The following is a 56,530-nucleotide window of genomic DNA, read 5'->3' as shown; positions in this document are numbered from 1 at the left end:
CGTGGCCGCCGCGGAGATCGGCATCGGGCTGGCCATCGTGCTGCTCGTGTACCGCAATCGGGGCACCTCCGACATCGACCGACTCCGTGCCCTCGCCGAGACCGACAAGCCGACCGAGCCGACCGACGCGCGGGCCGGCGCGCCGACCGACACAGCCGACACGGAGAGTGACGGGGCCGGTGTGGCAGCCGGCACCGACGGCGCCGGCGGCACGCGCCCGACCAGGGGAGAGGCCACCGCGTGACCACCACGACCCTCGCCGTCCTCGTCCCGCTGCTGCCCTTCCTCGGCGCCGTCGCCGGGCTCCTCCTCGGCCGCCGCCTCCCCGCCTACACACGCCCCCTGGCCGTCCTGCCCACCCTCACCTCGGCCGTGCTCGCCGTCGTCGTGGCCCTCCGCCAGGGCGGCGACGAGCCCCTGACCGGCGCCGCCCTCCTCACCCCCACGGGGAACGACGCGCTGCCGATCGAGTTGGCCTTCCACCTCGACGGCTTCGCCGTCCTCGTCGCGGTTCTCGTCGGTGTCGTCGCGTCCTGCGTGCAGATCTACTCCACCGGCTACCTGCGCGACGACCCGCGCTACCCCTCCTACGCCGCGCTGGTCTCCCTCTTCACCGCCGCGATGCTGCTGGTCGTCTACAGCGACGACCTGATCGTGCTGCTGGTCGGCTGGGAGGTCATGGGCATCTGCTCGTACTTCCTGGTCGGCCACTACTGGGAGACCCCGGCCGCCCGCGCCGCCTCCCTCAAGGCGTTCCTGGTCACCAAGCTCGGCGACGTGCCGTTCCTCATCGGCGTCCTGGCCCTGGGCTCCGAGGCCGGCACGTTCCGCATCAGCACCATCGTCACCCGCCTCGCCTCCCCGCTCTCCTCCTTCGAACTCGCCCACCCCACCGTGATCGCGCTGCTGCTGCTCGCCGGGGTCGCGGGCAAGTCCGCGCAGTTCCCGCTGCACACCTGGCTGCCGGACGCGATGGCGGGCCCGACACCGGTCTCCGCGCTGATCCACGCCGCCACGATGGTCGCCGCCGGCGTCTATTTCGTGGCCCGGCTGCTGCCCGTCTTCACCGCCTCCACCGCGGCACTGATCGTCCTGGCCGCGGTGGCCGCCGTCACCATGGTCGGCTCGGCGCTCGCCGCTCTCGCCCAGGACGACGTCAAACGCGTCCTGGCCTACTCCACCGTCGGCCAACTGGGCTACATGATCGGGGCGCTGGCCGTGGCCGACCGCGGCGCCGCCGTCTTCCACCTCGTCTCGCACGGCGTGTTCAAGGCGCTGCTCTTCCTCGCCGCGGGCGTGCTCATCCACGCGGCCGGCACCAACTCCCTCGCCGCCATGTCCCGGATGTCCGGCCTGGCCAAGCGGGTGCCGGACGCCTACTGGACGATGACCGTCGCCCTGCTCGCGCTGGCCGCCGTACCGCCCTTCGCGGGCTTCTTCTCCAAGGAGGCCGTCCTCGGCGCCGCCGAGCACGCCGTCACCGGCCCCGTCACGGGTCCCGCCGCCGGAGTCGCCGGAGCCGCCGGCGTTCCGGCCGTCGCGGGCTGGACGGTCCTGCTCGCCGGGCTGCTGACGGCCCTGCTCACCGCCGCGTACGCCGCCCGGCTGTGGCTGCTGGCCTTCCACGGCCGCGGGGAGGAGGCGCCCGACCTCGGACGCCCGCCGGCCGTGATGAACACCGTGCTGTGGGTGTTGGCCGGGCCCACCATCGCCGCCGGACTCCTCTACGGCGCCCTGCCCGACTGGTTCGACGGCGGTTCCCTCGCCCCCACCCTCACCACCTCCGTCCTGGCCACCGGCCTCGCCGTCGCCGGCTTCCTGACCGTCCACGCCGTCTGGCGGCACGGCACCGCGAAGGCCGCCGCCCGCGTCCCGCTGGGCGCGGTCGCCGCCCACCCGGACGCCGCCCCCTCCCCCTCCTCGCCGGGGCCGTCCGTGCCGCGGTTCTCGACCTCCGAGGTCGAGGCCATCGCCACCCACCAGGCGGTCTACGGCGACATCGCCGCCGCCGACGACCCCGCCGATCCGGCCCGCCGCCTCCTCGGCCCCCTGCACCGCCACGCCGCCCGCGGCTTCCACCTCGACGCCGTGTACGCGGCGGTCGCCGTGCGCCCCGTCCGGGCCGCGGCCCGCCTCGTCCGCTTCCTCGACCGCGAGGTCGTCGACACCTACGTGAACGGCGCGGGCGGCACCGCCCGGCTGCTGGGCGCCGCCGTGCGCCGTGCCCAGACCGGCAACGCGCAGACCTACCTCGGCGTCCTGCTCGCCGGCTCCCTCGTCCTGGCCGTGGCCGCCGCCCTCGTCGCCGCCGGAGCGTGACCAGTGATCCCCCTGAACGACACCGTGGCACGACTGCTCCTCGTGGCCGTCGTCGCGCTGCCCCTGATCGGCGCGGTCGCCGCCCTCCTGCCCGCCCCGCCCGGACTGAAGGGCAAGAGCCCCGAGCAGGCCGTGCTGCGCCACGGCGTCACCGTCACCGGCGCCGTCCTCGCCGCCGCCGTGCTGCTGGCGCTCGGCTTCGACCACGACCGCCCGGGAACGTTCCAGGCGACGACCGACGTCCCCTGGATCCCGGCGCTGGGCGTCCGCCTCCACCTCGGCGTCGACGGCGTCTCGCTCCCGCTGGTCGTGCTGACCGCGCTGCTGACCTTCCTGTGCGCGCTGCACGCCTACCGGCGCATGCCGGACGGTCCGCGCCCCCAGGCGTTCGTCGCGCTCGTCCTCGTCCTGGAGTCCGGCACCCTGGCGACCTTCGCGGTGCTGGACCTGGTGCTGTTCTTCCTCGCCTTCGAGATGGTCCTGATCCCGATGTACTTCCTCATCGCCCGCTGGGGCGGCGAGGGACGGGAGGGCGCCGCCCGGAAGTTCGTCCTCTACACGGTGCTGGGCTCGGTGGTGATGCTGCTCGGGCTGCTGCTGCTCGGCCTGAACGCGCCGGGCGGCCCCACCTTCGACATGACGGTGCTCGTCGAGAACCACGGCCGGGGCGTGAGCCACACCGTCCAGCTTCTGGCCGCCCTCGCCATCGGCGTCGGCCTGGCCGTCAAGACGCCGATGTGGCCGCTGCACAGTTGGCTCCCCGACGCCCACACCGCGGCCCCGACCGTCGGCTCGGTGCTGCTGGCGGGCGTGCTGCTGAAGATGGGCACCTACGGCCTCGTCCGGATCGTGGTGCCGATGGCGCCCGACGGCATCCACACCCTCGCCCCGTACCTGGGGGCCTTCGCGGTGACGGGCATCGTCTACGGCTCGCTGGCCTGCCTCTTCCTCGCCCGGCGCGGGAACGGCGGCGACCTCAAGCGGTTGATCGCCTACTCCTCCGTGGGCCACATGGGCTTCGTCCTGCTGGGCATCGCCACCCTCACCCGCGCCGGCGTCAACGGCGCGCTGTTCGCGAACGTCGCCCACGGTCTGATCACCGGCCTGCTGTTCTTCCTCGTCGGCGCGATCAAGGAACGCACCGGCACCACCGATCTGGACCGGCTCGCGCTCGACGGCGGGAGCGAGGACGGCGGGGGCGCGGCGCTGTACGGACGCGCCCCCCGGCTCGGCGGGCTGCTCGCCTTCGGCGCGGTGGCCTCCCTGGGCCTGCCCGGGCTCGCCGGGTTCTGGGGCGAGGTGCTCGCCCTGCTCGGCGCCTACCACCCCGCCGACGGCCTCAGTCGTCCCGCGTACCTGGTCTACCTGGCCGTCGGCGCCTTCGGCACCCTGCTGACCGCCGCCTACCTGCTCGTGGTCGTCCGCCGGGTCTGCATGGGCCGGCCGCCCACCTCCGGCGCCACCCTCGCCCTGCCGGACGTCCGCGCCCACGAGTTCGCCGCCTGGACCCCGCTCGTCGTCCTCACCGTCCTGGCCGGACTGTGGCCCGCGCTCCTCCTCGGGCTCACCGAACCGGCCGTGCAGACCCTCCTGCCGGGAGTCAGCCGATGACCGTGCTCGTCCAGGGAACCGCCGGGGCCGTCGGGAACGCCGGGAACGTCGGGAACGCCGAGAACGTCGTCCAGTCCGTCGACTGGCTCGCGATCGCCCCGCCCACCCTCGCCGCGCTGGGCGCCCTGGCCGTCCTGGTCGCCGACCTCTTCCTGCCCGAGCGCCGCAAGTCGCTGCTGGGGTGGACGGCCGGCGCCTTCCTGGTGCTCGCCGCGCTCTCCCTGCTGCCCTCGGCGGCCGGCGACCGCGCGACCTTCTGCCTCACCACCGACCCGGAGGCCTGCTCCTACGTCGCCGACCCGTTCGCCCTGGCCGTCCAGTTCCTGGTGCTCGGCGCGGCGGCTCTGACCGTCCTGCTGTCGGTGACGACCGTGCGGGACGAGCGGCTGCCGGCGGGCGAGTACTGGTTCCTGCTCCTGGCCTCCGCCGCCGGCGCCGCGCTGCTGCCCGCCGCCCGCGACCTGGCGACCCTGATCGTGGCCCTGGAGGTCGCCTCCCTGCCGTCCTTCGCCCTGGTCGGGCTGCGCCGCGGGGACGGGCGCTCCTCCGAGGCGGCCCTGAAGTTCTTCCTCTCCTCGATCACCGCCACCGCCGTCAGCCTGATGGGCGTGAGCCTGGTCTACGCCGCCACCGGCTCGATGCACCTGGTCCGGGTCGCCGAGGGGCTGCGCGACGTCGATCCGGGGCTGGGGACCCTGGCCGCCACGGGGGTCGTCCTCACTCTCGTCGGCTTCGCCTTCAAGACCGCCGCCGTCCCCTTCCACTCCTGGGTGCCGGAGACGTACGTCGGCGCTCCGCTGCCGGTGGCCGCCTACCTGTCCGTGATCGGCAAGGCGGTGGGCTTCTCCGGACTGATCCTGGTCACCGTCGAGGCGTTCGGGGCGTACGACCACCTCTGGGGCCCGGTCGTGGCCGTGCTGGCGGCCCTCACCATGACCGTCGGCAACGTCGGCGCCCTGCGGCAGCGCCCCGACCGCGCGCGGGGCGCGGTGCGCCTGCTGGCGTGGTCCTCCGTGGGCCAGGCCGGCTACCTGCTGGTGCCGATCGCCGCCGCGGCGTACGCGGACGAACCGGGGAGGGCCGTGGGCGCGACCGTCGCCTACGCCCTGATGTACGCCGTCGTGAACCTGGGCGCCTTCGGCGTCGTCGTCCATGTCGGTCGCACCGCCGCGGCCAACCGGATCGCCGACTACCGCGGCCTGTACGCCGCCCACCCCGCGGCGGCCCTCGCCCTGGCCTTCTTCCTGCTGTGTCTGGCCGGGCTGCCGCCGGGGATCATCGGCCTGTTCGCCAAGGTCGTGGTCTTCTCCGCGGCCGTGGAGGCGGGCCTGGGCTGGCTGGCGGTGGTGACGGCGGTGAACGTCGTGATCGCCCTGTACTACTACCTGGCGTGGACGGCGGTGCTCTTCCGCGCCCCCGCCGAACCGGCGCCGGGCACGGTGGGCGCGACCGGCGCCCGGCCGCGCGTCGCGGGGCCGCTCACCGCCGCGGTGGGGGTGGCCGCCGCACTGGGCGTCGTCCTCTCGGGTGTTCCCCAGCTCGTCCTGCGCTTCGCCGCCGACGTGCTGCTCTGACCGGCGGCCCCCGGGAACCCAGCACCTCCGCGTGGCGTTGACCTTTCAGGAAAGGGTCCGCCGAATCCGTCAAAAGGCGGAGGCACCAGCACAAGAGGGGCACACGAAGGGCCACACCGAGGGGTTCCCCTGCCGCACCACCTGGAGGGCGTACCGTGCACCGCCGGCACAACGGGCTGAAGACGGCTCTGCTTCTCGGGGGGCTGTCCGCACTCATCATCGTCATCGGCGGCTTCTTCGGCCGTACGGGGCTGATCGTCGCGCTCGTCGTCGCCGTCGGCACCAACGCCTACGCCTACTGGAACAGCGACAAGCTGGCCCTGCGCGCCATGCGGGCACGTCCGGTCAGCGAGTTCGAGGCGCCCGGCCTCTACCGCATGGTCCGCGAGCTGTCCACGGCGGCCCGCCAACCCATGCCGCGCCTGTACATCTCGCCGACCCAGGCGCCCAACGCGTTCGCCACCGGCCGCAACCCGCGCAACGCGGCGGTCTGCTGCACCGAGGGCATCCTGCGGCTCCTCGACGAGCGGGAGCTGCGTGGCGTCATCGGGCACGAGCTCAGCCACGTCCACAACCGCGACATCCTCGTCTCCTCCATCGCGGGCGCGCTGGCCTCGGTGGTGATGTTCCTGGTGAACTTCGCCTGGCTGATCCCGGTGGGCCGGTCGGACGACGACGAGGGCCCCGGTCTGGTGGGCATGCTGCTGGTCATGCTGCTGGGGCCGATCGCGGCGTCCCTGATCCGGCTCGCGGTCAGTCGCTCCCGCGAGTACGAGGCGGACGCCTCCGGGGCCCGGCTCACCGGTGATCCGCTCGCCCTCGCCTCCGCCCTGGACAAGCTGGACGCCGGAACGAAAAGGCTCCCGCTGCCGCCCGAGCCACGGCTGGAGACGGCGAGCCACATGATGATCGCCAACCCGTTCCGTCCCGGTGACGGGTTGTCCAAACTGTTCTCCACCCATCCGCCGATGACCGACCGCATCGCCCGGCTGGAGAAGATGGCGGGGAGGCGCCCGTGAGGACTCTGCTCAACATCGTCTGGTTGATCTTCTCCGGGCTGTGGATGGCCCTGGGGTACGTGGTCGCCGGCGTGATCTGCTGCGTGCTGATCGTCACGATCCCGTGGGGCATCGCCTGCTTCCGGATCGCCGCCTACGCCCTGTGGCCCTTCGGCCACCGGGTCGTCGAGCGGCGTGACGCGGGCGTCGCCTCCGGGGTGGGGAACGTCGTCTGGCTGATCTTCGCCGGGATCTGGCTCGCTCTGGGGCACATCACGGCGGGCATCGGGTTCTGCCTGACCCTGATCGGCATTCCCTTCGGGATCGCCCACTTCAAGATGGTGCCCGTCTCCCTGATGCCGCTGGGCCGCGAGATCGTCCGCAGCGACGCCGCGTACCCGTCGTACCACTGGAGCCGGAACCCGGTCACCTAGACCTCGGGGGTCACGCGGCCGGCCCACGGTGCCGGCCCGGTGCCGTCGCTCCAGGCCGCGAGGGCGTCGCGGTCGACGCACAGGATTCCGCACTGTTCGGCGTACTCGACGGCCGGCGCCGTGAAGCCGCTGGTGGTCACCACGGCCGCCACCTGGGCCTCGTGGACGGTCCAGCAGGTCCCGCCGAAGCGCTGCACGTCCTGGGATCCGACCTTGTTGGCCTCCCCGTAGCGCTTGCACTGGAGGACGACGCGCCGGCCGTCCGGGGCGGTGGCGAGGACGTCGGCGCCGAGGTCGCCGGCGCCGCCGACGACCTCCACGTTCCGGCAGCCGTCCCGTTCGCACAGGGCGGCGACGGCCCGCTCGAACTCCTCCGCGTCCATGGCGTCGTAGTGGTCCGCCGGCCAGGGGGCCGCCCGTTCGGGGGCGGTGTCGCCGGAGGCGGCGGTGTCGGCGATGTCGTCGGGAGCGGGGGGCGCCGTGGCCTCCAGCGTCTCCAGCGCGGTCTCGGCGCCCTCGGTCAGGGCTCCGACGGCCCGGCGGGCCGCCCTGGCGGCCCGGAAGCGGCGTCCGCCGCGCAGGACGGCCACGGCCACCGGCGCGCAGAGCAGACAGCCGGCGACGACCACGACCGGGTGCCGCTCGGCGGCCCCGGCCACCGCGCGCACCGCGAGCCCCGCGCAGACCAGCAGGATCGCGGCGAGGACGAAACCCAGGGTCGTCCGCCGCAGGTCGAAGGCGGGGCCGCGGCCCCGAGGGCGCGTACGGCGGGCGGGTGTGGCCATCGGCGGTGGACCTCCCGGCGGTTCGGCACTGGTCGTTGTGCCGTCTGCCCCCGATCGGCGGGTTCAACGGCCCACGCCGGGGCGAGGGGCGGCCCGATCCCGTCCGGTTCCGTCCGACCTCACCCGATTCCGTCCGTGCCGCGGTGGCCGGGCGGAGGTCAGCAGCCGACGCCGACGCAGCCCTTCTTCTTGATCACCTGGTTGTTCCCCACTGTGCCGACGACCTCGAATCCCTCGATCCTGACCCCGTCGCCGGTGTTGATCTCCGGGTTCCTGTCGGCCGTGGCGGTCATCCTGGCGTCCTGGCCGTCCCGGGTCTTTCCGTCGCAGGTGATGCGGAGGTTCTCGCCGCTGCCCTCGTCGGCGCAGTCGAGGCCGCCGTCGATGGGGTGTCCGGCCTGTTCGAAGGCGGCCTCCCCGGCCTGGGCCGCGGCTGTGCGGACGGCGGCGCCGGTCAGTTCGTTGTTCCCGCCGTCCTCCCCGCAGGCGGCGAGCGCGAACGTGCCGCACAGCAGGGCGACCGGCAGGACGGTCCGTGCGGTCCTCTTCCTCATACGTTCTCCAGGGCACGTGGGCGCGGGACGGTCCGTTCCCGGGTTCCCTGAGCGAGGTGTTCCGCAACCTCCCGAACCGCTCTTCCCTCGGACGCCCGGGCCCTTCGCACCCTCGTCCGGGAGTCCTCGAAGAGACAGACGGCGGAAAACAAGCACAATCAAAATACGCATGTATGTCAGCTTGTGAGATAAAAGCGAGAAAAGTAGTTCGGTAAACTAACCTTTGAACCTCTCTTGACGATCGACCGACCGAGCCGTCCGAACGCACGGGAGGACCCCATTCACTCGCTGACCCCCGCCCGACCCGGCTCCTGTCCGTTACCCGCTGCCGCACCCGGGAGGTGACCGCCCTCATGGGGCACACGGACACCCTGCTCGCCATGGGCGGCGCCTTCGTCGCCGCCGCCGTCCTCGCTCGGCTCGGGACCCGGATCGGGCTCCCCACGATTCCCCTGTTCATCCTCGCCGGGGCGCTCCTCGGCCCGCACACCCCCGGCTTCGTGCTGGTGCAGGACCCGCACGACCTGGGAATGCTCTCGTCCCTCGGCCTGGTGCTGCTGCTGTTCTACCTGGGGTTGGAGTTCCACCTCGACGACCTCAGGGCCGGCGGCCGGAAACTGACCCTGGCCGGGATCGTGTACCTGGTGCTGAACGTGGGCGCCGGTCTGGTCTTCGGGTTCGCCCTCGGCTGGGGCACCTCCGAGGCCTTCGTCCTCGCCGGGGTGCTCGGCATCTCGTCGTCGGCGATCGTCACCAAAGTCCTGGTCGACCTCGGTCGAATAGGCAATCCCGAGACCAAGGCCATCCTCGGCATCATCGTCATCGACGACATCTTCCTCGCCGTCTACCTGGCCGCGCTCCAGCCGGTGATCTCGGGTGCCGACAGCGCGGTGTCCGCGGTCGGCCAGGCGGGCAAGGCGTTCGGCTTCCTGCTGGTGCTCGCCATCCTGGCCCGTTGGGGCACCGCCCTGATCGGACGGCTCATCGCCACCAAGGACAACGAGCTGCTGGTGATCTCGTTCCTCGGCGCCGCGGTGCTGATGGCGGGCGTAGCCGAGATGTTCGGGGTGGCCGACGTCATCGGCGCCTTCATGGTCGGCCTGATGCTCGGCAGCACGTCCTCGGGGGACAGGATCCGGGAACTGGTCAACCCGCTCCGGGACGCCTTCGCCGCGATCTTCTTCTTCGCCTTCGGCCTGTCCATCGACCCCGGCGACCTGCCGAAGGTGGTGGTGCCCGTCCTCGCCGCGGTGGCCCTCACCGTGCTGATGAACGTGCTCTCGGGCCTGTTCACCGCCCGGATGTACGGCTTCGGCCCCGAGCCGACGGCCCATGTGGCCATCACCCTGACCGCCCGCGGCGAGTTCGCACTCATCCTGGCCACCATGGCCGCGACCGCCGGCCTGGACGCGAGGCTCTCCCCGTTCATCGCGGGCTACGTGCTGGTCCTCGCCGTGCTCGCCCCGCTGGCCGCGGGCCGCTCGCACCGGCCGGCCCGGCTGCTGGCCCGCGTCATGCCGGGCGACCGGTCCGGGAAGGCCACCGAGGCGGAGACGGTGGAGGAGCCGCCGGAACCGGTGGGCGTCGAACGCTGACGGACCGCCGCGGACACCCGCCGCCCCGGCGGGTGTCCGCGGCGTGGGGGCCGGCCCGGAACACCACCGGGGCCGGCCCCACCGCTCAGCGGTAGTTGACGAACTGGAGCGCGAAGTCGAAGTCCTTGCCCTTGAGCAGGGCGATGACCTCCTGGAGCGCGTCCCTGCTCTTGGAGCTGACCCGCAGCTCGTCGCCCTGCACCTGCGCCTTGACGCCCTTGGGGCCCTCGTCGCGGATGATCTTCGCGACCTTCTTGGCGTTCTCCTGGGAGATGCCCTCCTGGATCGACGCGAAGAGCTTGTACTCCTTGCCGGACGACTGGGGCTCCCCGGCGTCCAGCGACTTCAGCGAGATGCCGCGCTTGATCAGCTTGGACTGGAAGACGTCGAGGATCGCCTTGACTCGCTCCTCGGAGTTGGCACGCATCTCGATCTTCTCGCCCGACCAGGCGATGGAGGCGTCCACGCCCTTGAAGTCGTAGCGCTGGGAGATCTCCTTGGCGGTCTGGTTGAGGGCGTTGTCGACCTCCTGCCGCTCGACCTTCGAGACGATGTCGAAACTGGAGTCGGCCATCGTGGATTGGCTCCTCGTACGTAGATCCGTCGGGGTGCGGCCGCGCACGGCACGCGCACGTCAGCCTAACCACGCGACGCGGCGGTTCACCGCCGGACGATCAGGTGGCGAACCACCCCCCACCATCGGGTATGGTTATGCCCGTTGCCGAAGGGGAAGCCCCGAGGCGACGGACCAGGCGGTGTGCCCGAGTGGCCAAAGGGAGCAGACTGTAAATCTGCCGGCTCAGCCTTCCTAGGTTCGAATCCTAGCGCCGCCACAGAAACGAAGCCCTCTCCATCCTGCGGAAGCAGCAGGCGGAGAGGGCTTCGTCGTATCGGCGTCGTATCGGCGCCGTGTCGGCGTCGTGCCAGTGCCGCCGCCCCCGACGCGCCGACGCTCCCGGCGCGGGGCCGACCCGGAACGAATCCCCCGGCCGGCCCCACCACCGGGGCGGGTCAGTCCGGCACCTCCGTCGCCTGCGCGCCCAGCGTCGCGACCGCCTGGTCGATCGGGGTGGGGCCGCCCGTCAGCTCCAGCGTGATCCGCACGGTGCGGGGGTCGTCCAAGAGGGCGACGAGGACGGCGGCCACGTCGTCGCGCGTGACCTCGCCGTACTCCACCTGGGGCCCCAGCCGCACGCTGCCGGCGCCCGGCTCGTTCGTGAGGCGACCGGGGCGGAGGATCGTCCAGTCCAGGTCGATGCGGCGGCGCACGTCCTCCTCGGCCGCCTTCTTGGCGCGCAGGTAGGCGGCGAAGACGGGCTCGGTGTCGGCCGGGGGCTCCCGGTCCGCGCCCATCGAGGAGACGACGACGAAACGGCGCACCCCGGCGCGCTCGGCGGCGTCCGCGAAGAGGACGGCCGCCGCGCGGTCCACGGTGTCCTTGCGGGCCGCGCCGCTGCCCGGCCCGGCGCCCGCCGCGAAGACCGCCGCGTCGGCGCCCTCCAGATGCCCGGCGACCTCCTCCACGGACGCCGACTCCAGGTCGCAGACGATCGGCTCGGCCCCCGCCGAGCGCAGGTCGTCCGCCTGCTCGGGCCGCCGGATGAGCCCCGCGACCTCGTCCCCGCGCTCGGCGAGCAACCGCTCCAGCCGCAGCGCGATCTGACCGTGTCCACCAGCGATGACTGTGCGCATGATCCGACCGTACGCCGGGAAGGCCGCGTCAGCGCTGTGACTGGCGGGGAAGCCCGAGTTCCGCGGCGTGACCGGGCCGTGTGTTCGCCGTGTTCGCCGTGTCCCCCGCGCCCGCCCTGTCCGCCCTGTCCGCCGTGTCCGTCGTGTCGCAGTACTCCCGCACCGCGCTGGTCCGGGCCACCACCCGGCCGCGGTGGACGACCAGCCTGCTGTACGCCAGCGACAGCGCCCCGGTGAGGGTGTCCCCGCGCACCGCCAGCAGCTCCGCCGGGAAGCCGGCCTCGATCCGCACCCGAGGCAGCCCCAGGGCCCGGCGCGCCCGCGCGCTCACCGCCTCGTAGGCCGCCTCGGGGTCGAGCCGGTCGCGGGAGACCAGCAGGTGGGCGGCCTCCAGCGGGTCGCCGCGCCCCACCGGGTCGGCCCCGTCGCGCAGCGCGCCGCCGCCCGCGGCGACCCGCACGCCCGCCGCCTCCAGCAGCCGCACGGGCGTCGCGTGGGGGAGAGGGCCCGACAGCCCGCAGCCGCCCCGTGGCAGGCAGACCACCGTGGCCCCGGCCGCCGCCAGGGCCTCGGCGGCACGGGCGGCGACCTCGTGCGGAAGACGGGCCAGACCGTCGCAGGGGCCGACGACCAGCTCCGTCCGCGACTCGCCCGCCAGCGCGGCGAACCGGGACAGCCGGGCCGGGGCCCCGCCGCGGACGTGGAGGTCCACCGGGCGGCCGTACTCGGCGGCCACCGTCAGCACGGCCTCCAGGTGGCCCGCCGGGTCGGGGTCGAGATCCGGGCAGCCGCCCACCACCTGCGCGCCCATCCCCACCGCGTCCCGCAGCACCGCCAGGCCGTCCGCCCCGGCCACGCCGGTCAGCACCCCGGGCACCGCGACGGCGGTGAGGTCGGTCAACCCCCGCAGGGCGTGCCGGGCCCGGAGCACGGCTTGGAGGACGGAGAGTCCGGCGGCGTCGCCGACCCGCACGTGGGTGCGCACGGCGGTGGCGCCGTGGCCGAGTTGGAGCAGGGCGGCCTCGGCGGCGCGCCGCTGGACGTTCCGCTGGAGGTCCCCGATCCCGTCCGGGGGCCCCGCGCCGCCCGCGTCGGCGGTCAGCGCGGTGTCGTAGTGGGCGTGGGGCTCGGCGGGCGCCGGCAGCAGGAGGTGGCCGGTGAGGTCGATCCGGGGGAGCCGCGCGGACGCCGGGCCGGGTGAGGACAGGCTTCCCGCGGCGCCCACCGCCTCGATCCGGCCGCCGCCGAGCCGGACGTCCACGGTGCGTCCGTCGGCGAGTCGGGCGCCGCACAGGAGGAGCGGGGGCGGTCCGGGGGCGGTGTCGCGATCGGGCTCCGCCGGTTCCTGCGGCTGGCTCTCGGGCATGGGGCTCCCGCGGTTCGCTCATGATCGCTGGTGTGGACCGAGCCTAGGGCCGGGCCGGTGCGGTGGGGCGGCGGCAGCACACGGAAGGCCAATAGTCGTACCGGTAGTCGTACCGGTGAGCGGGGAGTGGGCCGGTGGGGCGGTGGGGAACACGGTCGGCCGAAGATCCGGCCGACAAGGATTTCACGTTCGGCGCTCCGACCGTGTAATGTCTTCATCGCTCGCCCCAATAGCTCAGTCGGCAGAGCGTCTCCATGGTAAGGAGAAGGTCTACGGTTCGATTCCGTATTGGGGCTCTGATGTGAGAGGTCCCCCGTCCCGAACGGGGGGCACCCGCATCGCGGCGGTGTAGCTCAGTCGGTAGAGCAAACGGCTCATAATCGTTGTGTCACCGGTTCGAGTCCGGTCACCGCTACCTCAACCAGTAGCCGATTGCGGGGTCGGTCCTCCGGTCGGCTACTATTCCTGCGTTAAACCGTCTCGTCCGTCAAGGAGCACTCACGTGGCTGCCACCGACGTCCGCCCGAAGATCACGCTGGCCTGCGTGGAGTGCAAGGAGCGGAACTACATCACCAAGAAGAACCGGCGGAACAACCCGGACCGTCTTGAGATGAAGAAGCACTGCCCGCGTTGCAACGCGCACACCGCGCACCGCGAGACGCGATAAGTCGCGACGGCAGGGCCGCCGCGCTCACACAGACGTCAGCACGAGGCCGTCCCCGTTGCGGGGGCGGCCTCGTTGTGTCACCGGGGTCGCACCACCGGGGTCGCGTCACCGGGCGCGCGGCGGGCGGGAACGCGCCACCAGAAGCTGTCCACCAGCAAGCCGTATGGAGGTACCGGGCCATGGCGCTCGACCAGTCCTTCGTGGGGCGGAGCTATCCACCCACCGCGCCGTACGAGGTCGGCCGGGAGAAGATCCGCGAGTTCGCCGAGGCCATCGGGGACACCCACCCCGCGTACACGGACCCAAAGGCGGCCGAGGAACTCGGCCACCCCGACGTGATCGCACCGCCCACCTTCGTCTTCGCCATCACCTTCAAGGCGGCCGGAGCGGTCGTCGAGGACCCCCGACTGGGGCTGGACTACAGCCGGGTGGTGCACGGCGACCAGCGGTTCGCCTACACGCGGCCGGTGCGCGCCGGGGACCGGCTCACGGTGACCTCCACGATCGAGTCGATCAAGTCGCTCGCCGGGAACGACGTCCTGGACGTCCGCGGCGAGGTCCACGACGAGAACGGCGAGCACGTGGTGACCGCCTGGACCAAGCTGGTGGCCCGCGCCCCGGAGGACGAGCCGGCACCGGAACAGGGGGAGTGACGCGGATATGGCAGCGAAGATCGCGTACGCGGACGTCGAGGTCGGCACCGAACTCCCCGCGCGGAGCTTCCCCGTGACCCGCGCCACACTCGTGCGGTACGCGGGCGCCTCCGGGGACTTCAACCCGATCCACTGGAACGAGCGGTTCGCGCGCGAGGTCGGTCTCCCCGACGTCATCGCGCACGGCATGTTCACCATGGCCGAGGCCGCCCGCGTGGTCACCGACTGGGTCGGCGACCCGGGCGCGCTGGTGGAGTACGGCGTGCGCTTCACCAAGCCCGTCGTCGTCCCCGACGACGACAAGGGCGCCACCATCGAGGTCGCCGGGAAGGTCGCCGCCAAGCTGGACGACGAGGAGCGCACCGTCCGGGTGGACCTCGTCGTGACGAGCGCCGGCCGGAAGGTGCTGGGCATGTCCCGCGCGGTGGTCCGGCTCGCCTGAGTCCGGCCCCGCGGCGCCACGGGAGCGGCCGTGCCCTCCGGGCGCGGTCGCTCTCGTAGTCTTGGGCCCGTGCAGGAACTCCACGACGCCCCCCTCGCCCCGCTGACCACCTTCCGGCTGGGCGGCCCGGCGAGACGTCTGATCACGGCTCACACCGACGAGGAAGTGGTCGAGGCGGTCCGGGCCGCGGACGCCGACGGCACACCGCTGTTGGTCGTCGGCGGCGGCAGCAACCTCGTCATCGCGGACGAGGGCTTCGACGGCACCGCCCTGCGCGTCGCCACCACCGGCTTCCGCCTGGAGGGCACTCGGCTGGAACTGGCCGCGGGCGAGAACTGGTCCGACGCCGTGGCCCGCACGGTCGAGGCGGGGCTGGCGGGCATCGAGTGCATGGCCGGAATCCCCGGCTCCGCGGGCGCCACGCCCATCCAGAACGTCGGCGCCTACGGCCAGGAGGTCTCCGCCACGATCACCGAGGTCGTCGCCTACGACCGCCGCGCGGGCGAAACCGTCACCATCCCCGCCGCCGAGTGCGGCTTCTCCTACCGGCACAGCCGCTTCAAGGCCGACCCCACCCGCTTCGTCGTCCTGCGGGTCCGGTTCGAACTGGAGGACGCGGACGGGCTCTCGGCCCCCATCCGCTACGCCGAGACCGCCCGCGCGCTGGGCGTGGAGGTGGGCGAGCGGGTGCCCGCGGCCAGGGCCCGCGAGACCGTCCTCAAACTGCGCGCCGGCAAGGGCATGGTGCTCGACCCGGAGGACCACGACACCTGGTCAGCCGGCTCCTTCTTCACCAACCCCGTCCTCACCGAGGCCGAACACGCCGTCTTCCTCGCCCGCGTCGCGGAGCGGCTGGGCCCGGACGTCGTCCCGCCCGCCTACCCGGCCGGGGACGGGCTGGTGAAGACCTCCGCCGCGTGGCTGATCGACAAGGCGGGCTTCACCAAGGGGTACGGCGACGGACCGGCCCGGATCTCCACCAAGCACACCCTCGCCCTGACCAACCGGGGGACGGCCACCACCGCCGACCTGCTCGCCCTGGCCCGAGAGGTCCGCGACGGCGTGCACGCGGCCTTCGGCGTGCGGCTGGTCAACGAGCCGGTGACCGTCGGCTGCTCCCTCTGAGCCCGCCTCCCGTCCCCGGCCGTCTCCCGGCCGGGGACGGGAGGACTCAGCGGCGCGTCGGCTCCGCGGGTTCCACGGAGTCTGCGGGCGCCGTGGGTCCGGCGGGCTCCGCGGGGGACGCCAGCCAGGCGTCGATGTCCGCCAGGATCTCCTTGCGGACCCCCTCCGGCGCGCTCGATCCGCGCACCGACTGCCGGGCCAGTTCCGTCAGTTCCGCGTCCGTGAAGCCGTGGTACCGGCGGGCGATCTCGTACTGCGCGGCCAGCCGGGAGCCGAACAGCAGCGGGTCGTCGGCGCCCAGCGCCATCGGCACGCCCGCCTCGAACAGCGTCCGCAGCGGCACGTCCTCGTGCTTGTCGTAGACGCCCAGGGCCACGTTGGACGCCGGGCACACCTCGCAGGTCACCTGCTCGTCGGCCAACCGCCGCAGCAGTCGCGGGTCCTCGGCGGCCCGCACCCCGTGCCCGACGCGGCTCGCGCGGAGGTCGTCCAGACAGTCGGCGACGCTGGCCGGCCCGGCCAGTTCGCCGCCGTGCGGGGCGGACAGCAGACCGCCCCTGCGGGCGATGGCGAAGGCCCGGTCGAAGTCGCGGGCGAAGCCGCGCCGTTCGTCGTTGGAGAGCCCGAAACCGACGACTCCGCGGTCGACGTAGCGCACCGCCAGCCGGGCCAGCGTGCGGGCGTCCAGCGGGTGCTTCACGCGGTTCGCGGCGACCAGCACCCGCATTCCGAGTCCGGTCTCCCGGCTCGCGGTCTCCACCGCGTCCAGGATGATCTCCAGCGCCGGGATCAGTCCGCCCAGCCGCGGCGCGTACGAGGTGGGGTCGACCTGGATCTCCAGCCACCGCGACCCGTCCCGCACGTCCTCCTCGGCCGCCTCGCGGACCAGCCGCCGGATGTCCTCCGGCGAGCGCAGGCAGGAGCGCGCGATGTCGTACAGCCGCTGGAAGCGGAACCAGCCCCGTTCGTCCGTGGCCCGCAGTCTCGGCGGTCGGCCGCCGCGCAGGGCCTCCGGGAGGTGGACGCCGTACTTGTCGGCGAGCTCCAGCAGGGTGCCGGGCCGCATCGATCCGGTGAAGTGCAGGTGCAGGTGGGCTTTCGGCAGCTTGCGGACGTCGCGAACACTCTCCATCCAGGGATTTTGCCGCACGGCGCGACACACCCGGAAGTCACGGGCCACGATCGGGGACCGGTTCGAACGCGCGAGCGGGCCTCCCGGAGCGTGTTCCGGGAGGCCCGCTCGTCGGGCGTGTCGGGGGGCCGGCGGGGCGCCGGAGCGCCTTACGCCAGCAGCTTCTGAATGCGGGAGACGCCCTCGACCAGGTCCTCGTCACCCAGCGCGTAGGACAGCCGCAGGTAGCCCTGGGTGCCGAACGCCTCACCGGGGACGACCGCGACCTCGGCCTCCTCCAGGATCACCTCGGCCAGCTCCACGCTCGTGGCCGGACGCCTGCCGCGGATCTCCCGGCCGAGCACGCCCTTGACCGACGGGTACGCGTAGAAGGCGCCCTCCGGCTCGGGGCAGGTGACGCCCTCGATCTCGTTCAGCATCCGCACGATCGTCCGGCGGCGGCGGTCGAACGCCTCGCGCATCTCCGCCACGGCCTCCAGACCGCCGGAGACGGCGGCCAGCGCGGCGGCCTGCGCCACGTTGGAGACGTTGGAGGTGGCGTGCGACTGGAGGTTGGTGGCGGCCTTCACCACGTCCTTGGGGCCGACGATCCAGCCCACGCGCCAGCCGGTCATGGCGTACGTCTTGGCCACGCCGTTGACCACGACGCACTTGTCGGCCAGCTCCGGGACGAGGGCCGGCAGGGAGGAGAACTCCGCGTCGCCGTAGACCAGGTGCTCGTAGATCTCGTCGGTGAGCACCCACAGGCCGTGCTCGGCGGCCCAGCGGCCGATCTCCTCGGCCTGGGCGCGGGAGTGGACGGCGCCGGTCGGGTTGGAGGGGGAGACGAACAGCAGCACCTTGGTGCGCTCGGTGCGGGCCGCCTCCAACTGTTCCACGGAGACGCGGTAGCCGCTGGTCTCGTCGGCGACCACGGGCACCGGGACGCCGCCCGCGAGCTTGATCGACTCCGGGTAGGTGGTCCAGTACGGCGTGGGGACGATGACCTCGTCGCCCGGGTCGAGGATCGCGGCGAAGGCCTCGTAGATGGCCTGCTTGCCGCCGTTGGTGACCAGCACCTGGGAGGCGTCGACCGCGTAGCCGGAGTCGCGCAGCGTCTTCGCGGCGATGGCCTCCTTCAGCTCGGGGAGCCCACCGGCCGGGGTGTAGCGGTGGAAGCGCGGGTTCCGGCAGGCCTCCACCGCGGCCTCGACGATGTAGTCGGGCGTCGGGAAGTCGGGCTCGCCCGCGCCGAAGCCGATGACCGGTCGCCCGGCGGCCTTGAGGGCCTTGGCCTTGGCGTCGACGGCGAGCGTGGCGGACTCGGAGATCGAGCCGATCCGGGCCGAGACCCGGCGCTCGGTGGGGGACTGGTTGGGAGGAGTTGCTGCGGTCATAGGGGCATCGTCGCAGACCGGGGACCGCCCGGGCACGTGAACGGCGCACGGGTCCGGCGCGGAACGGAACCGGAGCGGAGCCCGGAGGGAACTGGAACGGGAGCCCGGAGGGAACCGCGGGAGGGAGCCCGGGGGGACGGGGAGGAGCCGGGAGGTTCGGGACGATCCGGGGTTACGTGTTCGACGGAGGCGCGTGAAGCACGTACACTCACGGTCGTTGGTTCCGGCCGATCATCCGGTGAACCGCGTACTCCGCGGGACCGTTCGGATGCTGTAGGTTGGGGGGCGACACAAAGGGTCGTAGCTCAATTGGTAGAGCACCGGTCTCCAAAACCGGCGGTTGGGGGTTCGAGTCCCTCCGGCCCTGCTACACGCATCTGGACAGGTGCGTGCACGTGTACGTACTGGACGCACCGCCGTACGGCCGGGCCGGACGCGGCACGGCACGCGGCCAGGACCCGGATGCAGGTGAGGACAAGTGGCGGAGATCACGGACTCCATCGAGGTCCCCGAGCCCGGGCGGTCGCAGGACGACAAGAAGCCCCGGCGCGGTGGCAAGCGTGCGAAGAAGGGCCCTCTGGGCCGTCTCGCGCTGTTCTACCGGCAGATCGTCGCGGAGCTGCGCAAGGTCGTCTGGCCCACGAAGCGTCAGTTGTCGACGTACACGACCGTGGTGATCATCTTCGTCGTCATCGTCATCGGCCTGGTGACCATGATTGACTGGGGATTCACGAAGGCCGTCACGTACGTCTTCGGCTGATCCGCCCGCGGAGGGAGCCTCCCGGGCACCTTTCCGCATGTTCGACCCCTTGAAGCCAGGAAGAAGCAGCCACCGTGTCTGACCCGAACCTGAACGACGCCGTCGATCCCGCAGAGGGCGATGACACCGCGCCCGACGTCGTCGAGGCGGCGGACAGCGTCGACCAGGCCGAAGCTGCCGACACCGCCGAGGGCACCCCCCTGACCGAGCAGGCCGGGGAAGACGCCGAGTCCGTCGACGAGACGGAGGCGGCGGAGGAGGAGCCGGTCGACCCGGTCGCGGCCCTCCGCGAGGAGCTGAGCAGCCTCCCCGGCGAGTGGTACGTCATCCACACCTACGCGGGCTACGAGAAGCGCGTGAAGGCCAACCTGGAGCAGCGCGCCGTCTCGCTGAACGTCGAGGACTACATCTACCAGGCCGAGGTGCCCGAGGAAGAGATCGTCCAGATCAAGAACGGCGAGCGCAAGAACGTCCGTCAGAACAAGCTCCCGGGCTACGTCCTGGTGCGCATGGACCTGACGGACGAGTCGTGGGGCGTCGTCCGGCACACCCCGGGCGTCACCGGCTTCGTGGGCAACGCCTACGACCCGTACCCGCTGACGCTGGACGAGGTCGTCAAGATGCTCGCCCCCGAGGTCGAGGAGAAGGCCGCCGCAGGGGGCGCCGAGGGTGGTGCCGCACCCAGCCGCAAGGTCGAGGTCCAGGTGCTGGACTTCGAGGTCGGCGACTCGGTCACCGTCACCGACGGCCCGTTCGCGACGCTCCAGGCGACGATCAACGAGATCAACCCCGACTCGAAGAAGGTCAAGGGCCTCGTCGAGATCTTCGGTCGCGAGACGCCGGTCGAGCTGAGCTTCGACCAGATCCAGAAGAACTGATCGGGGTTCTTCGACCCAACGCTTCCGGCCAGGTCAGGACCGTCCTCGGACGGCCCTGACCTGGCCGGTTTCCGACCGCGCCACGGTACGGGCTATCGTTGTGCGGTATGCCTCCGTGCGGTGTTTTCGGCCCGCCGGGGGATTCACCACCTCTCACTAGGACCCGGAGAGAACATGCCTCCCAAGAAGAAGGTCACGGGGCTGATCAAGCTCCAGATCCAGGCCGGTGCCGCGAACCCGGCCCCGCCGGTCGGCCCCGCGCTGGGTCAGCACGGCGTCAACATCATGGAGTTCTGCAAGGCCTACAACGCCGCGACCGAGTCGCAGCGCGGTTGGGTCATCCCGGTGGAGATCACGGTCTACGAGGACCGCTCCTTCACCTTCGTCACCAAGACCCCGCCGGCCGCCAAGATGATCCTCAAGGCCGCGGGCGTCGAGAAGGGCTCCGGCGAGCCGCACACCAAGAAGATCGCGAAGATCACCCGCGAGCAGGTGCGTGAGATCGCCACCACCAAGATGCCCGACCTCAACGCCAACGACCTCGACGCCGCGGAGAAGATCATCGTCGGCACCGCCCGTTCCATGGGCGTCACCATCGAGGGCTGATCCACCCGCTTCGCGGTACTTCCGCGGAGCGTGTTCGGGCCCCGTTCCACGGGAGACCCCGTGAGACGAGCGGGCCGAAGGGCGTTTCGGCATCGGGCCGAGGCTCCCGGAGGCCGACCGAGCACCGAGCAAAGAGAGTGGCAGGGTCAGGCGCTGGCCCCCTGGACCACGACTCCTCGTACCGAAGACAACTGGAGCAGAAGTGAAGCGCAGCAAGGCTCTCCGCACCGCGGACGCCAAGGTCGACCGTACGCGGCTGTACGCCCCGCTGGAGGCCGTACGTCTCGCCAAGGAGACCTCTCCGACCAAGTTCGACGCGACCGTCGAGGTCGCCATGCGCCTGGGTGTCGACCCGCGCAAGGCCGACCAGATGGTGCGCGGCACCGTGAACCTCCCGCACGGCACCGGTAAGACCGCCCGGGTCCTGGTCTTCGCGACCGGCGACCGTGCCGCGGCCGCGGAAGCCGCGGGCGCCGACATCGTCGGCTCCGACGAACTGATCGAGGAGGTCGCGGGCGGACGCCTGGACTTCGACGCCGTCGTCGCCACCCCGGACCTGATGGGCAAGGTCGGTCGCCTGGGCCGTGTGCTCGGTCCCCGTGGCCTGATGCCGAACCCGAAGACCGGCACCGTCACCCCGGACGTCGCCAAGGCCGTCACCGACATCAAGGGCGGCAAGATCGAGTTCCGCGTGGACAAGCACGCGAACCTCCACTTCATCATCGGCAAGGTCTCCTTCAGCGAGCAGCAGTTGGTGGAGAACTACTCGGCGGCGCTGGACGAGATCCTGCGGCTGAAGCCGTCCGCGGCCAAGGGCCGGTACATCAGGAAGGCCGTCCTCACCACCACGATGGGCCCCGGCATCCCGGTCGACCCCAACCGCACCCGCAACCTCCTGGCGGAGGAGGAGGTCGCCGCCTGATCCGGCGCGTCCCCAGGGCAACGGCCGAGCCCCGCTTCCGATGTGGAGCGGGGCTCGGCCCTTCGCGTACCGCGGGCGTGGGGCTCGATAGGCTGGGACGGTCTCGATCACGCAGCGGAACATCGCGACAACACGGGGGGATCATGCGTCTGGTGCGCAAGGCCGTGCTCGGAGTCACCGTCCTGGCCCTGGCGGCGCTCTCGGGGTGTGGGGCCGGTGGGGAGAGAGCCGACGCGGCCGACGAGGGGCAGGAGCGCGCGCAGCGGCCCGCGGCGGTCGTCCAGGCCCTGCGGACGGTCGCCAGGAAGACCGAGGAGGCCAAGTCCGTCCGGGTCGAGCAGACCATCTCGGTGGACGCCGAGGACGGTTTCGAGGCGAAGGTGTCCGGTGTGATGAGCTGGGACCCGGTCGCCATGGACCTGACCACGATCGGCACGTCGGCGGACCCGCAGGGGAGGGGCCCGGTCGAGATCCGCACGGTCCTGGTCGACAACGTGGTGTACGTGAACCTCGGCGAGGAGGCCGCGCGGGAGTTCGGCGGCAAGCCCTGGCTGAAGGTGGACGTGGAGAAGGCCGCGGGAGAGGCGGGCGACCCCCAACTGCTCGACAGGCTGCTGGGCGGCGGGCAGAGCACGCAGCAGCAGAACCCGCACCAGCGGATGGGGTTGCTGTTGGAGTCCTCCGATGTCGAGCGGGTGGGCCGACAGACGCTCGACGGCGTCGTCACCGAGCACTACAGCGGCGTGCTCACCGTGACGGAGTCCCTGGAGCGCAACCCCGCGTCGGACCACCTCACCGCCGAAGAGCGCGAGGAGTTGCTGGGCAAGCTGGCGGAGGCGGGCATCGAGGGCCTCGAAATCGACATCTGGGTCGACGAGCGGAACTACCCCGTGCGGATCGACACGAGGATGAGCATGCCCGGAGTCGGGGCCGAGTTCACCGTCTCCGAGCGGTACAGCGACTACGGCACCCCGGTCTCCGTCACGGCGCCGCCGGCGGACCGGACGGCCGACATGATGGAGTTGGAGGCGGGCCCGGACGGGGCGGCCCCGGAGCCCGACGGGGTCTGAATCGCTCGCCCGGAGGGACGCGCCACCCGATTTGCCTGACGCGACGGCGTTCCCGTACTCTTCCACGGAAGCCAAAGACCGCTGGTCGTTGCCGTGTCTCCACACATCCGTACGGATCTCGGAGCACGGTGGCCGAAGGATCCGCTTGGAGCGGGCGACCTGCGCAGGTGACTGTGGAGAGTTCTCGACCGTGTGATGTGGTCGAGTCACGCCCCGTGCCCTGCGCCGGGGCGTTTCGTTTTGCGCAAGCCCCCTTCCTCGTGCGCCCGACGTGGGCGGTCCGGCGTCATGACCGGCCGAGAGGTCCGGTCGAGGATCGCATCACCCGGAAAGGAGGGCCGAGGCTCATGGCTAGTCCCGACAAGGTCGCGACTGTCGCGGAGATCAAGCAGGAGTTCGAGAACTCCACCGCCGCTGTTGTGACCGCGTACACCGGTCTCAGCGTCGCGCAGCTCAAGGACCTGCGCCGTTCTCTCGGAGAGAACGCTCAGTACCGAGTGGCCAAGAACACGCTGACCAAGATCGCGGCCAACGAGGCCGGGGTCACCGAGCTCGACGAGCTCTTCATCGGCTCGACCGCTGTCGCGTTCGTGACCGGTGACCCGGTCGAGGCGGCGAAGAGTCTCCGTGACTTCGCCAAGGACAACCCTCAGCTCGTCATCAAGGGCGGTGTCCTTGAGGGCAAGGCGCTGTCCGCGGACGACATCAAGAAGCTCGCGGACCTCGAGTCCCGCGAGGTGCTGCTCGCCAAGCTGGCCGGTGGCATGAAGGCGTCCATGGCGAAGGCCGCGGCGACCTTCCAGGCCCCGCTCTCGAAGTTCATCCGCACCGCGGACGCGCTTCGCAGCAAGGTCGAGCAGGGCGGTGCCGGTACGCCGGCTCCCGCCGAGGCCGAGTGACCCGACGGCGCACTCGGTCGCAGCGGGCCACCGTACGCCCGCCGACATGTACAACCCGGCACCAGCCGACTTAGTGGAAGGACCGCCATCATGGCGAAGCTCAGCCAGGAAGAGCTGCTCGCGCAGTTCGAGGAGATGACCCTCATCGAGCTCTCCGAGTTCGTGAAGGCCTTCGAGGAGAAGTTCGACGTCGAGGCCGCCGCCCCGGTCGCCGTCGCCGCCGCGGGCCCGGCCCAGGGTGGTGGCGAGGGCGCCGCCCAGGCCGAGGAGAAGACCGAGTTCGACGTCATCCTCGCCGGTGCCGGCGACAAGAAGATCCAGGTCATCAAGGTCGTGCGCGAGCTGACCTCCCTGGGCCTGAAGGAGGCCAAGGACCTGGTCGACGGTGCTCCGAAGCCCGTCCTGGAGAAGGTCAACAAGGAGGCCGCGGACAAGGCCAAGGAGGCCCTGGAGGGCGCCGGCGCCTCCGTCGAGGTCAAGTGACCTCGAACGCCTCACGGTGACTTCTGTCACTTTCGGAGTCCGTCGACTCCACTCCCACCGAGGGCGATCACCCATACGGGTGGTCGCCCTCGGTCGTTTCCGCGACGGTCGTCTTGCCTGACGAAGCATGGCAGGTAAGGTGATCATCGCTGTTCGGCCCAGCGCTTCCCGGCGGTCTCGGGGAGTGGGGGCCTTGACGAACCGCACGTAGCGCGCAATTCTCAGGACGCGTCGTCACGACGATCCTCGATCCGAGGCATGGATCGTCGACGAAGTGGGAAACCTTGCGGCAGGTGCTGAACAACACGGAGGGGCTCGCCCCTCTCGGAGGGAGAGATTGGTACCACGTGCCGGTCTCCGGATTCCGTATTGGACATCAGTGGGCCTTGTGGCTACACTGACCCTTTGCGCTGCCTATTAACTGCCCCCTGCCCGTCACCAGGGGCACGGTATGCGCGTAGTGAGTCCGAGCCCTCGGAAGGACCCCCTCTTGGCCGCCTCGCGCAACGCCTCGACTGCCTATTCGAACAACGGCGCCAGCACCGCCCCGCTGCGCATCTCCTTCGCGAAGATCAGGGAGCCCCTCGAGGTTCCGAACCTCCTCGCGCTGCAGACCGAGAGTTTTGACTGGCTGCTCGGCAACGACGCCTGGAAGGCTCGCGTCGAGGCCGCGCTGGCCCGCGGTGAGGATGTCCCCACCAAGTCCGGTCTGGAGGAGATCTTCGAGGAGATCTCCCCGATCGAGGACTTCTCCGGGTCGATGTCGCTCACCTTCCGCGACCACCGCTTCGAGCCGCCGAAGAACTCGATCGACGAGTGCAAGGAGCGCGACTTCACCTACGCCGCGCCGCTGTTCGTCACCGCCGAGTTCACCAACAACGAGACCGGTGAGATCAAGTCCCAGACGGTCTTCATGGGCGACTTCCCGCTCATGACCAACAAGGGCACCTTCGTCATCAACGGCACCGAGCGTGTCGTCGTCTCGCAGTTGGTGCGCTCGCCGGGCGTGTACTTCGACAGCAGCATCGACAAGACGTCCGACAAGGACATCTTCTCCGCCAAGGTCATCCCCTCGCGGGGCGCCTGGCTGGAGATGGAGATCGACAAGCGCGACATGGTCGGTGTCCGCATCGACCGCAAGCGCAAGCAGTCCGTCACCGTTCTCCTCAAGGCCCTGGGCTGGACCAACGACCAGATCCTGGAGGAGTTCGGCCAGTACGAGTCCATGCGCGCCACCCTGGAGAAGGACCACACCCAGGGTCAGGACGACGCGCTGCTCGACATCTACCGCAAGCTGCGTCCGGGCGAGCCGCCGACGCGCGAGGCCGCGCAGACGCTGCTGGAGAACCTGTACTTCAACCCCAAGCGGTACGACCTGGCCAAGGTCGGCCGTTACAAGATCAACCGGAAGCTGGGCAGCGACCAGCCGCTGGACGCCGGTGTCCTGACCGTCGAGGACGTCATCGCGACGATCAAGTACCTGGTGAAGCTGCACGCCGGCGAGATGGAGATGGTCGGCGACAACGGTCAGACGATCGTCGTCGAGACCGATGACATCGACCACTTCGGCAACCGGCGCATCCGCAGCGTCGGCGAGCTGATCCAGAACCAGGTCCGTACGGGTCTCGCCCGTATGGAGCGGGTCGTGCGCGAGCGCATGACCACCCAGGACGTCGAGGCGATCACGCCGCAGACCCTGATCAACATCCGGCCGGTCGTCGCCTCCATCAAGGAGTTCTTCGGCACCAGCCAGCTCTCCCAGTTCATGGACCAGACGAACCCGCTGTCGGGGCTGACGCACAAGCGTCGTCTCAACGCCCTCGGCCCGGGTGGTCTCTCCCGTGAGCGGGCCGGCTTCGAGGTCCGCGACGTGCACCCGTCGCACTACGGCCGCATGTGCCCGATCGAGACGCCGGAAGGCCCGAACATCGGTCTGATCGGCTCGCTGGCCTCCTACGGCCGGGTCAACGCGTTCGGCTTCATCGAGACTCCGTACCGCAAGGTCGTCGACAGCCAGGTCACCGACGAGGTGCACTACCTGACCGCCGACGAGGAGGACCGCTACGTCATCGCGCAGGCGAACGCCCCGCTGGCGGACGACATGCGGTTCGCCGAGGGTCGTGTGCTGGTCCGCCGCCGCGGCGGCGAGGTCGACTACGTCCCCGGCGACGAGGTCGACTACATGGACGTCTCGCCGCGCCAGATGGTGTCGGTCGCGACGGCCATGATCCCCTTCCTGGAGCACGACGACGCCAACCGCGCGCTCATGGGCTCGAACATGATGCGCCAGGCCGTCCCGCTGATCCGGGCCGAGGCCCCGCTGGTCGGCACCGGCATGGAGTACCGCTCCGCGGTCGACGCCGGTGACGTCATCAAGGCCGAGAAGGACGGCGTGGTCCAGGAGGTCTCCGCCGACTACGTCACGGTGGCCAACGACGACGGCACGTACACCACGTACCGGGTCGCCAAGTTCTTCCGCTCCAACCAGGGCACCTCCTTCAACCAGAAGGTGATCGTGAACGAGGGTGACCGCGTGGTCACCGGCCAGGTCCTCGCCGACGGCCCCTCGACCGACCAGGGCGAGATGGCGCTCGGCAAGAACCTGCTCGTGGCGTTCATGCCGTGGGAGGGCCACAACTACGAGGACGCGATCATCCTGTCGCAGCGCCTCGTCCAGGACGACGTCCTCTCCTCGATCCACATCGAGGAGCACGAGGTCGACGCCCGCGACACGAAGCTCGGCCCCGAGGAGATCACCCGGGACATCCCGAACGTCTCCGAGGAGGTCCTGGCGGACCTCGATGAGCGCGGCATCATCCGCATCGGCGCCGAGGTCGAGGCCGGCGACATCCTGGTCGGCAAGGTCACCCCGAAGGGTGAGACCGAGCTGACCCCGGAGGAGCGGCTGCTGCGCGCGATCTTCGGTGAGAAGGCCCGCGAGGTCCGCGACACCTCGCTGAAGGTGCCGCACGGCGAGACGGGCAAGGTCATCGGCGTCCGCGTCTTCGACCGCGAGGAGGGCGACGAGCTGCCTCCGGGCGTCAACCAGCTCGTCCGCGTCTACGTGGCCCAGAAGCGCAAGATCACCGACGGTGACAAGCTCGCCGGCCGCCACGGCAACAAGGGCGTCATCTCCAAGATCCTGCCGATCGAGGACATGCCGTTCATGGAGGACGGCACCCCGGTCGACGTCATCCTCAACCCGCTCGGCGTCCCGTCCCGGATGAACCCGGGTCAGGTCCTCGAGATCCACCTGGGCTGGCTCGCCTCCCAGGGCTGGAAGATCGAGGGGATCGAGGAGGAGTGGCAGAAGCGCCTGGCCGCGATCGGCGCCGACGAGGTCGCCCCGCGCACCAACGTCGCCACCCCGGTGTTCGACGGTGCCCGCGAGGACGAGATCGCCGGTCTCTTCGACGCCACCCTGCCGAACCGCGACGGGGACCGCCTGGTGCTCCCCTCCGGCAAGGCCCGGCTCTTCGACGGCCGCTCCGGCGAGCCGTTCCCGGAGCCGATCTCGGTCGGCTACATGTACATCCTGAAGCTGCACCACCTGGTCGACGACAAGCTGCACGCCCGCTCGACCGGTCCGTACTCGATGATCACCCAGCAGCCGCTGGGTGGTAAGGCCCAGTTCGGTGGCCAGCGCTTCGGCGAGATGGAGGTGTGGGCGCTGGAGGCCTACGGCGCCGCGTACGCCCTCCAGGAGCTGCTGACGATCAAGTCCGACGACGTCACCGGCCGCGTGAAGGTCTACGAGGCCATCGTCAAGGGCGAGAACATCCCCGAGCCGGGCATCCCCGAGTCCTTCAAGGTGCTCATCAAGGAGATGCAGTCCCTGTGCCTCAACGTGGAGGTGCTGTCCAGCGACGGTATGTCCATCGAGATGCGTGACACCGACGAGGACGTCTTCCGCGCCGCGGAAGAGCTCGGTATCGACCTGTCCCGGCGCGAGCCGAGCAGCGTCGAAGAGGTCTGACGGGCCGGCCGGGGCGCCGCACCCCTCCCCGGAGGGAGGGCGGGCGGTTCCCCGGCCCCCCAGGGACCCCGTTCAGACCATGACAGAGCCCCTTGCCTCGCTGGTACGAGGGGCACAACCCTGAGAGGGATTGACGAGAGTGCTCGACGTCAACTTCTTCGACGAGCTGCGAATTGGCCTGGCCACCGCCGACGACATCCGTCAGTGGTCGCATGGCGAGGTCAAGAAGCCGGAGACCATCAACTACCGCACCCTCAAGCCGGAAAAGGACGGACTCTTCTGCGAGAAGATCTTCGGCCCCACCCGGGACTGGGAGTGCTACTGCGGCAAGTACAAGCGCGTCCGCTTCAAGGGCATCATCTGTGAGCGCTGCGGTGTCGAGGTGACCCGCGCCAAGGTGCGCCGTGAGCGGATGGGCCACATCGAACTGGCCGCCCCCGTCACCCACATCTGGTACTTCAAGGGCGTTCCCTCCCGCCTGGGCTACCTCCTCGACCTCGCCCCGAAGGACCTGGAGAAGGTCATCTACTTCGCCGCCTACATGATCACGTGGGTGGACGAGGAGCGCCGTCAGCGCGACCTGCCGTCGCTGGAGGCCCACGTCTCCGTGGAGCGCCAGCAGATCGAGCAGCGCCGCGACGCCGACCTGGAGGCCCGCGCCAAGAAGCTCGAGTCGGACCTGGCCGAGCTGGAGGCCGAGGGCGCCAAGGCCGACGCCCGCCGCAAGGTGCGCGAGGGCGCCGAGCGCGAGATGAAGCAGATCCGCGACCGCGCCCAGCGCGAGATCGACCGCCTCGACGAGGTGTGGAACCGCTTCAAGAACCTCAAGGTCCAGGACCTGGAGGGCGACGAGCTGCTCTACCGTGAGCTGCGCGACCGCTTCGGGACGTACTTCGACGGTTCGATGGGTGCCGCGGCGCTGCAGAAGCGCCTGGAGACCTTCGACCTGGAGGAGGAGGCCGAGCGGCTCCGCGAGATCATCCGTACGGGCAAGGGCCAGAAGAAGACCCGTGCGCTCAAGCGCCTCAAGGTCGTCTCCGCCTTCCTGAACACCCGCAACAGCCCCAAGGGCATGGTGCTGGACTGCGTGCCGGTCATCCCGCCGGACCTGCGCCCGATGGTGCAGCTCGACGGTGGCCGCTTCGCGACCAGTGACCTGAACGACCTGTACCGCCGCGTCATCAACCGCAACAACCGCCTCAAGAGGCTTCTCGACCTCGGCGCGCCCGAGATCATCGTGAACAACGAGAAGCGGATGCTGCAGGAGGCCGTCGACGCGCTGTTCGACAACGGCCGCCGCGGCCGGCCGGTGACGGGTCCGGGCAACCGCCCGCTGAAGTCGCTGTCCGACATGCTCAAGGGCAAGCAGGGCCGCTTCCGTCAGAACCTGCTGGGCAAGCGCGTCGACTACTCGGCCCGTTCCGTGATCGTCGTCGGCCCGCAGCTCAAGCTGCACCAGTGCGGTCTGCCCAAGGCGATGGCGCTGGAGCTCTTCAAGCCGTTCGTGATGAAGCGCCTGGTGGACCTCAACCACGCGCAGAACATCAAGTCGGCCAAGCGCATGGTCGAGCGCGGTCGCACGGTCGTGTACGACGTGCTGGAAGAGGTCATCGCCGAGCACCCGGTGCTGCTCAACCGCGCGCCGACCCTGCACCGTCTGGGCATCCAGGCCTTCGAGCCGCAACTGGTCGAGGGCAAGGCCATCCAGATCCACCCGCTCGTGTGCACCGCGTTCAACGCGGACTTCGACGGTGACCAGATGGCCGTGCACCTGCCGCTGTCCGCGGAGGCGCAGGCCGAGGCCCGCATCCTGATGCTGTCCTCGAACAACATCCTCAAGCCGGCCGACGGCCGTCCGGTCACCATGCCGACCCAGGACATGGTGCTGGGCCTGTTCTTCCTCACCACCGACGAGGTGGAGGGCGACCTCTCGGGCGAGGGGCGGTACTTCAACTCGGTCGCCGAGGCGATCATGGCGTTCGACGCCAAGGAGCTGTCGCTCCAGGCGAAGATCGACATCCGCTTCCCCGTCGGCTCGGTCCCGCCCCGCGGCTGGACCCCGCCGGCTCCCGAGGAGGGCGAGCCCGAGTGGCAGCCCGGCGACCCCTTCCGGCTGCGGACGACCCTGGGCCGCGCGCTCTTCAACGAGCTGCTGCCCGAGGACTACCCGTTCGTCGACTACACCGTGGGCAAGAAGCAGCTCTCCGGGATCGTCAACGACCTCGCCGAGCGCTACCCCAAGGTCGTCGTCGCGGCGGCGCTGGACAACCTCAAGTCGGCCGGTTTCCACTGGGCGACCCGGTCCGGTGTCACCATCGCGATCTCCGACGTCGTGGTCCCCGCGGCCAAGAAGGAGATCCTGGCGCGGTACGAGGCCCAGGACGAGAAGGTCCAGAAGCAGTACGAGCGCGGTCTGATCACGAAGGACGAGCGGTCCCAGGAGCTCATCGCGATCTGGACCAAGGCGACCAACGAGGTCGCCGAGGCCATGTCGGAGAACTTCCCGAAGACCAACCCGATCTTCATGATGGTCGACTCGGGCGCGCGCGGAAACATGATGCAGATGCGCCAGATCGCCGGTATGCGCGGTCTGGTGTCCAACGCCAAGAACGAGACCATCCCGCGGCCGATCAAGGCGTCGTTCCGCGAGGGTCTGTCCGTGCTGGAGTACTTCATCTCCACGCACGGCGCCCGTAAGGGTCTGGCGGACACCGCGCTGCGCACCGCCGACTCGGGTTACCTGACCCGTCGTCTGGTGGACGTCTCGCAGGACGTGATCATCCGCGAGGAGGACTGCGGCACCGACCGCGGCCTGCGTCTGGTGATCGCGAGCAAGGGCACCGACGGTGTCCTCCGCAAGGAGGAGAACGTCGAGACCAGCGTGTACGCCCGCTGCCTCGCCGAGGACGTCGTCGTCGACGGCAAGGTGCTGGCCCCGGCCGGCACCGACCTGGGCGACGTGCTCATCGAGGAGCTCATCCAGCACGGCGTGGAGACGGTCAAGACCCGCTCGGTCCTCACCTGCGAGTCCGCTGTCGGCACCTGCGCCATGTGCTACGGCCGCTCGCTGGCGACCGGCAAGCTGGTGGACATCGGCGAGGCCGTCGGCATCATCGCCGCCCAGTCCATCGGTGAGCCCGGCACCCAGTTGACGATGCGCACCTTCCACACCGGTGGTGTGGCCGGTGACGACATCACGCAGGGTCTGCCGCGTGTCGTCGAGCTGTTCGAGGCCCGTACGCCCAAGGGCGTCGCCCCGATCTCGGAGGCGGCGGGCCGCGTCCGGATCGAGGAGACGGAGAAGACCAAGAAGATCGTCGTCACCCCGGACGACGGCTCCGACGAGACCTCCTACGGCGTCTCCAAGCGCGCCCGTCTGCTGGTCTCCGAGGGCGACCACGTCGAGGTCGGCCAGCCGCTGACCGTCGGTGCCACCAACCCGCACGACGTGCTGCGCATCCTCGGCCAGCGCGCGGTCCAGGTGCACCTGGTGGGCGAGGTCCAGAAGGTCTACAACTCGCAGGGTGTGTCGATCCACGACAAGCACATCGAGATCATCATTCGGCAGATGCTGCGCCGTGTGACGATCATCGAGTCCGGCGACGCCGAGCTGCTGCCCGGTGAGCTGGTGGAGCGTTCGAAGTTCGAGGCCGAGAACCGCCGCGTCGTGGCGGAGGGCGGCCAGCCGGCTTCCGGACGTCCGCAGCTCATGGGTATCACCAAGGCCTCGCTGGCCACCGAGTCGTGGCTGTCGGCGGCGTCCTTCCAGGAGACGACCAGGGTCCTGACCGACGCGGCGATCAACGCCAAGTCGGACTCCCTGATCGGTCTCAAGGAGAACGTCATCATCGGTAAGCTCATCCCGGCCGGTACGGGTCTGTCCCGCTACCGCAACATCCGGGTCGAGCCGACCGAGGAGGCCAAGGCGGCGATGTACTCGGCCGTCGGTTACGACGACATCGACTACTCGCCCTTCGGCACCGGCTCCGGCCAGGCGGTTCCGCTGGAGGACTACGACTACGGCCCGTACAACGGCTGAGGCCGGCCGTACGGTCCTGTGACGCCCGCGGGGCGGTCCCCTTTCCGGGGGACCGCCCCGCGGTGTCGTCACCGCCCGGAACTCCCCAAGCCGGGCGAGCGTCATGGATGATGAGGGGAAGCGCGGAAGCGGGGAGGTGAAGCCGGTGTCGTACCAGCCGTGGGACGGTCGCGGGCTGCCGGGACAGATCGGCCCGGGAGCGAGACCGCCGCAGGTGCCACAGGCGCCGAACCAGATGCCGCAGATGCCGATGATGCGGGCGTCCCACGCGGACCGTGAGCGCACGATCGACGTGCTGAAGGCCGGCTTCGTCGAGGGGCGGTTGGGCAAGGCCGAGTACGAACAGCGGCTCACCCGCGCCCAGCAGGCGCAGACGTACGGGGAACTGCACGCGCTCATCGCCGATCTGCCGCAGGGGCCGATGGCGGTGCCCGCGCCCGCGCCGCAGCAGTACCCGCAGCCGCAGCACTACCAGCCGGCGGTGCCGCGCACCTTCCTCCCTCCCCCTCCGCAGACGAACAACTCCGCCGTCGCGGCCATGATCTGCGGGGTGCTCACTCCCTTCTACGGAATCACCGCCATCCCCGCGGTGATCCTCGGGCACAAGGCGCGCGCGGAGATCCGGCGGAGCGGCGAGAAGGGCGACGGCCTGGCCATGGCCGGGTTGACTCTCGGGTGGTTGGCGATCGGACTCGGCATCATGCTGGTGCTGGTGGTGGCCGTGGCCACGGTTTAGCCCGCGGTCGGCGGGAAGGAAACCCGTAAGAGACCGGAAAGAGGCGCCGGAGAAAGAGACCGGAGAGAGATCGGGAAGGCCGGAAGAAGCCCGGGAAAGGGCCTGTGGCAGCATTCCGGGAACCTCGGTGATCTCCGGGACACGCGGCCCGTGGAAGGGCCGTGAGCGAGCCGTGGAAGCGGTAGAGGCGCCCTTCCCCTCCCGCTCCGGTCCCACTACGGTGGCATGGGCATTTGTTTTGACCGGAGCCGATGCGGTAGGTACGCTCTGACCTTGTGCCTGGGGTATCCCCTGCGCTCCCGTACGCGCCAAGACGCACTGGGAAGTGAGGACGGGGACACCGAAATCTGCATGCTTCTCACCCAGAGGGCCCCGTGCTGACGGGAGTGTGCAGCCTTCGACACGCCCGACCGCGTGGGTCGGCGAGTGGCCCGGGTTAGTTGTACCGAGACTGGCACACAGAAACCGGAGAAACGGTGCCTACGATCCAGCAGTTGGTCCGCAAGGGCCGGCAGGACAAGGTCGAGAAGAACAAGACGCCCGCACTCGAGGGTTCCCCCCAGCGCCGCGGTGTCTGCACACGCGTCTTCACCACCACCCCCAAGAAGCCGAACTCGGCCCTGCGTAAGGTCGCGCGTGTGCGTCTGACCAGTGGCATCGAGGTCACCGCTTACATTCCGGGTGAAGGCCACAACCTGCAGGAGCACTCCATCGTGCTCGTGCGTGGTGGCCGTGTGAAGGACCTGCCGGGTGTTCGCTACAAGATCATCCGCGGCTCCCTCGACACCCAGGGCGTCAAGAACCGCAAGCAGGCTCGCAGCCGCTACGGCGCCAAGAAGGAGAAGTAAGCATGCCTCGTAAGGGCCCCGCCCCGAAGCGCCCGGTCATCGTCGACCCGGTGTACGGCTCTCCTCTGGTGACCTCCCTCATCAACAAGGTGCTGCTGCACGGCAAGCGCTCCACCGCCGAGCGCATCGTGTACGGCGCCATGGAGGGCCTGCGTGAGAAGACCGGAAACGACCCGGTCATCACGCTCAAGCGCGCGCTCGAGAACGTGAAGCCGACCCTCGAGGTCCGCTCCCGCCGCGTCGGTGGCGCCACCTACCAGGTTCCGGTCGAGGTCCGCCCCGGCCGTTCCTCCACTCTCGCGCTGCGTTGGATCGTGGGCTACGCCCGCGCGCGCCGTGAGAAGACCATGACCGAGCGTCTGATGAACGAGCTGCTCGACGCCTCGAATGGCCTCGGCGCCGCCGTGAAGAAGCGCGAGGACACGCACAAGATGGCCGAGTCCAACAAGGCCTTCGCGCACTACCGCTGGTAGTCGCTTCCCCATCGAAACCGAGAGAAGACTGAGCCTTATGGCTACCACTTCACTTGACCTGGCCAAGGTCCGAAACATCGGGATCATGGCCCACATCGACGCGGGCAAGACGACCACCACCGAGCGGATCCTGTTCTACACCGGCGTGAACTACAAGCTCGGTGAAACCCATGAGGGCTCCGCCACCATGGACTGGATGGACCAGGAGCAGGAGCGCGGCATCACCATCACGTCGGCGGCCACGACCTGTCACTGGTCGCTCGACGACGTCGATCACACCATCAACATCATCGACACCCCGGGCCACGTCGACTTCACCGTCGAGGTGGAGCGCTCGCTGCGCGTGCTCGACGGTGCGGTGACGGTGTTCGACGGGGTGGCCGGTGTCGAGCCGCAGTCCGAGACGGTGTGGCGTCAGGCGGACCGCTACGGCGTTCCGCGTATCTGCTTCGTCAACAAGCTCGACCGCACCGGCGCCGACTTCCTGCGCTGCGTCGGCATGATCGTGGACCGCCTCAGCGCGCAGCCGCTGGTCATGCAGCTCCCGATCGGCGCCGAGGCCGACTTCCAGGGTGTCGTGGACCTGGTCCGCATGAAGGCCCTGCTCTGGTCGGCCGAGACCGCCAAGGGCGAGATGTACGAGGTCGCCGACATCCCGGCCGACATGGTCGAGCTGGCCGAGGAGTGGCGCGGCAAGCTGATCGAGGCCATCGCGGAGAACGACGACGAGGTGATGGAGCTGTACCTGGAGGGCGAGGAGCTCTCCGAGGAGCAGCTTTACGCGGCGATCCGTCGCATCACCATCGACTCGGGCAAGGGCGGCGGCACCACCGTCACCCCGGTGTTCTGCGGTACCGCGTTCAAGAACAAGGGCGTTCAGCCCCTGCTCGACGCGGTCGTGCGCTACCTGCCGTCGCCGCTGGACATCGAGGCGATCGAGGGACAGGCCGTGTCCGACGCCGACGAGGTCATCAAGCGCAAGCCCTCCGACGAGGAGCCGCTCGCCGCGCTCGCCTTCAAGATCGCGACGGACCCGCACCTCGGCAAGCTCACCTTCGTCCGGGTCTACTCGGGCCGCCTGGAGTCCGGCACGCAGGTGCTGAACTCCGTGAAGGGCAAGAAGGAGCGCATCGGCAAGATCTACCGGATGCACGCGAACAAGCGTGAGGAGATCGACAGCGTGGGCGCCGGCGATATCATCGCCGTCATGGGTCTGAAGCAGACCACCACGGGCGAGACCCTCTGCGACGCGTCCTCTCCGGTGATCCTGGAGTCCATGGACTTCCCGGCCCCGGTGATCGAGGTCGCCATCGAGCCGAAGTCCAAGGGCGACCAGGAGAAGCTGGGCGTCGCCATCCAGCGTCTGGCCGAGGAGGACCCGTCCTTCCAGGTCAAGACGAACGAGGAGACCGGGCAGACCATCATCGCCGGCATGGGCGAGCTGCACCTCGACGTGCTGGTCGAGCGGATGAAGCGCGAGTTCAGGGTCGAGGCCAACGTCGGTAAGCCGCAGGTGGCCTACCGCGAGACGCTGCGCAGGACCGTCGAGAAGGTCGACTACACGCACAAGAAGCAGACTGGTGGTTCCGGCCAGTTCGCGAAGGTGCAGATCTCGGTCGAGCCTCTCGAGGGCGACGGCTACGAGTTCGTCAACAAGGTCACCGGTGGTCGTGTCCCGAAGGAGTACATCCCTTCCGTGGACGCGGGTTGCCAGGAGGCCATGGAGTTCGGCGTGCTGGCGGGCTACCCGCTCACCGGCGTGCGTGTGACGCTGCTCGACGGCGCCTACCACGAGGTCGACTCCTCCGAGATGGCGTTCAAGATCGCCGGTTCCATGGCCTTCAAGGAGGCCGCCCGCAAGGCCAGCCCGGCCCTGCTGGAGCCGATGATGGCCGTCGAGGTCACCACGCCCGAGGAGCACATGGGCGACGTGATCGGCGACATCAACTCCCGCCGTGGCCAGATCCAGGCCACCGAGGACCGCGCCGGGGCCAAGGTCGTCAAGGGCCTGGTTCCGCTGTCGGAGATGTTCGGCTACGTCGGCGATCTGCGCAGCAAGACCTCCGGTCGCGCGAGCTACTCGATGCAGTTCGACTCCTACGCCGAGGTTCCCAAGAGCGTCGCCGAGGAGATCGTCGCGAAGGCCAAGGGCGAGTAGCGCACGTTTCGTGGCGCTATCCACCCATTAGGCTGGAGCACAGCAAAGGCATTCGGGGTGTCCCGTCGCCGGACCGACACCGGTCCGGCGGCGGGGGCCCCGGCGCCCCGCCCCAGAAGCGAAACGGTCAAGGGCGTCCCCCTCGGGGTCCTGACCGGTTCGGTACGACCACCTGAACCCCTCCGCGGAGCGCGGGGGAGTACAGCATCAGTCCACAGGAGGACCCCAGTGGCGAAGGCGAAGTTCGAGCGGACTAAGCCGCACGTCAACATCGGCACCATCGGTCACATCGACCACGGTAAGACCACTCTTACCGCGGCGATCACCAAGGTGCTGCACGACGCCTACCCGGACATGAACGAGGCCTCGGCGTTCGAGAACATCGACAAGGCCCCCGAGGAGCGCCAGCGCGGTATCACCATCTCCATCTCGCACGTCGAGTACCAGACGGAGAGCCGCCACTACGCCCACGTCGACTGCCCGGGTCACGCGGACTACATCAAGAACATGATCACCGGTGCTGCCCAGATGGACGGCGCCATCCTCGTGGTCGCCGCCACCGACGGCCCGATGCCGCAGACCAAGGAGCACGTGCTCCTGGCCCGCCAGGTCGGCGTCCCGTACATCGTCGTCGCGCTGAACAAGTCCGACATGGTGGACGACGAGGAGATCATGGAGCTCGTCGAGCTCGAGGTCCGTGAGCTGCTCTCCGAGTACGAGTTCCCGGGTGACGAGGTTCCGGTCGTCCGCGTCTCCGCGCTGAAGGCGCTGGAGGGCGACGAGAAGTGGGCCCAGTCCGTCCTGGACCTCATGAAGGCCGTCGACGAGTCGATCCCGGAGCCCGAGCGCGACGTCGACAAGCCGTTCCTGATGCCGATCGAGGACGTCTTCACCATCACCGGTCGCGGTACGGTCGTCACCGGCCGTATCGAGCGCGGTGTGCTCAAGGTGAACGAGGAAGTCGAGATCATCGGCATCAAGGAAGAGAAGACCAAGACCACGGTCACCGGCATCGAGATGTTCCGGAAGCTGCTGGACGAGGGTCAGGCCGGTGAGAACGTCGGTCTGCTCCTCCGCGGCATCAAGCGCGAGGACGTCGAGCGCGGCCAGGTCATCATCAAGCCGGGTACGGTCACCCCGCACACCGAGTTCGAGGCCACGGCCTACATCCTGTCGAAGGACGAGGGTGGCCGCCACACCCCGTTCTTCAACAACTACCGTCCGCAGTTCTACTTCCGGACCACGGACGTGACCGGTGTCGTCCAGCTGCCCGAGGGCACCGAGATGGTCATGCCGGGCGACAACACCTCCATGACCGTCCAGCTCATCCAGCCGGTCGCCATGGAGGAGGGCCTGAAGTTCGCCATCCGCGAGGGTGGCCGGACCGTCGGCGCCGGCCAGGTCACCAAGATCATCAAGTGACCTGGGCCTTCCCGCCCGAGCGTGGGCGGGAAGGGACGTCGCTCGACAGGCGGCTTGCCGGCTTCGGCCGGTGAAGGGGCTCGCACGATCACGGTCGTGCGGGCCCCTTTCGCATGCCCTTCTTTCGCATGTCCTTCGTACGCCCTTCGCACGTCCGGGGCCGGACGTGCGCACACGGTCCTGTCGGAGCCGGGCACTAGGATCGTCGCAGCGGTCCGAGGCGTGGTGCCGGGGCCGGTTCCGAACGTCCTGGGGGAGACATGCGCAAGACGGTCACCGGCCTGGCCCTGGTCGCGGCGGCGGCCCTGCTGACGGGCTGTGGCAGCGACGGCGGCGCGGACAAGAGCGCCGGGTCCGGCGGGAAGGACGGCGCGGCCGAGGCGTCCGCCCGGCCGTCGGACGGCGGCGGGGAGCGGGACGGGGAGTCGTCGAAGGGGGCGGAGGGCTCCTCGGGGGGTTCGTCCGAGGGCGGCGCCAAGGACGACGAGGTCACGCGCGAGGTGACGCTCGAAGTGGACGGCGAGGGGAAGACGCAGGTCTACTACACCGTCGGCACGAACGCCACCGAGCAGGTCACGCTCCCGTGGAGCAAGACGGTCACGCTCTCCCTGACGGAGGCGGAGCGGAAGGTCGGTGTCCTGGTGTCGGTCGTGCCGGGCTCGGTGATGAACGACAGCGGGGAACTCACGGCCGGGTCGTGCGTCATCAAGGTCGACGGGAAGAAGGTCGACGACAACGGGAACGGCAAGGACATCTCCGGCTGCGAGTACACGGTGAAGTAGCCGACGAAGGAGCCGACTCCTCAGCGCCGCAGGGCGCCGCGCAGGGTGATGCCGTGGCGGGTGCGCAGCCGTCGGGCCTCCCACAGGGAGAGGAGGGCCACCGACGCGGGGGCGCCCAGGAGGAACAGCGCGCGCACCGCGAGCGGAGCGTTCCCGTAGTCGCCGAGGAACAGGTCGGTGATCGCCAACTCCCAGGCCGGCACCGTGCTGAGGATGGGCGGCAGCAGCTCGTGGACGTCGGCGGCCCGCAGGACACGGCCGACGGCCGGCAGCATGCTGCGGAAGGTGAAGCAGATGATCCACACGCCCACGACGATCATCACGAGATGGCCGACTGATGGGGACGGTCATCATGACCACGTCTCCCACCGACCACAGCGGTTCGCTGAAGAACACCCAGCAACCGGCGAAGGCGATCATCGCGCCCAGGGGTCTGAGAGCGCGTCGGGCGTACCGGGCGCGGTGTGGGGGCGGGCCGCCGCGATGAACAGCCCGATCACGAGCGGGAGGGTGATCCCCGGCAGCAGGATGCCCACTGCGAGTTGGTTGAGGCGTTCGCCCAGGAACTCCGTGGTGGAGTCGGCGACTTGGCAGGTGTAGGCGAGCCAGACGGCCAGCACGGCGCCTAGCCAGGTCCGGAGGAGCCGCATCCTCCTCAGCAGCGGGTCCACGATCAGGTCGGAACGCGACGGGGGTGAAGATCCAGCCGCGCGACGCGGAACGGGCCGAGGGGCCCCAGCGGGCCGGGCAGCCGACCGGGACGCGGTATCGGTGCCGGTGCCGGTTGGAGTGGTGTCCCGCCGGGGTTCGGGCCGGGCCGGGCCGTGTTCTGCCAGGTCACCGTCGCGTTCCTCTGTCGGCGTCGTTCACCACGCGAACCGGGAGCATACGGTTTCGGCCATCGGCGGCGGGATCGTATCGGCCGTGATCTTGATGGAGGAACCCGGCCCACGGTCTCCGGGTGACGGGCGATCACGCCGATCTCGTACGGGACGGCGGAGGTCTCCAGGGCCACGACCGCTCCGGTGAGGTGGGGCGCCTCCTCGCGTCAGGCCCGCGGTATGCGGTCCAGGTGATGTCGCCCCGCTCGCAGGAGGTCTCGGAGGCGGTGCGGGCGTGGACGCGCTCGGCGATACCGCGGGCCAGGCACCGCGTCCGATGGGCGTTCCTCAGCACCTTCTCCCGGGCGAGGACGGCGGGGCGCGGGAGGAAGGAGGCGGTTCCGGGAGCGCCGCCGAGGCTCATCCGGGCCTGGAAGAGCCAGTTGCGGGTGCTGGAACGGCCGCCGCCCTCCTGTCCGTTGACGAGGAAGAGGGAGACGAGCCGGTTCCCGTGTGCCGGCGGGCCCGGCCACGGACGACGACACGGGGGAACGCCTCGGGCGACACCGGCATCGGTTTGCTGGGGACCTCTTCCGGGCTTCCAGGAGTTTCACCGTCACGGTGGCGGAGAAGGGGTGCCGGTGCCGGACCCGGCCGGTGTGTTCCGGGTCCTGGGAGGGGCCGGGCTCGTAACGGGCTCAGGAGCGGCGCACCCGCAACTCGTCCACCGAGCCGTCGACGTGGACGGTGAGGCCGAGGGCGGAGGGGTGGAGGTTGGACACGTTGGGCGCGTCGGGGTCGCGGTCGCCTTCCTCGGTGTCCGGGATGGCGGCGACCGGTCCCTCGTCCGGCTCGTCCCTGATCCGCTGCGGTGTGGGCGCGTCGAGGACCGACCGGCCGTCGGCGCCCGAGGACGGGGCGGAGTTGCTTTGCCGACTCGTACCGTCACACCTTGGTGACGGACGCCGACGGCGGGCGGGTTTTCCGGTGCGGAAGGTGGCCGGACGTCCTCCGGCCGCCGGCGGATCACGTCAGGTGGTCCCCTCTCGGCAGCGCCGCGGCTTCCACCCTTGGGCGGGTGGTGGTCGCGGCCGTGCGGTCAGAGCGCACGTAAGGCGGCGGCCGAGGCGACCATGCCGTCTCGCTCCAGGGAGTCGAGCACGTCCTGTACGGTCCCCGGCGGGTTCTTCCACCTGTCCGCGATCCGGCGCACCGCCGCATACATGGCAGCCGGGTCCAGATCGATCTGGTCCTCGATGAAAGCGTCGGGATGCTTGGCCTCCACATCCCATGCGGACAGGGCGTCGTACAGGGCAACGAAGGCCATGCTTCAGATCAATCCCATCTCTTGGCCCAGTTGGGTGAGCTCTTCCGCGGCTTGACGGCGGCGTTCGTCGTCCCTCCGCTTGTAGTCCATCAGGGAGGACGCCGGGATCCTCCGGTGTTTGCCGACCTTGCGGTACTCGATCTCTCCGGCTTGTAGGAGTCCGATGAGGAAGGGGCGTGAGACGTTGAGCAGGTCGGCTGCTTGTTGGGTGGTGAGTTCCGCGTTCTGCGGAACGATGGAGACGCTGCGGCCGGCCGCCAGATGAGCGAGTGTGGTGGCCAGTAGCTCGACCGCTTCTCGCGGCAGTGTGAGCGGCTCGGTCCCTTCCCCTTCGACCGTGACGTCGATTTTCGGTACGTCCCGGTGCCTCTCCAGGTAGCTGCGGACCCGGGTGAGGGCTCGGTTGGCTGTTTCCGTCTCCTCCGGGGGGAGGCGGACGGGGCGAATGTCTGTCTTGCCCATATGTGGCTCCCTCGGGTGTGGGTGTATGCCGACAGGGGCCTTCTTCGACACTCTTCCATTATTCGCAGCATCCGAAACAGTCGCAACAAACGAATGGCCTGATCGTGCCCTGTGTATGTCAGGCCACCAGGAAAAACGGCCTGATGGCTGCCTCTCCGCGCACTGTTGTGCGAGGCGTGCCGGGCCGCCGGTCGGTGGCGGTCACGCGGCCAGGGATGGTGGGGCGGCGGTGGCGGCCGCGCGGCAGTCGCGGCAGAGACCGGGGGAGGGGGCGCGGAAGGCGCGGTCGCAGCCGTCGCAGTTGCGCAGCGGGTCGGGGCGTGGGGGTGGGGGCACGGCCGGTGAGAGGGCCGGGAGCGGTGGGGGCAGGAGTGCGGTGAGGCGGTGGGCGAGTAGGGCGGCGGGCCGGCGCAGGGGCTCGGCGGGCAGGTCGGCGGTGAGGGTGCGGCGGACGGCGTCGGGTGCGGCGCCGCGTTCCAGCCAGGCCACCACGGCGGGCGCGAGGCGTCGTACGTCGCGCTCGGAGAGCAGGAGGCGGGGATCCGTCGCGGCGCAGCTCGACGAGGAGTGCGGTGGCGGCCCGCTCGCGGACGGGGTTGCCGGTGGTGCGCGGTTCCGGCAGCGGCGACGGTTCCGGCGACGGCAGCGGTGGCGGTGGCGGCGGCGGCACGGGCGCGGGTGTGGGTGTGGGTAGGGGCGTGGGTGCGGCGGGCCGGGCCGGGGCGGGCTCGGGTGCCGGCCGTGGGGTGCTCGCCCGCGCCGTCGGGTGGTTGTACGACACGGTGCGCGTGACGACCCGGCCGTCCGGCAGCCGCACCCGCGTCCGCTCCAGGTAGCCGTGCGCCTCCAGTTCGCGCAGGGCGGCGGCGATGCGCGTCTCGCCCTCGGGGAAGCGGGCGGCGAGGGTGCGGATGTCCACCCGCGCGCCCTGGGGGAGGGACTGGATGTGGACGGCGAGCCCGATCGCGGTCAGGGACAGCTCGCCGTGCTGGGCGAGGTGGTTGCCGACGACGGTGAAGCGCTCGGTGTGCCGGACGGTGACGTGGACGACGCCGCTTCGCGGAGCGGCGGTCGGGGGGCGCGAGGGCGCGCTAGGCTTCGGTTCAGCCATCGGGAAGGGCCTTCTTCCTCGGTGGTCAGGCCCTCGTCCGGGATGTCCGTCCTGGTCGGGGGCCGTCGCATGTGCGTGGTTGTGGTGGTGTTTCCGCGCTGAGCCTATGCCCGGCAACTGGCCTGTGCGCCGGCCCGATTGGCCCATCTCACCCGTACGGGTGATGAGGGAGCGGTTGGGTTGGGTGGGGTTCTTTCCCGATTCCTTTGAAGCTTCTGACGCCGTGCCGCGCCGCGTCGTCCCGCACCGACTCGCGGCGGGACGCGAGCCGGTGCGGGATGCCGCGGCACGGTCGGGTGCGCCGGTATGACCCGGCCGAGGATCTCCACCACCGAGGGCGATGACTCGGTGCCGACGCTGCCGTTGCCGGCCCGTCCCGGCGGGGTGTTCCTACTGCTCCGAGGCGGGGTGTTCCTACTGCTCCGAGGTGAGAGGAAGTTCTTCTGCCACGGTTCCCAGGTAGTGGTACTCCGAGGTTCGGGTGCGGCCCACCGCGTCCAGTTTCCGCCGGAAACACACTCTCAGGTGGACGTTGTCGCCGAGGGCGAGCCTCATGTTCATCAACGGCTCCGGGGCGATCCTCACCTCATAGGCCGGTGCGTTGTGTGCCTGGCCGCTCTTCACCTTCACCACGCCGCTGCCTCGGAGTTCGGTCACATGACCGGAGATGACGATCTCCTGGTCCTCGTCCCTGGTCTTCTGAAGCCGCTTGGTGTACTCGATGCCACGTCGGGTCAGGCCGGCCCGCCGGATCCCACCGTCGGCGGCGTACCACGTCAGTCCGAGGTCCAGCCTGAAACGCTCAAGTGACCTGACAAGAGACTCCACCGAGTCGAACAGCCCGGCCCACTCCCGTACGTCCCTCTCCTCCTCCAAGGCGGTGAGGAGGCGGGTGAACCTCCGGACCCCCTGGTCGGCCGCCGACGCCACGACGGCACCGAGTGTGTCGGGATCGGAGCCGGGGCGGGCAGCGGCCACAGGACGTGCGTGGACGACCGTGCTGCCCTGTGAGATCCCGGTCAACTCAAGCTCGACAGGAGTACCCGCTGCCTTCGAGACGGCTTTCTCCAAGGGGTCCAACAAGGCGTCTCCCCACTGGAACCGCAGAGCCCCGGCTTCGGTCTCGGGGCCGGTGAGCCGCAGCCTCAGCTCCTCCTGGAGACCGGCCGAAGGATCGATCTCTCGCAGGGCCGCCAGCCGACCGGCACGGTGGTCCGCCTCGATCTCAAGGTCGTCACGGTCATCGGTGCCGAGCTCGTCCAGCAATCGTTCCCTGTCCTCGGAGTACCTCTCGCGCATGCGCCGGCGCCAACTGCTCTCGTTCACAGCCGCACCTCCACATAGCCGCGCGCGGGCACGGCACTCGTCCGGGACGGAGCCGGGTCGGAACCATCAGGAAGTCGACAGCGCTGCCACCAGTCGTCCCAGATGCCTCGCTCCATGAAGTACTTCCGATCCTCTTCCGCGATTCTGTTCAGTCGGAAGACATGGGCAACGGGACGATATCCCACCCGTACGGGAGCGACACCGAAGTTCCGTTGGACTTGGTCCCTGCTCTTGAAGGCATTGGTGAGCCATTTGGAGCCACGATTCCCCCGGATCTCCTTCTCGGCATGCTCGTCGATCAGCAGGGTCGCGTCCACGTTGCGCGGGTCGGGTTTCGTGCTGACGAAGCTGCCTCCGAGCCAGACTCTGTGCACCAGTGACCGCCCCTCCAGGAGGTCCGCGTGCTCGTCCTCCAACGCGACGAAGCGATACAGGTAATCCTGGAGTCCGTTCCACAGGCTCCGGCGGGTGGCGGAGTCCTGAAAGATCGGGGCGCTCACCAGCAATGTCTCCGCTTCCTCCATGGTGACCGAATAACGGCCCGGAGGCAGGAAGCCTCTCGTGTCGAAACGCGGCAGCATCGGCTCCCTCGTCGTGTGTCGTGTCGGTTGCCGGGAAGCTCACAGCGGTGGTCTTACCTCTGCTTGAGGGACAGGGGTGTTCCCATGCTTTCCGGTCATGGTGCCCGGGGCGGGGCCGGGTGGATAGAGGGCACAGGCAGGCGGTCAGCCGCAGCGGTGGACCTCGTCGCGGCGTCTGATGTGGACGACGTGCACCTGTCGGCGACGGTCGTGGACGGTGTAGACGACGCGGTGGTCGCCCACGGGCAGTCGCCGTTCGCTCTCGAACGAGCCGGGCAGGGCGGTGGTGTCCGGCGCGTAGGGGTCCGCGAGCAGGTCGGTGAGCTTGCTCAGGATGCGCAGGGCCTGCTCCCGGTCGGTGGCCCGGAGGCGGTCGCGGGCGCCGGTGGTGAGGCGGACGTCGTACGTCACCGGGTGCGCTCCAGCGTCTCGCGCAGCACCTCGTCGAGGCCGTGGGTGCGTTCGTGGAGGGCGTCCAGGACGGCGCGGCGGTCGGCCTCGTCCTCCAGGAGACGGAGCCGGCGGAGGGCGCCGGCGGGGACGACGGCGGCGACTTCCTTTCCGTGGCGGGTGATCACGGTGGTCTCGCCGCGCAGTGCGCGGTCGATCAGGTCGCCGAGGCGGGAGCGGGCGGTACGGGCGGTTTCGCTGATCACTTCGGGGCTGATCACTTCGGGCAGGTCCATCGGAGTGCGAGGTCGAGTTCGGCCCAGACGGTCTTGCGGGGTGTCGGCCCGGCCTCCACGCCCCAGCGGTCGGCCAGCGCCTCCACCAGCAGCAGTCCGCGTCCGCCCTCGGCGTCGTCGGGCACCGGCGGCCGGGGGACGACAGGGAGACGGTCGCCGCGCGCGTCGGCCACCTCGATGCGGAGGGTGGCGCCGGTGACGCGCAGCCCGAGCCGGAAGTCCCGGCCGAGCACGCGGCCGTGGCGGACGGCGTTGTTGGCCAGTTCGGCGACGATCTGCGCGGCCGTCTCGGTGGGCAGCCCCCAGTGGGCCAGGTGCGCGACGGTGAGGAGCCGGGCCAGCCGGGCGCCCCGGCGAGTGGGGGAGAGGAGCACGGCGAACTCGCGGGTGGGCGCCGGGTTCTGGAGTCGGATGATGTCTGGGCTCACGTCACCCAGCGTGGTCGTCCGCATCCGCTTCCGGCCAGTGGTGACATGCGGGCAGCGGAGGGTTGTCGAGCCACGTCCCCACCGGTGCGGCCCTGTGCGGCGTGACGGCCGCCGAGCCCGCATGGCCGAATCCCACGAGGCTGTCGGAACCGACCGCCGGCGTGGCGCGGACCGGCAACTTCCCTGCGAAGGAGGGTTCTCGTGGGGGAAAGCAAGAGGGTGCCGGACATATCGACGGCGGACCTGAAGGCGTCCGCGCCGACGTTCCACACCCAGAGCGATGCGACGGGACGTACGAGTGATGGGCAACTTCTTCGTGACGGGGGAGCTGCGCGCCGACCGGCTCGCAGCCGCTCTTGCCGAGATCTTCCGGGTGGTTCCGGGGGACGTCGAGGTGGTCGATACGGAGACGACGGACCCGGAGGGGCGGAACTGGGACGCTCTCGTCTTCTGCGAGTACGAGGTGGCCTTGGGGCAGGTCTCGTGGGCCTTGGACGTCTACGCCCAGGACACGGTGACCGAACAACCCGGTGAGGCGGAATTGGCACGCCGGTTGGCGGCGGAGTTGCGGTGTGTGGTGCTCCATCCGGCAGCCGAGGCACCCCCCAGCGCCTACTGGCTGGTGACACCGGACGGCCGCGCCACCCGTGCCAGGCTGTACGCATCGGACGACGACGAGCCCGTCCACAGCATCGACGCGGTGGAAGATCCCGTCCCTCAACTTCCCGATGTCCGTGTCGCATTGATGCGGGAGGTCATCAGGGAACAATCCGTCCCGACCCCGGTCTCCGACGTGTTCTTCCACGCCGTCGAGGAACGGGCGAAGGGGTGGGCGGAGGAGAGCGGTGAAGCGGTTCCGCTCGATCCGGGGCCCGGCAGTCCCCTCTGGTACGCGGGGAACGCGCTGGGAGCGTGGGAGAAGAGCGTGCACCGCGTCGAGAACGACTGGCGGCCCGGTGGCCGCTACCCGGCGGACATGTACGTCGAGGACCTTCGGGCACGGGACCGGATCGCCGAACTGTCGGACGCGCTCCCCGAGGAGTTCCGCGACCTCCTCCGGGAGTCGGTGGACGGCCTGGACGAGCGCTTCGGGAAAGCGACACGAGACGATGGAGGAAGTGCTCTGGGAGCGGTGCTCGGTGTCTCGCGCATCGCCATGGTGGACAAGGGCTGGTGGTGGCACCGTCGCCCGGCGCGACTCCCCTGGGAAGGGCTGTGATGCCCGACGAGCCCACCGGACAGGGCTTTGAAACGGTGGACAGCTTGTCGAACGCCTGACGCCCGGTCCGTGATGAGGGTGCCGCAGCACAAGCAAGAGGTTTTGAAATCGGATGGTGGCAGTTGGCTGTACTTGTTTACTTCGACAAGCTGTCCGAGGAGGGCACCAGCGTCCGTTACGTGTTCGGAGAGGACTTCGAGGAGATGACCCGCTGCTTGACGATCGACAAGGAGACCCGCAGGTCGAGTCCGGACGATCAGAACGTCGACCACCTCTTCCTCAAGGCGTTTTGGAAGATCAGCTCCATCCACGACGAGTCCGGTGTATGGCCCGAGCGCGGCATGAGCGCCAGTTGAGGGGAGACTCTTGGGTGTGCCGTCCGCAGGGGAACAGGGGGAGATGGTCCTTCCGGTTCCCCGGAGGTTGGCTCGAGAGCACCCCCTGTTCGGCACGGCGGGAAACGGGTGGGACGCCTGGTGAAGATTCTCGGCTTCCATGAAGAATTCTGGCCGGCTGGTGCGGGGACTCCTGACGGATCGATCCGGGAATTCCTGGCGGACGGTCCGGGAGTTCTGGAAGAGGAATCCGCCGACTATCTGGGGAGAGGGCACGAGATCTTCGCCTCCATGGGGGTCACCGAAGACGTCCTCGGTTCCGGTGAAAACATCCTGGGAGGCGGCTCCGTCTACACCGATGGCGAGTGGATCTGGCGGGGAGATCTCGGGTTCTACCTGCTCAGATACCACCTGCGTCTGCCGGAGGACTTCGTGGAGAAAGTCAGGACGGCGACGAGCGACACCCTCGCGGTCGAGAACGGAAGGCTCGTGGAGCTGACCCACGAGGTCATGCGCGTCCTCGGCAGCCCCCGGCGGGAGGCTCCGCTTCATCCATGAAGAAGCCGGGCTTGGTCTCGAAGCGCGCGATGAAACCGGTGCCGTGGTGCTTGACGTTCCGGGCATGTGCGATCTTGGGGGAGACCACAGGTCGAGTGATCACTTGGGGCATCATGTCACCCGAGGACCGAATGGGACGTGCGAGGTGATCCTTGAGCAGGTTGTTGGACGCTTTCGAGACCACAGTTGTTCCAAGTTACCGAATATTTGGGCTGGTTGACACAACCGTCGACACATATTCGCCGAATGCGGACTATTCGAGGTGGCTGGTTTCCGCCCCCGGCATGGTGTATCTACAGGTGCCGCCCCAGGTGATCCGGGCGTTCGTACGGTTGGAGAGTTGGTCCACAACCCCTCCGAAGAACACCGATCAGTGGTCTGGCACGGAGGAGGTGGAAGTAGAGCTTCCCGGGGGAGAACTCGGCCTGGAGACCATCGATGACGGAAGGGAGGACACTCCCCTGATCCTGCCCTCGCCCGGCCTGTACAGGATGCGGTGGCACTGGATATTCAACCCCGAGAGGGGGCCCTTCACCTCTCCGTTGGCGGGGGGCCGGAGTGTTCTGCCGACAACGCAGGGCCATGAGGAGGAATTGAACGGAAGAGATCAATACTGCCTGGTCCGCATCTGGCGCACGGCCAGACTGGAGGGTGTGTGAAAGCGTCCCCGCGGGGGTGGTGCGGGGTCACGTGATCATGGGCGGCCGACGCCTGCGGTCTCCTGGCGGTCGTCGTGGGGGTGTGGGCCGGCGTTCTGTGAGTTCGTTCACGCGGCGCGGTAACGGTCGGCCGGCGATGAATCGATCTCCTCGCCGCCGTGACCTCGCGGTCATGCTCCGCCCGTCCTGTCGCGCGCGATATTCGATCTTGGTGATGGCCGTGGCGGGGAAGCCGGTGCCGAGTATCGCGCACTCCGGGTGGTTCCGGCCGGGTTAGGATTTTTCACACGAACGGCACTGCCAGGGGGGCGGGATGACGGAGTTTCACGCTGCGCGGAACATATCGCAAAGGCAGCGAATACAAGATCGATTGGCGGCCCGGAACCCGTTGGGGAGGGGAAAGCGGGCAGCGGGTCGCACCGCGATGCGCGGAAGGCTCGTCACCCTCGGTGTACTGAGCACCTTCCTGCTCGGGGCCTGTTCGGGAAGCGGCGCCGAGGCGGAACCGAAAGAGACCGTCACCGTCACCGCGACCGCCACCGCCACGGTGACGGCGAAGCCGGAGGACATCACTTCCCAGAAGGGGGTGTCCCTCAAGGAGGCGCAGGAGGCCGCCGAGGCCGCCGGTTACGCCGTCTCCTCCCACAATGCCAACAAGGGCGACGCCCGGCCTTCCGGGAGCTGGACGGTGTGCTTCGAGACCATCGGTTACGGCACCGTCGACTACGGAGCCGTCGAAGAAGGCGCTCTCTGCCCGAAGAAGGACGGCGACCCGCTCGCCTGGCCCACGGTCCCCGACGTCGTCGGGTCGACCTACGCCAAGGCCGTCAAGGCGCTGACCAAGACGGGTCTGGACGAGGAGAACATCGGCGTCGACTCGGCCTACAAGGACGTGTCCCTCTCCGCCGCCGACGTGGAGAGCGACGCGGACGACCACACCGTCTGCTTCCAGTCCCCCGCGGCCGGCAAGGAAGCCAAGCCCGACACCGAGGCGACGCTGACCCTGGTCGAGGGCGGCTCCTGCCCGGCCGGGAAGGGCACCTACCAGGACAAGAAGAACGACCCCAACCACACCCCGCCCCCGGCTCCGCGGCGCGACAGCGGCTCCGGCGGCTCCGGAAGTTCCGGTGGCTCCGGCGGCGGCTCCGACAACGCGGCCGGGTGGAACGGTCAGTGCGAGCTGATGTCCCCGGCGGGCAACTGCTACCGGGCCGGCCAGTTCTGCGCCAACAAGCACGTCGGCATGCGGACGCACGACGCCAACGGCCGCATCATCCACTGCAAGGTCCGCAGCGACGGGCAGCGCTGGAACTACCACTGATCCCACGGGAGTTCACCCCGCTCCTCGGATGGGGAGCAACCAGGAAACGTGCTCGGCGGTCTCCCTCGGGAGGCCGTCGAGCACGTCTCGTCGCACGTCGCACGTCGCACGGGGGACGACGGAGATACGGAGGACACCATGGAAACGATCGCGGCCGATCTTCTGGTGGCCCTGGCCAGCGGCACGGCGGGCGCGGCGGGGCAGCACGCCTGGACGTCGCTGCGTGACCTCGTGCGCCGCCGCACCGCGCCGGAGGCGGCACCCGACGCGCCCGACGCCCCCGAGGACGTCCCGTCGGGGGAGGAGGAGTTCGCGGCCCTGGAGGAGCGGGCCGAGAGCGAGGAGCGCGCCCGTGCGCTCGCCCGCGCGCTGGCGCTCCGCGCCGCGCACGACGACGCCTTCCGCGCGGACCTCGCGGCCTGGCGGAGCACGGCGGGGGAGGCTGTGGCGGGAACCGGTGCGGGAGACGTCCACAACGAGATCACGGGCGGCACGCAGGGCACCGTCGTCATGGGGCGGGACTTCCACGGCCCCATCACCTTCAACCAGCCGTGACACGGCGGCGACAGCCCGGCCGGCCCGTGGCATTCTGAGGTGGGAGCAGCGGTCCGCCTCCCCGTGCCGGCCCGTCCGGGCGGTCGCCCGAGCCGGACGCCGGGGCGCCCGAGCCGGACGCCGGAGCGGGGGAGACGAACGCGACGCCGGTGTGACGGGGGTGTGCCAGGTGGGGCTTTCCTGTAGGCCGCGGCGGAAGGCCGGCTGAGCGGCCATGTCGGAGCGGGAGGGGCGGGCGGAGCGGGCACAGGGCGATGTGCGCAACGTGTTCTCCGGCGGCAACGCGACATATGTGATCCAGGGCCGGGACTTCGGCGCCGTCCATCTGCACCTGCCGCCGCCTCGGACGGCACAGGACCGCGCCGCCGCCGAGTTGGCGCGCGTGGTGCTCGCCCAGTGGCGGGACGAGGCCGGAGCCCTGGGCCTGACGGGAAGCGCCAGGCTCGCGGTGGGCTGGCAGGCCGACTGGACGGTCGCCGACCACCGCGAGCACGTCGGCGCCGACATCACCGGCAGCACCGCGGGCCTCGCCGAACTCGCCGCCGCCTTCCGGGCCCTGCCCGCCCAGCGCCTGGTGATCATCGGCGCTCCCGGCTCGGGCAAGACGTCCCTGGCGATCCTGCTCACACTGGAGTTGCTGAGCCTGCGGGACGAGACGCGGCCCGTCCCCGTCCCCGTGCCGCTGCTGGTGTCGTCCTGGAACGCGGGCAAGGAACACTTCGACGTCTGGCTCGCGCGCCGCGTCCACGAGGAGTACGCCGGGCTGACCAGGGACCTGAACCGGTCCCGCATCCGCGAACTGGTCCGCGACCGGCGGGTGCTGCCCGTCCTCGACGGCCTGGACGAACTGCCGCGTCCGCTCCGGTCGGCGGCGCTGGCCGGGCTCAACAGGGCGGGCGCCGACGGCATGCCGCTGATCCTCACCTCCCGCGCGGCGGAGTACACCGAACTCGTCGAGGAAGAGGCCGTGTTACAGGCGGCGGCCGTGATCAGGGCACGGCCCGTGGCGGGGGCCGCGGCGGCGGAGTACCTGCGCGGCTCCGCACACCCGCGCCGCCTCCGGCAGTGGCAGGCGCTCCTCGACCACCTCGCGCACCACCCCGAGGCCACGGCGGCCCGAGCCCTCTCGTCCCCGCTGATGCTGTGGCTGGCCCGCACGGTGTACGCCCGTCCGGACGCCGACCCCGGCGAACTCGCCGACGAGTCCCGCTTCCCCGACGTGGCGGCGGCCGAACGGCATCTGCTCGACTCCATCGTCCCCGCCGCGTTCCCCACCGGCCCGGCCTCGCCCCACCAGCCCCACCCGGTGCGCGACTGGGGGCACGCGCGGGCGCGGCGCGCCCTCGGCTTCCTCGCGACCCATCTCACCACGTTGAAGACGAAGGACCTCGCCTGGTGGGAGCTGCACCGCGCGAAGCCGCCGACGGCCTTCAAGGCGCCGGTCCTGGTGGCCGGCTACTACCTGCTGATGGCGGGCTCCTCGTGGTTCCAGGACTGGATCGTCGGAGGCAATCCGTATCTGGCCTTCCAAGTGGCCGCGGGAGCCCTTGTCTCCATGTTGATGGGGTGCATGGGCGGCATACTCCTGATGCTCTCGCAGGCGCGGAAAGGGACTCTGCCCCGCCGGCCCGCCGGGCTCGGCCGGCACCGCTCCCGCCTTTCGAGCCTGTTCTGGCTCCTGGTGTGCCTGACGCCCATCGCCCTCCTCCTGAGCCGGGACGAACCGCTCCTGGCGCTGGGCTTCACCGTCCCGGCGCTGCTCATGCTGGTCGTCGGCGCGCCCGCCGACACCGCGCAGGCCATCGGGCCGAGGGCCCTGCTGAACGGCGAACGGGCCGGCACGGTGCTGATGCTGCTGGGCGTCGCGCCCGTGATCGGGGCCATCGGCACCCTGTACGCCGTCCAGGTGCCCAACCACGCCGTGCTGCTGGGCAGTTGGGTCTCCGGAACCGTGGGCGCGGCGGCGGTGATCGTGACGCTCAGCCCCTGGGCGCAGTGGCTGCTGGCGAAGGCGACGCTCGCGAGCCTGGGAAGGCTGCCGTGGTCGACCATGGCGTTCCTGGAGGACGCGCGGCGGGTGGGCCTGCTGCGGCAGGTCGGCGGCGTCTACCGGTTCCGCCACGCCCAACTCCAGAAACACCTCACGGTCGGCCGGCGCGGTGGCGCTCGGATGCTCCGTCGGCGACGCGCCGCCACTCGCCCGCCCTGGCCGGTCCGTCCGCTTCCCCCGGTGAGCCGCACCCCACGGTCCGTGCGCATCCCCGGCTATGTCGGGCTCCGGCACCCCAGGGGGCAGCCGGCCGTCTACGTGATGATGTGGACGTTGGCCCTGGTATGGGCCGGCAACATCACCATCGGGGACGGTTGGCACGATCCCGGCGCCCGGCAGACCGTGGGCTTCTTCGTGGCGCTGCCACTCGTCCTCGACCTGCTGATCCCACCGCTCACCTGGCGCAGGGCCGAGCTGTGTCTGGACGACGACGGCATCGAGTTCGCGTTGGGCAAGCGCACGACACGCTTCGAGTGGCGGGACGTCGCGGAGGTCGCGGCGCGGCCGTACGAACCGCCGTTGGAGAGGAACGACGGCACCGTCATGCTCCACCTGCGGCCGAGCCCCGAGAGCGCTCCGGGGCCGCGCATCCGTGTCAACAGCACGGGCTGGATCGCCCTGTGGCCGCTCGACAGTCCCACCGGGGATCCGGACGACACGGTGGTCCCGCCCGAGCTGCACGACGCGCTCGTTCGCTTCGCGGGCGAGCGGTGGCGTCCCCCGGCGGGGACGTGACGGACCGCCGCGCCCCGATGGGCGGCCGGCGGCGTCGCTCTTGCCCCACCCGCGGCGCATCGCCCGATTCGGACGGTTGACCTCGACGGCTTGCACACCGGCCGCCCGCAGAGCGCGGACCGGGCCGACGCCGGCCTGGCACGGGTCCACGAGGGTGGTGTATGTCACGCCGTCGACGCTCGGCTCTCTCCTCGCAGGCGGCCTCGCACATCATCGCGCGTGGAGGGGCCTCGGGGCGCCCAGCGTGATCCTGCTCTTTCGAAGCGCGAAAATCTACCGTCGCCACGGTAGACATCCGGAGGCGTCGAAGCTACGATTTCGACCGTAGTCAGCAGAGTCCGAAAGCACGCGGCAGAGCAGACACGAACCGCCGCGAGGAGTGCCCGACAGAGAGAACCGACAGAGAGGAGCAGGCGCCATCAGGATCGCCCGGGCGGTCGCCTGAACCGTTCGGGTACCGCAGACCCCGGAAATTGGCAGGTGGTCCTCGGTCACACATCCGCGATCCCCGCTCCCCCGCCCCTCCGGCGGCCGGGCGGACAACAGGAAGCCGGCCCACGACGCCGGCAGATGGTGTTGAAACTCTCGGGGCCCTGGTGCCGTACGGCACCAGGGCCCCTTCGACGCGTCCGACAAGAGGTGCAGGTGCCCCAGAAGAACCGACCGAACGCCACCGACAGGCTCGACGACGACGACTTCCCGGCCTACACCATGGGCCGCGCCGCGGAGATGATCGGCGCCACCCCCGCTTTCCTGCGCGCCATCGGCGAGGCCGGGCTCATCACCCCCCTGCGGTCCGCAGGCGGGCACCGCCGCTACTCCCGCTACCAACTGCGCATCGCCGCACGGGCCCGTGAACTCGTCGACGCCGGCAACCCGATCGAGGCCGCCTGCCGCATCGTGATCCTCGAGGACCAACTCGAGGAGGCCCTGCGGATCAACGAGGAGCTGCGCCGCTCCGGAGCCGGCTCCGACCGGCCCGCCGGCTCCTGACCGAAAAGCCCGGGCGGGACCCACCCGGGCGCGGTGGAGGACCGTCCTCCCCGGGCAGGAGTGCTCCAGCCCGCGGAGGCGAATATCTGCTCTCGCCGGAAGAGGAAAAATCCATCGCCCCGTGAGATCTCCGCGGCGCCGCGACGGAGGCCGAAAAGCTCTCCACCCGCCGTCGCCCTCCCCGTGCTACTGTCGATCTCAGTTGCAGTTGTGGTTCCCAAAGACTTACAAGTGCCCCCACCGGCATCCCGTGCCGTGGGTGCGCTTTCTTGTTTCCGGTGCTTTTTCCGGACGGGGTAATCATCGCGGCGACTCGGGGGCCGCGCAGTGCGGTCCCGGACACTGCCCCGTTCAAAGGGCTTCCGTGAGCTCCACGAGGGCCAGAAGGTGACCTTCGACGTCACCCAGGGCCAGAAGGGCCCGCAGGCGGAGAACATCGTCCCCGCCTGACGCCTGGCGCGTTCGAGAGCCGGGGCCCGCACCCTGTGGTGCGGGCCCCGGCTCTTTCGCCTTTCCCTGCGCGGTCCGTCGGCCCCGCGCCCTTTTCCGGGGCACGGAGCCGCGCGGTAGACCGCCACCGGAGCCCGTGGCGGACGGGGGTCCTTCCCCGACCGTCCGGGTCTCTTCTCCATTCCGTTTTTCCGTCGGCACGTTCCTGCGTTTTCCCGCCGCTCGCTTCAGCCAGGGGAATCCTCGACACGCGCCGTTTCGAGGAGGTTCTGTATGAACCGCGTCACCCGCACGAACGACCGCCGCTCCTTCACCGGCAAAAACGCCTCCGCCGGCTCGGGCAGGGGCGGAGGCTCCCGCTCACGGACTCCCGGCCGCTCGAACGTCGCCGACCGTTCGAACGGTCACGGACGTCGGCCCGCCGCACCCCAAGGCGAGTTCGCGCCGCCGAAGACGATCACGCCCGCCCTGCCGGCGGTCGCGTCGTTCGCCGAACTGGACATGCCCGCCGCGCTGCTGAGGACGCTCACCGGCCTGGGCATGAACGAGCCGTTCCCCATCCAGGCGGCGACCCTGCCGAACTCCCTGGCCGGCCGGGACGTGCTCGGCCGGGGCCGCACCGGGTCGGGCAAGACCCTCGCCTTCGGCCTCGCCGTTCTGGCCCGTACCGCGGGGCGGCGCGCCGAGCCACGCCGGCCCCTCGCCCTCGTCCTCGTCCCCACTCGTGAGCTCGCCCAGCAGGTCACCGACGCGCTCACGCCGTACGCCCGCTCGGTGAGCCTGCGGCTGGCCACCGTCGTCGGCGGGATGTCCATCGGCCGGCAGGCCGGTGCGCTGCGCGCCGGGGCGGAGGTGGTCGTCGCGACCCCGGGACGGCTCAAGGACCTCATCGACCGGGGCGACTGCCGACTGGACCAGGTCACCGCCACCGTGCTGGACGAGGCCGACCAGATGACCGACATGGGCTTCATGCCCCAGGTGACCGCCCTGCTCGACCAGGTGCGCCCCGACGGGCAGCGGATGCTCTTCTCGGCCACCCTGGACCGCAACGTCGACCGGCTGGTCCGCCGCTACCTGAGCGACCCGGTGGTCCACTCCGTCGACCCGTCGGCCGGTGCGGTCACCACGATGGAGCACCACCTGCTCCACGTCCACGAGGCGGACAAGCACCGGACGACCACCGAGATCGCCGCGCGAGACGGCCGGGTGATCATGTTCCTGGACACCAAGCACGCGGTGGACCGGCTCACCCGGCACCTGTTGAACAGCGGTGTCCGTGCCGCGGCCCTGCACGGCGGCAAGTCCCAGCCGCAGCGGACCCGGACCCTGACCCAGTTCAAGAGCGGGCACGTGACGGTCCTGGTGGCCACCAACGTCGCCGCCCGGGGCATCCACGTCACCGGCCTCGACCTGGTCGTCAACGTCGACCCGCCCGCCGACCACAAGGACTACCTCCACCGCGGCGGCCGTACCGCCCGCGCCGGCGAGTCCGGCAGCGTCGTCACCCTGGTCACCCCAGACCAGCGCCGCGGCATGCGCCGACTGATGGCTTCGGCCGGAATCACCCCGCGGACCACCCAGGTGAGCCCGGGCGAGGCGGAACTGAGCCGCATCACCGGCGCCCAGGCCCCTTCCGGCGTTCCGGTGGTCATCGCCGCGCCGGCCGCGGACCGTCCCCGCCGCGGGTCCTCCTCACCCCGGGGCCGCCGGGGCCGCGCGGGCCAGGGCCGTCCCGCCGGCGAAGCGTCGCGCCGCACGGCGCAGCGGCGGCGCGCCTTCGACTCGGCCGCCTAGAACCACCGTGAAACACCCGACTCGCCTCGCCCCCGTCAGCCCGCTCTCCTTCCCCCTGTGAGGCATCATGCGCTGCGTCATCGCCCGGTACCCGTTCGACCTGAGCAAGAGCGGGGTGTTGGCCTCGATGAAGGGCGTCAAACCCGAGCTCATCACGGGTGAGTCCGTCACCATCGGCCGCCGCCGCTACCCCGTCAAACAAGTGGGCCACGTCATCACCGGACAGGACCGCCGTGACTTCACCGGCGCCGAGGTCACCCGGGCCATGACCCGTCTCGGCTTCACCTGCCACGCCGCCCCCGAGGCCGCGCCCCCGAGCGCCCCCACCGCGCTCCAGACCGCGTCGGCACTGCTCGGCGGCACCGGCTCCGTGGAGGGCTGAGGCCAGGCGGAGACCGCCAACAGGACGGCTGTGAGGGTCCTGCCCGTGCCGGCAGGACCCTCACAGCCACATCCGTCCGCAGGAAGAAGAGCGTGCTGGGGACGGCCACGCGGAGACCGGCACCGATCGGATGTCGGGCCGCCCGCTTCCGGATTCGAGTCGGTCGCCGCTGCCCACCCATGGCCCGGTCCAGGGCCCGGAACGCCTCGCTCGGAGATCGCCGCCGGTTCGCCACCGTGATCGGGAACCGACACCGTTTCCCGTGAGCGCCCAAGCGTCCACGGTTCTCAAGGTCGGCGACCGCTGCCCGGACACGGCGGACACAGCGGACAGGCGCCGCTGCCCGAAACCTCCGTCACCGG

At 70.3% G+C, this 56,530-nt stretch carries 52 protein-coding genes, 4 tRNA genes and 2 pseudogenes (1 of these 58 running past the window's edge); 41 read left to right on the top strand and 17 right to left on the bottom strand.

Annotated features, from left to right (window positions below):
* From nuoK to IF47_RS0122115, 6 genes are all read left to right on the top strand, one after another.
* A protein-coding gene (gene nuoK, locus IF47_RS0122140) for an NADH-quinone oxidoreductase subunit NuoK (RefSeq protein ID WP_031510669.1) crosses the window boundary here: on the top strand, positions 1–244 show its 3' portion. Its footprint begins 203 nt before the window's first position; 244 of the gene's 447 nt are visible here — the last part of the coding sequence; the start codon falls outside the window, past its left edge; the stop codon is at positions 242–244.
* Entirely contained in the window at positions 241–2,319 is a 2,079-nt protein-coding gene (locus IF47_RS0122135; protein WP_031510668.1) for an NADH-quinone oxidoreductase subunit 5 family protein, read from the top strand. Before nuoK ends, IF47_RS0122135 begins: the two co-directional genes overlap by 4 nt.
* Before the next feature lie 3 nt (positions 2,320–2,322).
* The gene (locus IF47_RS0122130) at positions 2,323–3,930 is read left to right on the top strand and encodes a complex I subunit 4 family protein (protein ID WP_031510666.1); all 1,608 of its coding nucleotides are present in this window, start codon (positions 2,323–2,325) and stop codon (positions 3,928–3,930) included.
* The gene (locus IF47_RS0122125) at positions 3,927–5,504 is read left to right on the top strand and encodes an NADH-quinone oxidoreductase subunit N (protein WP_031510665.1); all 1,578 of its coding nucleotides are present in this window, start codon (positions 3,927–3,929) and stop codon (positions 5,502–5,504) included. The genes IF47_RS0122130 and IF47_RS0122125 overlap by 4 nt, the downstream gene beginning before the upstream one ends.
* Positions 5,505–5,659: 155 nt before the next feature.
* Complete coding sequence (htpX, locus tag IF47_RS0122120; RefSeq protein WP_031510664.1) at positions 5,660–6,523, top strand: zinc metalloprotease HtpX; 864 nt, start codon at positions 5,660–5,662, stop codon at positions 6,521–6,523.
* Positions 6,520–6,936 (top strand): YccF domain-containing protein, encoded by a 417-nt coding sequence (locus IF47_RS0122115; protein ID WP_031510663.1) that lies wholly within the window; start codon positions 6,520–6,522, stop codon positions 6,934–6,936. The genes htpX and IF47_RS0122115 overlap by 4 nt, the downstream gene beginning before the upstream one ends.
* Here the strand turns inward: IF47_RS0122115 and IF47_RS0122110 are convergent.
* Positions 6,933–7,721: a restriction endonuclease gene (locus IF47_RS0122110; RefSeq protein ID WP_031510662.1), complete on the bottom strand. Its 789-nt coding sequence runs from the start codon at positions 7,719–7,721 to the stop codon at positions 6,933–6,935. The two genes, IF47_RS0122115 and IF47_RS0122110, sit on opposite strands and share 4 nt — an antisense overlap.
* A gap of 158 nt (positions 7,722–7,879) precedes the next feature.
* Positions 7,880–8,275, bottom strand: coding sequence for a hypothetical protein (locus IF47_RS0122105; protein WP_031510661.1), 396 nt, complete (start codon positions 8,273–8,275; stop codon positions 7,880–7,882).
* A gap of 380 nt (positions 8,276–8,655) precedes the next feature.
* Here IF47_RS0122105 and IF47_RS0122100 point away from each other — a divergent pair, with 380 nt between their 5' ends.
* The gene (locus tag IF47_RS0122100; RefSeq protein ID WP_031510660.1) at positions 8,656–9,870 is read left to right on the top strand and encodes a cation:proton antiporter; all 1,215 of its coding nucleotides are present in this window, start codon (positions 8,656–8,658) and stop codon (positions 9,868–9,870) included.
* An 85-nt stretch (positions 9,871–9,955) separates the two neighbouring features.
* On the opposite strand, the gene IF47_RS0122095 is transcribed toward IF47_RS0122100, so the two are convergent.
* Entirely contained in the window at positions 9,956–10,444 is a 489-nt protein-coding gene (locus IF47_RS0122095) for a YajQ family cyclic di-GMP-binding protein (protein ID WP_031510659.1), read from the bottom strand.
* Positions 10,445–10,621: 177 nt separating this feature from the next.
* On the opposite strand from IF47_RS0122095, the gene IF47_RS0122090 reads away from it, so the two are divergent.
* A tRNA-Tyr gene (locus IF47_RS0122090) sits at positions 10,622–10,703 on the top strand.
* 178 nt (positions 10,704–10,881) lie between these two features.
* Here the strand turns inward: IF47_RS0122090 and IF47_RS0122085 are convergent.
* On the bottom strand, positions 10,882–11,562 hold the full coding sequence (locus IF47_RS0122085; RefSeq protein ID WP_031510658.1) for an NAD(P)H-binding protein: 681 nt from the start codon (positions 11,560–11,562) through the stop codon (positions 10,882–10,884).
* A gap of 28 nt (positions 11,563–11,590) precedes the next feature.
* Positions 11,591–12,928, bottom strand: coding sequence for an amidohydrolase family protein (locus IF47_RS0122080; RefSeq protein ID WP_245641190.1), 1,338 nt, complete (start codon positions 12,926–12,928; stop codon positions 11,591–11,593).
* Positions 12,929–13,151: 223 nt separating this feature from the next.
* Between IF47_RS0122080 and IF47_RS0122075 the strand changes: the two genes are divergently transcribed.
* The 6 genes from IF47_RS0122075 to IF47_RS0122050 all read left to right on the top strand — a co-directional run bounded on the left by IF47_RS0122075 (position 13,152) and on the right by IF47_RS0122050 (position 15,815).
* Positions 13,152–13,224, top strand: a tRNA-Thr gene (locus IF47_RS0122075).
* 46 nt (positions 13,225–13,270) lie between these two features.
* Positions 13,271–13,343: transfer RNA gene (locus tag IF47_RS0122070), tRNA-Met, on the top strand.
* 87 nt (positions 13,344–13,430) lie between these two features.
* Complete coding sequence (gene rpmG, locus IF47_RS0122065) at positions 13,431–13,595, top strand: 50S ribosomal protein L33 (RefSeq protein WP_003948671.1); 165 nt, start codon at positions 13,431–13,433, stop codon at positions 13,593–13,595.
* 179 nt (positions 13,596–13,774) lie between these two features.
* Complete coding sequence (locus IF47_RS0122060; RefSeq protein ID WP_031510656.1) at positions 13,775–14,248, top strand: MaoC family dehydratase N-terminal domain-containing protein; 474 nt, start codon at positions 13,775–13,777, stop codon at positions 14,246–14,248.
* 7 nt (positions 14,249–14,255) lie between these two features.
* A complete protein-coding gene (locus IF47_RS0122055; protein WP_031510655.1) occupies positions 14,256–14,690 on the top strand; it encodes a MaoC family dehydratase in 435 nt (144 codons plus the stop codon).
* A 69-nt stretch (positions 14,691–14,759) separates the two neighbouring features.
* Positions 14,760–15,815, top strand: a complete 1,056-nt coding sequence (locus IF47_RS0122050; protein WP_031510654.1) for a UDP-N-acetylmuramate dehydrogenase — start codon at positions 14,760–14,762, stop codon at positions 15,813–15,815.
* Positions 15,816–15,861: 46 nt separating this feature from the next.
* Here the strand turns inward: IF47_RS0122050 and IF47_RS0122045 are convergent, their stop codons facing one another.
* Together IF47_RS0122045 and IF47_RS0122040 are read right to left on the bottom strand one after the other, a co-directional pair.
* Complete coding sequence (locus tag IF47_RS0122045) at positions 15,862–16,947, bottom strand: adenosine deaminase (RefSeq protein WP_051718061.1); 1,086 nt, start codon at positions 16,945–16,947, stop codon at positions 15,862–15,864.
* 149 nt (positions 16,948–17,096) lie between these two features.
* The gene (locus tag IF47_RS0122040) at positions 17,097–18,323 is read right to left on the bottom strand and encodes a pyridoxal phosphate-dependent aminotransferase (protein WP_031510651.1); all 1,227 of its coding nucleotides are present in this window, start codon (positions 18,321–18,323) and stop codon (positions 17,097–17,099) included.
* A gap of 294 nt (positions 18,324–18,617) precedes the next feature.
* Between IF47_RS0122040 and IF47_RS0122035 the strand changes: the two genes are divergently transcribed.
* The 16 genes from IF47_RS0122035 (at position 18,618) to IF47_RS0121960 (ending at position 38,375) form a co-directional block, all read left to right on the top strand.
* Positions 18,618–18,690, top strand: a tRNA-Trp gene (locus IF47_RS0122035).
* Positions 18,691–18,801: 111 nt separating this feature from the next.
* A complete protein-coding gene (gene secE / locus IF47_RS0122030; protein ID WP_031510650.1) occupies positions 18,802–19,083 on the top strand; it encodes a preprotein translocase subunit SecE in 282 nt (93 codons plus the stop codon).
* Positions 19,084–19,157: 74 nt separating this feature from the next.
* Positions 19,158–19,961 (top strand): transcription termination/antitermination protein NusG, encoded by an 804-nt coding sequence (nusG, locus tag IF47_RS0122025; protein WP_031510649.1) that lies wholly within the window; start codon positions 19,158–19,160, stop codon positions 19,959–19,961.
* A 174-nt stretch (positions 19,962–20,135) separates the two neighbouring features.
* On the top strand, positions 20,136–20,567 hold the full coding sequence (rplK, locus tag IF47_RS0122020) for a 50S ribosomal protein L11 (protein ID WP_031510648.1): 432 nt from the start codon (positions 20,136–20,138) through the stop codon (positions 20,565–20,567).
* Between the two features lie 202 nt (positions 20,568–20,769).
* Positions 20,770–21,489, top strand: a complete 720-nt coding sequence (rplA, locus tag IF47_RS0122015; protein ID WP_031510647.1) for a 50S ribosomal protein L1 — start codon at positions 20,770–20,772, stop codon at positions 21,487–21,489.
* 143 nt (positions 21,490–21,632) lie between these two features.
* The gene (locus IF47_RS0122010; RefSeq protein ID WP_031510646.1) at positions 21,633–22,559 is read left to right on the top strand and encodes an SCO4651 family lipoprotein; all 927 of its coding nucleotides are present in this window, start codon (positions 21,633–21,635) and stop codon (positions 22,557–22,559) included.
* 347 nt (positions 22,560–22,906) lie between these two features.
* Entirely contained in the window at positions 22,907–23,458 is a 552-nt protein-coding gene (gene rplJ, locus IF47_RS0122005) for a 50S ribosomal protein L10 (RefSeq protein ID WP_031510645.1), read from the top strand.
* Positions 23,459–23,548: 90 nt separating this feature from the next.
* Positions 23,549–23,941, top strand: coding sequence for a 50S ribosomal protein L7/L12 (gene rplL, locus IF47_RS0122000; RefSeq protein WP_031510644.1), 393 nt, complete (start codon positions 23,549–23,551; stop codon positions 23,939–23,941).
* A 490-nt stretch (positions 23,942–24,431) separates the two neighbouring features.
* Positions 24,432–27,917 carry a DNA-directed RNA polymerase subunit beta gene (rpoB, locus tag IF47_RS0121995; RefSeq protein WP_031510643.1) on the top strand — a complete coding sequence of 1,162 codons (3,486 nt, stop codon included), beginning with the start codon at positions 24,432–24,434 and terminating at the stop codon, positions 27,915–27,917.
* Between the two features lie 139 nt (positions 27,918–28,056).
* Entirely contained in the window at positions 28,057–31,956 is a 3,900-nt protein-coding gene (locus IF47_RS0121990) for a DNA-directed RNA polymerase subunit beta' (RefSeq protein ID WP_031510642.1), read from the top strand.
* 253 nt (positions 31,957–32,209) lie between these two features.
* Complete coding sequence (locus tag IF47_RS0121985) at positions 32,210–32,692, top strand: DUF1707 and DUF4190 domain-containing protein (RefSeq protein WP_031510641.1); 483 nt, start codon at positions 32,210–32,212, stop codon at positions 32,690–32,692.
* A gap of 476 nt (positions 32,693–33,168) precedes the next feature.
* Positions 33,169–33,540: a 30S ribosomal protein S12 gene (rpsL, locus tag IF47_RS0121980; RefSeq protein WP_003948652.1), complete on the top strand. Its 372-nt coding sequence runs from the start codon at positions 33,169–33,171 to the stop codon at positions 33,538–33,540.
* A 2-nt stretch (positions 33,541–33,542) separates the two neighbouring features.
* Positions 33,543–34,013: a 30S ribosomal protein S7 gene (rpsG, locus tag IF47_RS0121975; protein ID WP_031510640.1), complete on the top strand. Its 471-nt coding sequence runs from the start codon at positions 33,543–33,545 to the stop codon at positions 34,011–34,013.
* 37 nt (positions 34,014–34,050) lie between these two features.
* Positions 34,051–36,171 (top strand): elongation factor G, encoded by a 2,121-nt coding sequence (fusA, locus tag IF47_RS0121970; RefSeq protein WP_031510639.1) that lies wholly within the window; start codon positions 34,051–34,053, stop codon positions 36,169–36,171.
* 228 nt (positions 36,172–36,399) lie between these two features.
* On the top strand, positions 36,400–37,593 hold the full coding sequence (gene tuf, locus IF47_RS0121965; RefSeq protein WP_031510638.1) for an elongation factor Tu: 1,194 nt from the start codon (positions 36,400–36,402) through the stop codon (positions 37,591–37,593).
* A gap of 260 nt (positions 37,594–37,853) precedes the next feature.
* Complete coding sequence (locus tag IF47_RS0121960) at positions 37,854–38,375, top strand: hypothetical protein (RefSeq protein ID WP_051718058.1); 522 nt, start codon at positions 37,854–37,856, stop codon at positions 38,373–38,375.
* Positions 38,376–38,395: 20 nt separating this feature from the next.
* Here IF47_RS0121960 and IF47_RS0121955 read toward each other — a convergent pair whose 3' ends face one another.
* The 10 genes and pseudogenes from IF47_RS0121955 to IF47_RS0121905 all read right to left on the bottom strand — a co-directional run bounded on the left by IF47_RS0121955 (position 38,396) and on the right by IF47_RS0121905 (position 45,141).
* Entirely contained in the window at positions 38,396–38,695 is a 300-nt protein-coding gene (locus tag IF47_RS0121955) for a hypothetical protein (RefSeq protein ID WP_031510636.1), read from the bottom strand.
* Between the two features lie 96 nt (positions 38,696–38,791).
* Complete coding sequence (locus tag IF47_RS0121950; protein ID WP_157840018.1) at positions 38,792–39,025, bottom strand: hypothetical protein; 234 nt, start codon at positions 39,023–39,025, stop codon at positions 38,792–38,794.
* A gap of 1,270 nt (positions 39,026–40,295) precedes the next feature.
* Positions 40,296–40,523 (bottom strand): VapC50 family PIN domain-containing toxin, encoded by a 228-nt coding sequence (locus IF47_RS0121940; protein ID WP_051718056.1) that lies wholly within the window; start codon positions 40,521–40,523, stop codon positions 40,296–40,298.
* Between the two features lie 3 nt (positions 40,524–40,526).
* Positions 40,527–40,985, bottom strand: a complete 459-nt coding sequence (locus tag IF47_RS0121935) for a helix-turn-helix domain-containing protein (protein ID WP_031510633.1) — start codon at positions 40,983–40,985, stop codon at positions 40,527–40,529.
* 201 nt (positions 40,986–41,186) lie between these two features.
* Positions 41,187–42,096: pseudogene (locus tag IF47_RS28090) on the bottom strand (helix-turn-helix domain-containing protein).
* Positions 42,097–42,510: 414 nt separating this feature from the next.
* The gene (locus IF47_RS0121925; protein WP_051718054.1) at positions 42,511–43,395 is read right to left on the bottom strand and encodes a hypothetical protein; all 885 of its coding nucleotides are present in this window, start codon (positions 43,393–43,395) and stop codon (positions 42,511–42,513) included.
* 23 nt (positions 43,396–43,418) lie between these two features.
* Positions 43,419–44,003 (bottom strand): DUF6932 family protein, encoded by a 585-nt coding sequence (locus IF47_RS0121920; RefSeq protein WP_031510631.1) that lies wholly within the window; start codon positions 44,001–44,003, stop codon positions 43,419–43,421.
* Positions 44,004–44,147: 144 nt separating this feature from the next.
* Positions 44,148–44,414, bottom strand: coding sequence for a type II toxin-antitoxin system RelE family toxin (locus IF47_RS0121915; RefSeq protein ID WP_031510630.1), 267 nt, complete (start codon positions 44,412–44,414; stop codon positions 44,148–44,150).
* Entirely contained in the window at positions 44,411–44,674 is a 264-nt protein-coding gene (locus IF47_RS0121910; RefSeq protein WP_051718052.1) for a type II toxin-antitoxin system Phd/YefM family antitoxin, read from the bottom strand. Before IF47_RS0121910 ends, IF47_RS0121915 begins: the two co-directional genes overlap by 4 nt.
* Positions 44,671–45,141, bottom strand: a complete 471-nt coding sequence (locus tag IF47_RS0121905; protein ID WP_425423633.1) for an ATP-binding protein — start codon at positions 45,139–45,141, stop codon at positions 44,671–44,673. Before IF47_RS0121905 ends, IF47_RS0121910 begins: the two co-directional genes overlap by 4 nt.
* A 256-nt stretch (positions 45,142–45,397) precedes the next feature.
* Here IF47_RS0121905 and IF47_RS31260 point away from each other — a divergent pair, with 256 nt between their 5' ends.
* From IF47_RS31260 to IF47_RS0121850, 11 genes and pseudogenes are all read left to right on the top strand, one after another.
* Positions 45,398–46,336: a hypothetical protein gene (locus IF47_RS31260; protein WP_211257247.1), complete on the top strand. Its 939-nt coding sequence runs from the start codon at positions 45,398–45,400 to the stop codon at positions 46,334–46,336.
* A 122-nt stretch (positions 46,337–46,458) separates the two neighbouring features.
* Positions 46,459–46,692: a hypothetical protein gene (locus tag IF47_RS0121895; RefSeq protein ID WP_031510626.1), complete on the top strand. Its 234-nt coding sequence runs from the start codon at positions 46,459–46,461 to the stop codon at positions 46,690–46,692.
* A gap of 120 nt (positions 46,693–46,812) precedes the next feature.
* A complete protein-coding gene (locus tag IF47_RS28085) occupies positions 46,813–47,229 on the top strand; it encodes a hypothetical protein (RefSeq protein WP_051718050.1) in 417 nt (138 codons plus the stop codon).
* 152 nt (positions 47,230–47,381) lie between these two features.
* Positions 47,382–47,888, top strand: coding sequence for a hypothetical protein (locus tag IF47_RS0121885; RefSeq protein WP_031510624.1), 507 nt, complete (start codon positions 47,382–47,384; stop codon positions 47,886–47,888).
* A gap of 424 nt (positions 47,889–48,312) precedes the next feature.
* Positions 48,313–49,209, top strand: coding sequence for a PASTA domain-containing protein (locus IF47_RS0121880; protein WP_031510623.1), 897 nt, complete (start codon positions 48,313–48,315; stop codon positions 49,207–49,209).
* A gap of 138 nt (positions 49,210–49,347) precedes the next feature.
* On the top strand, positions 49,348–49,764 hold the full coding sequence (locus tag IF47_RS0121875) for a hypothetical protein (RefSeq protein WP_031510622.1): 417 nt from the start codon (positions 49,348–49,350) through the stop codon (positions 49,762–49,764).
* A 214-nt stretch (positions 49,765–49,978) separates the two neighbouring features.
* Entirely contained in the window at positions 49,979–52,549 is a 2,571-nt protein-coding gene (locus tag IF47_RS0121870) for an NACHT domain-containing protein (RefSeq protein WP_051718049.1), read from the top strand.
* A 570-nt stretch (positions 52,550–53,119) separates the two neighbouring features.
* The gene (locus tag IF47_RS0121865; RefSeq protein ID WP_425423632.1) at positions 53,120–53,542 is read left to right on the top strand and encodes a MerR family transcriptional regulator; all 423 of its coding nucleotides are present in this window, start codon (positions 53,120–53,122) and stop codon (positions 53,540–53,542) included.
* Positions 53,543–53,893: 351 nt separating this feature from the next.
* A pseudogene (locus IF47_RS28080) lies at positions 53,894–53,992 on the top strand (cold-shock protein); the annotation flags it as partial.
* A 273-nt stretch (positions 53,993–54,265) separates the two neighbouring features.
* The gene (locus IF47_RS0121855; protein WP_031510619.1) at positions 54,266–55,786 is read left to right on the top strand and encodes a DEAD/DEAH box helicase; all 1,521 of its coding nucleotides are present in this window, start codon (positions 54,266–54,268) and stop codon (positions 55,784–55,786) included.
* A gap of 67 nt (positions 55,787–55,853) precedes the next feature.
* Positions 55,854–56,168 (top strand): SCO5918 family protein, encoded by a 315-nt coding sequence (locus IF47_RS0121850; protein WP_031510618.1) that lies wholly within the window; start codon positions 55,854–55,856, stop codon positions 56,166–56,168.
* Positions 56,169–56,530 lie beyond the last annotated feature (362 nt).

Source organism: Streptomyces megasporus (assembly GCF_000718985.1).
GTDB lineage: Bacteria > Actinomycetota > Actinomycetes > Streptomycetales > Streptomycetaceae > Streptomyces > Streptomyces megasporus.
The sequence above is the reverse complement of the archived record's forward strand: the minus strand, read 5'-3'. Positions and strand labels throughout refer to the sequence as shown.

Bases quoted from the DNA above. Each gene is read 5' to 3' on its own strand.
- IF47_RS0121960 (WP_051718058.1), top strand. From the start codon at position 37,854: ATGCGCAAGACGGTCACCGGCCTGGCCCTGGTCGCGGCGGCGGCCCTG.
- IF47_RS0122095 (WP_031510659.1), bottom strand. From the start codon at position 10,444: ATGGCCGACTCCAGTTTCGACATCGTCTCGAAGGTCGAGCGGCAGGAG.
- rplL (WP_031510644.1), top strand. From the start codon at position 23,549: ATGGCGAAGCTCAGCCAGGAAGAGCTGCTCGCGCAGTTCGAGGAGATG.
- rpsG (WP_031510640.1), top strand. From the start codon at position 33,543: ATGCCTCGTAAGGGCCCCGCCCCGAAGCGCCCGGTCATCGTCGACCCG.
- IF47_RS0121855 (WP_031510619.1), top strand. From the start codon at position 54,266: ATGAACCGCGTCACCCGCACGAACGACCGCCGCTCCTTCACCGGCAAA.
- IF47_RS0121985 (WP_031510641.1), top strand. From the start codon at position 32,210: ATGCGGGCGTCCCACGCGGACCGTGAGCGCACGATCGACGTGCTGAAG.
- IF47_RS0122100 (WP_031510660.1), top strand. From the start codon at position 8,656: ATGGGCGGCGCCTTCGTCGCCGCCGCCGTCCTCGCTCGGCTCGGGACC.
- IF47_RS31260 (WP_211257247.1), top strand. From the start codon at position 45,398: ATGCGACGGGACGTACGAGTGATGGGCAACTTCTTCGTGACGGGGGAG.
- IF47_RS0121920 (WP_031510631.1), bottom strand. From the start codon at position 44,003: ATGCTGCCGCGTTTCGACACGAGAGGCTTCCTGCCTCCGGGCCGTTAT.
- IF47_RS0122060 (WP_031510656.1), top strand. From the start codon at position 13,775: ATGGCGCTCGACCAGTCCTTCGTGGGGCGGAGCTATCCACCCACCGCG.
- IF47_RS0121905 (WP_425423633.1), bottom strand. From the start codon at position 45,141: ATGCGGACGACCACGCTGGGTGACGTGAGCCCAGACATCATCCGACTC.
- rplJ (WP_031510645.1), top strand. From the start codon at position 22,907: ATGGCTAGTCCCGACAAGGTCGCGACTGTCGCGGAGATCAAGCAGGAG.
- IF47_RS0121955 (WP_031510636.1), bottom strand. From the start codon at position 38,695: ATGATCGTCGTGGGCGTGTGGATCATCTGCTTCACCTTCCGCAGCATG.
- IF47_RS0121925 (WP_051718054.1), bottom strand. From the start codon at position 43,395: ATGCGCGAGAGGTACTCCGAGGACAGGGAACGATTGCTGGACGAGCTC.
- IF47_RS0121865 (WP_425423632.1), top strand. From the start codon at position 53,120: ATGGTGTTGAAACTCTCGGGGCCCTGGTGCCGTACGGCACCAGGGCCC.
- rplK (WP_031510648.1), top strand. From the start codon at position 20,136: ATGCCTCCCAAGAAGAAGGTCACGGGGCTGATCAAGCTCCAGATCCAG.
- IF47_RS0122080 (WP_245641190.1), bottom strand. From the start codon at position 12,928: ATGCCCGAGAGCCAGCCGCAGGAACCGGCGGAGCCCGATCGCGACACC.
- IF47_RS0121940 (WP_051718056.1), bottom strand. From the start codon at position 40,523: ATGGCCTTCGTTGCCCTGTACGACGCCCTGTCCGCATGGGATGTGGAG.
- IF47_RS0122055 (WP_031510655.1), top strand. From the start codon at position 14,256: ATGGCAGCGAAGATCGCGTACGCGGACGTCGAGGTCGGCACCGAACTC.
- IF47_RS0122045 (WP_051718061.1), bottom strand. From the start codon at position 16,947: ATGGAGAGTGTTCGCGACGTCCGCAAGCTGCCGAAAGCCCACCTGCAC.
- IF47_RS0121880 (WP_031510623.1), top strand. From the start codon at position 48,313: ATGCGCGGAAGGCTCGTCACCCTCGGTGTACTGAGCACCTTCCTGCTC.
- IF47_RS0121875 (WP_031510622.1), top strand. From the start codon at position 49,348: ATGGAAACGATCGCGGCCGATCTTCTGGTGGCCCTGGCCAGCGGCACG.
- IF47_RS0121870 (WP_051718049.1), top strand. From the start codon at position 49,979: ATGTCGGAGCGGGAGGGGCGGGCGGAGCGGGCACAGGGCGATGTGCGC.
- fusA (WP_031510639.1), top strand. From the start codon at position 34,051: ATGGCTACCACTTCACTTGACCTGGCCAAGGTCCGAAACATCGGGATC.
- IF47_RS0122010 (WP_031510646.1), top strand. From the start codon at position 21,633: ATGCGTCTGGTGCGCAAGGCCGTGCTCGGAGTCACCGTCCTGGCCCTG.
- IF47_RS0122125 (WP_031510665.1), top strand. From the start codon at position 3,927: ATGACCGTGCTCGTCCAGGGAACCGCCGGGGCCGTCGGGAACGCCGGG.
- IF47_RS0121935 (WP_031510633.1), bottom strand. From the start codon at position 40,985: ATGGGCAAGACAGACATTCGCCCCGTCCGCCTCCCCCCGGAGGAGACG.
- IF47_RS0122105 (WP_031510661.1), bottom strand. From the start codon at position 8,275: ATGAGGAAGAGGACCGCACGGACCGTCCTGCCGGTCGCCCTGCTGTGC.
- IF47_RS0122085 (WP_031510658.1), bottom strand. From the start codon at position 11,562: ATGCGCACAGTCATCGCTGGTGGACACGGTCAGATCGCGCTGCGGCTG.
- IF47_RS0122110 (WP_031510662.1), bottom strand. From the start codon at position 7,721: ATGGCCACACCCGCCCGCCGTACGCGCCCTCGGGGCCGCGGCCCCGCC.
- IF47_RS0121950 (WP_157840018.1), bottom strand. From the start codon at position 39,025: ATGCGGCTCCTCCGGACCTGGCTAGGCGCCGTGCTGGCCGTCTGGCTC.
- IF47_RS0121850 (WP_031510618.1), top strand. From the start codon at position 55,854: ATGCGCTGCGTCATCGCCCGGTACCCGTTCGACCTGAGCAAGAGCGGG.
- IF47_RS0122040 (WP_031510651.1), bottom strand. From the start codon at position 18,323: ATGACCGCAGCAACTCCTCCCAACCAGTCCCCCACCGAGCGCCGGGTC.